57 protein-coding genes (1 of these 57 running past the window's edge) are annotated in these 55,871 nt (G+C 63.5%); 16 read left to right on the plus strand and 41 right to left on the minus strand.

Going from position 1 to position 55,871, the window contains the following annotated elements:
- From BG57_RS01385 to BG57_RS01395, 3 genes are all read right to left on the minus strand, one after another.
- A protein-coding gene (locus BG57_RS01385) for an ATP-dependent helicase (RefSeq protein ID WP_035959633.1) crosses the window boundary here: on the minus strand, window positions 1–1,069 show its 5' portion. It extends 1,058 nt beyond the left edge of the window; the window shows 1,069 of its 2,127 coding nt (coding positions 1–1,069); the start codon lies at window positions 1,067–1,069; the stop codon falls past the left edge of the window.
- A gap of 147 nt (window positions 1,070–1,216) precedes the next feature.
- Window positions 1,217–1,474 carry a hypothetical protein gene (locus tag BG57_RS01390; protein WP_035959634.1) on the minus strand — a complete coding sequence of 86 codons (258 nt, stop codon included), beginning with the start codon at window positions 1,472–1,474 and terminating at the stop codon, window positions 1,217–1,219.
- A gap of 66 nt (window positions 1,475–1,540) precedes the next feature.
- Window positions 1,541–1,933 (minus strand): hypothetical protein, encoded by a 393-nt coding sequence (locus BG57_RS01395; RefSeq protein ID WP_035959635.1) that lies wholly within the window; start codon window positions 1,931–1,933, stop codon window positions 1,541–1,543.
- 309 nt (window positions 1,934–2,242) lie between these two features.
- Between BG57_RS01395 and BG57_RS01400 the strand changes: the two genes are divergently transcribed.
- On the plus strand, window positions 2,243–2,464 hold the full coding sequence (locus BG57_RS01400) for an RNA-binding S4 domain-containing protein (protein WP_035959636.1): 222 nt from the start codon (window positions 2,243–2,245) through the stop codon (window positions 2,462–2,464).
- Between the two features lie 196 nt (window positions 2,465–2,660).
- Window positions 2,661–4,094 carry an MATE family efflux transporter gene (locus BG57_RS01405; RefSeq protein ID WP_052005552.1) on the plus strand — a complete coding sequence of 478 codons (1,434 nt, stop codon included), beginning with the start codon at window positions 2,661–2,663 and terminating at the stop codon, window positions 4,092–4,094.
- A gap of 264 nt (window positions 4,095–4,358) precedes the next feature.
- On the opposite strand, the gene BG57_RS34265 is transcribed toward BG57_RS01405, so the two are convergent.
- The gene (locus tag BG57_RS34265) at window positions 4,359–4,526 is read right to left on the minus strand and encodes a helix-turn-helix domain-containing protein (protein ID WP_081850803.1); all 168 of its coding nucleotides are present in this window, start codon (window positions 4,524–4,526) and stop codon (window positions 4,359–4,361) included.
- 331 nt (window positions 4,527–4,857) lie between these two features.
- On the opposite strand from BG57_RS34265, the gene BG57_RS01415 reads away from it, so the two are divergent.
- Entirely contained in the window at window positions 4,858–6,516 is a 1,659-nt protein-coding gene (locus BG57_RS01415; protein ID WP_081850804.1) for a phospholipase D family protein, read from the plus strand.
- Window positions 6,517–6,541: 25 nt separating this feature from the next.
- Window positions 6,542–7,948 (plus strand): class II fumarate hydratase, encoded by a 1,407-nt coding sequence (gene fumC / locus BG57_RS01420; RefSeq protein WP_035959639.1) that lies wholly within the window; start codon window positions 6,542–6,544, stop codon window positions 7,946–7,948.
- A gap of 27 nt (window positions 7,949–7,975) precedes the next feature.
- On the opposite strand, the gene BG57_RS01425 is transcribed toward fumC, so the two are convergent.
- Window positions 7,976–8,509: an acyl-CoA thioesterase gene (locus BG57_RS01425; protein ID WP_035959640.1), complete on the minus strand. Its 534-nt coding sequence runs from the start codon at window positions 8,507–8,509 to the stop codon at window positions 7,976–7,978.
- A gap of 56 nt (window positions 8,510–8,565) precedes the next feature.
- The gene (locus BG57_RS33275) at window positions 8,566–8,712 is read right to left on the minus strand and encodes a hypothetical protein (RefSeq protein WP_167569238.1); all 147 of its coding nucleotides are present in this window, start codon (window positions 8,710–8,712) and stop codon (window positions 8,566–8,568) included.
- Window positions 8,713–8,855: 143 nt separating this feature from the next.
- On the opposite strand from BG57_RS33275, the gene BG57_RS01430 reads away from it, so the two are divergent.
- Window positions 8,856–9,584: an ArsR/SmtB family transcription factor gene (locus tag BG57_RS01430; RefSeq protein WP_035959641.1), complete on the plus strand. Its 729-nt coding sequence runs from the start codon at window positions 8,856–8,858 to the stop codon at window positions 9,582–9,584.
- Window positions 9,585–9,630: 46 nt separating this feature from the next.
- Here the strand turns inward: BG57_RS01430 and BG57_RS01435 are convergent, their stop codons facing one another.
- Together BG57_RS01435 and BG57_RS01440 are read right to left on the minus strand one after the other, a co-directional pair.
- Window positions 9,631–10,602: a thymidylate synthase gene (locus BG57_RS01435; RefSeq protein ID WP_035959643.1), complete on the minus strand. Its 972-nt coding sequence runs from the start codon at window positions 10,600–10,602 to the stop codon at window positions 9,631–9,633.
- A gap of 134 nt (window positions 10,603–10,736) precedes the next feature.
- The gene (locus BG57_RS01440) at window positions 10,737–12,116 is read right to left on the minus strand and encodes a sigma-54 dependent transcriptional regulator (RefSeq protein WP_035959644.1); all 1,380 of its coding nucleotides are present in this window, start codon (window positions 12,114–12,116) and stop codon (window positions 10,737–10,739) included.
- Window positions 12,117–12,724: 608 nt separating this feature from the next.
- Between BG57_RS01440 and BG57_RS32390 the strand changes: the two genes are divergently transcribed.
- On the plus strand, window positions 12,725–12,955 hold the full coding sequence (locus tag BG57_RS32390; RefSeq protein WP_152562475.1) for a hypothetical protein: 231 nt from the start codon (window positions 12,725–12,727) through the stop codon (window positions 12,953–12,955).
- 79 nt (window positions 12,956–13,034) lie between these two features.
- Window positions 13,035–13,532, plus strand: coding sequence for a dihydrofolate reductase (locus tag BG57_RS01445; protein ID WP_035959645.1), 498 nt, complete (start codon window positions 13,035–13,037; stop codon window positions 13,530–13,532).
- A gap of 57 nt (window positions 13,533–13,589) precedes the next feature.
- On the opposite strand, the gene pmbA is transcribed toward BG57_RS01445, so the two are convergent.
- Window positions 13,590–14,960, minus strand: coding sequence for a metalloprotease PmbA (gene pmbA / locus BG57_RS01450; protein WP_035959646.1), 1,371 nt, complete (start codon window positions 14,958–14,960; stop codon window positions 13,590–13,592).
- A 201-nt stretch (window positions 14,961–15,161) separates the two neighbouring features.
- Here pmbA and yjgA point away from each other — a divergent pair, with 201 nt between their 5' ends.
- Window positions 15,162–15,767 carry a ribosome biogenesis factor YjgA gene (gene yjgA / locus BG57_RS01455; protein WP_035959647.1) on the plus strand — a complete coding sequence of 202 codons (606 nt, stop codon included), beginning with the start codon at window positions 15,162–15,164 and terminating at the stop codon, window positions 15,765–15,767.
- Window positions 15,751–16,371, plus strand: a complete 621-nt coding sequence (gene mog, locus BG57_RS01460) for a molybdopterin adenylyltransferase (protein WP_075583074.1) — start codon at window positions 15,751–15,753, stop codon at window positions 16,369–16,371. The genes yjgA and mog overlap by 17 nt, the downstream gene beginning before the upstream one ends.
- Here the strand turns inward: mog and orn are convergent.
- Window positions 16,368–16,973 carry an oligoribonuclease gene (orn, locus tag BG57_RS01465; protein WP_035959648.1) on the minus strand — a complete coding sequence of 202 codons (606 nt, stop codon included), beginning with the start codon at window positions 16,971–16,973 and terminating at the stop codon, window positions 16,368–16,370. The genes mog and orn overlap by 4 nt on opposite strands.
- A 118-nt stretch (window positions 16,974–17,091) precedes the next feature.
- Between orn and BG57_RS01470 the strand changes: the two genes are divergently transcribed.
- From BG57_RS01470 to BG57_RS01480, 3 genes are read left to right on the plus strand one after another with little or no spacing between them, the layout of a single operon-like run.
- A complete protein-coding gene (locus BG57_RS01470; protein WP_035959649.1) occupies window positions 17,092–18,360 on the plus strand; it encodes a M48 family metallopeptidase in 1,269 nt (422 codons plus the stop codon).
- Window positions 18,357–19,292: a ribosome small subunit-dependent GTPase A gene (rsgA, locus tag BG57_RS01475; protein WP_035959650.1), complete on the plus strand. Its 936-nt coding sequence runs from the start codon at window positions 18,357–18,359 to the stop codon at window positions 19,290–19,292. Before BG57_RS01470 ends, rsgA begins: the two co-directional genes overlap by 4 nt.
- Window positions 19,289–19,612 carry a putative signal transducing protein gene (locus tag BG57_RS01480; protein ID WP_035959652.1) on the plus strand — a complete coding sequence of 108 codons (324 nt, stop codon included), beginning with the start codon at window positions 19,289–19,291 and terminating at the stop codon, window positions 19,610–19,612. Before rsgA ends, BG57_RS01480 begins: the two co-directional genes overlap by 4 nt.
- A 6-nt stretch (window positions 19,613–19,618) precedes the next feature.
- Here the strand turns inward: BG57_RS01480 and BG57_RS01485 are convergent, their stop codons facing one another.
- The 6 genes from BG57_RS01485 to rpsP form a co-directional block, all read right to left on the minus strand.
- Window positions 19,619–20,557, minus strand: a complete 939-nt coding sequence (locus tag BG57_RS01485) for a CobD/CbiB family protein (RefSeq protein WP_035959653.1) — start codon at window positions 20,555–20,557, stop codon at window positions 19,619–19,621.
- 125 nt (window positions 20,558–20,682) lie between these two features.
- On the minus strand, window positions 20,683–21,336 hold the full coding sequence (locus tag BG57_RS01490; protein WP_035959859.1) for a CoA pyrophosphatase: 654 nt from the start codon (window positions 21,334–21,336) through the stop codon (window positions 20,683–20,685).
- 146 nt (window positions 21,337–21,482) lie between these two features.
- Window positions 21,483–21,872, minus strand: a complete 390-nt coding sequence (gene rplS, locus BG57_RS01495; protein WP_035959654.1) for a 50S ribosomal protein L19 — start codon at window positions 21,870–21,872, stop codon at window positions 21,483–21,485.
- A 130-nt stretch (window positions 21,873–22,002) separates the two neighbouring features.
- Window positions 22,003–22,773: a tRNA (guanosine(37)-N1)-methyltransferase TrmD gene (gene trmD / locus BG57_RS01500; protein WP_035959655.1), complete on the minus strand. Its 771-nt coding sequence runs from the start codon at window positions 22,771–22,773 to the stop codon at window positions 22,003–22,005.
- Window positions 22,774–22,824: 51 nt separating this feature from the next.
- Entirely contained in the window at window positions 22,825–23,556 is a 732-nt protein-coding gene (gene rimM / locus BG57_RS01505) for a ribosome maturation factor RimM (protein WP_035959656.1), read from the minus strand.
- Between the two features lie 95 nt (window positions 23,557–23,651).
- Window positions 23,652–23,906: a 30S ribosomal protein S16 gene (rpsP, locus tag BG57_RS01510; protein ID WP_035959657.1), complete on the minus strand. Its 255-nt coding sequence runs from the start codon at window positions 23,904–23,906 to the stop codon at window positions 23,652–23,654.
- Between the two features lie 246 nt (window positions 23,907–24,152).
- Between rpsP and BG57_RS01515 the strand changes: the two genes are divergently transcribed.
- Window positions 24,153–24,644 (plus strand): TM2 domain-containing protein, encoded by a 492-nt coding sequence (locus BG57_RS01515; protein WP_035959659.1) that lies wholly within the window; start codon window positions 24,153–24,155, stop codon window positions 24,642–24,644.
- 9 nt (window positions 24,645–24,653) lie between these two features.
- On the opposite strand, the gene BG57_RS01520 is transcribed toward BG57_RS01515, so the two are convergent.
- Together BG57_RS01520 and BG57_RS01525 are read right to left on the minus strand one after the other, a co-directional pair.
- The gene (locus tag BG57_RS01520) at window positions 24,654–25,778 is read right to left on the minus strand and encodes a PA0069 family radical SAM protein (RefSeq protein ID WP_035959660.1); all 1,125 of its coding nucleotides are present in this window, start codon (window positions 25,776–25,778) and stop codon (window positions 24,654–24,656) included.
- A gap of 71 nt (window positions 25,779–25,849) precedes the next feature.
- Window positions 25,850–26,338 (minus strand): Lrp/AsnC ligand binding domain-containing protein, encoded by a 489-nt coding sequence (locus BG57_RS01525; protein ID WP_035959661.1) that lies wholly within the window; start codon window positions 26,336–26,338, stop codon window positions 25,850–25,852.
- 142 nt (window positions 26,339–26,480) lie between these two features.
- On the opposite strand from BG57_RS01525, the gene BG57_RS01530 reads away from it, so the two are divergent.
- Entirely contained in the window at window positions 26,481–27,773 is a 1,293-nt protein-coding gene (locus BG57_RS01530; protein ID WP_035959662.1) for a D-amino acid dehydrogenase, read from the plus strand.
- A 54-nt stretch (window positions 27,774–27,827) separates the two neighbouring features.
- Here BG57_RS01530 and BG57_RS01535 read toward each other — a convergent pair whose 3' ends face one another.
- The 6 genes from BG57_RS01535 to BG57_RS01560 all read right to left on the minus strand — a co-directional run bounded on the left by BG57_RS01535 (window position 27,828) and on the right by BG57_RS01560 (window position 34,117).
- The gene (locus BG57_RS01535; RefSeq protein ID WP_035959663.1) at window positions 27,828–29,618 is read right to left on the minus strand and encodes an acyl-CoA dehydrogenase; all 1,791 of its coding nucleotides are present in this window, start codon (window positions 29,616–29,618) and stop codon (window positions 27,828–27,830) included.
- A 106-nt stretch (window positions 29,619–29,724) separates the two neighbouring features.
- Window positions 29,725–30,660, minus strand: coding sequence for an electron transfer flavoprotein subunit alpha/FixB family protein (locus tag BG57_RS01540; RefSeq protein WP_035959664.1), 936 nt, complete (start codon window positions 30,658–30,660; stop codon window positions 29,725–29,727).
- Between the two features lie 15 nt (window positions 30,661–30,675).
- Entirely contained in the window at window positions 30,676–31,425 is a 750-nt protein-coding gene (locus BG57_RS01545; RefSeq protein WP_035959665.1) for an electron transfer flavoprotein subunit beta/FixA family protein, read from the minus strand.
- Between the two features lie 194 nt (window positions 31,426–31,619).
- A complete protein-coding gene (locus BG57_RS01550; RefSeq protein WP_035959667.1) occupies window positions 31,620–32,414 on the minus strand; it encodes a MetQ/NlpA family ABC transporter substrate-binding protein in 795 nt (264 codons plus the stop codon).
- Window positions 32,415–32,439: 25 nt separating this feature from the next.
- A complete protein-coding gene (locus tag BG57_RS01555; protein ID WP_035959668.1) occupies window positions 32,440–33,093 on the minus strand; it encodes a methionine ABC transporter permease in 654 nt (217 codons plus the stop codon).
- A complete protein-coding gene (locus BG57_RS01560; protein ID WP_035959669.1) occupies window positions 33,083–34,117 on the minus strand; it encodes a methionine ABC transporter ATP-binding protein in 1,035 nt (344 codons plus the stop codon). The genes BG57_RS01555 and BG57_RS01560 overlap by 11 nt, the downstream gene beginning before the upstream one ends.
- Before the next feature lie 174 nt (window positions 34,118–34,291).
- On the opposite strand from BG57_RS01560, the gene BG57_RS01565 reads away from it, so the two are divergent.
- A complete protein-coding gene (locus tag BG57_RS01565; protein WP_035959670.1) occupies window positions 34,292–35,173 on the plus strand; it encodes an alpha/beta hydrolase in 882 nt (293 codons plus the stop codon).
- On the opposite strand, the gene BG57_RS01570 is transcribed toward BG57_RS01565, so the two are convergent.
- A complete protein-coding gene (locus tag BG57_RS01570) occupies window positions 35,170–36,093 on the minus strand; it encodes a histone deacetylase family protein (RefSeq protein ID WP_035959673.1) in 924 nt (307 codons plus the stop codon). The two genes, BG57_RS01565 and BG57_RS01570, sit on opposite strands and share 4 nt — an antisense overlap.
- A gap of 306 nt (window positions 36,094–36,399) precedes the next feature.
- Between BG57_RS01570 and mltB the strand changes: the two genes are divergently transcribed.
- Window positions 36,400–37,554 (plus strand): lytic murein transglycosylase B, encoded by a 1,155-nt coding sequence (gene mltB, locus BG57_RS01575; RefSeq protein WP_035959674.1) that lies wholly within the window; start codon window positions 36,400–36,402, stop codon window positions 37,552–37,554.
- Window positions 37,555–37,595: 41 nt separating this feature from the next.
- Here the strand turns inward: mltB and cysM are convergent, their stop codons facing one another.
- From cysM to gyrA, 16 genes are all read right to left on the minus strand, one after another.
- Window positions 37,596–38,498 (minus strand): cysteine synthase CysM, encoded by a 903-nt coding sequence (cysM, locus tag BG57_RS01580; protein WP_035959675.1) that lies wholly within the window; start codon window positions 38,496–38,498, stop codon window positions 37,596–37,598.
- Between the two features lie 248 nt (window positions 38,499–38,746).
- Complete coding sequence (locus BG57_RS01585) at window positions 38,747–39,115, minus strand: ComEA family DNA-binding protein (protein WP_035959676.1); 369 nt, start codon at window positions 39,113–39,115, stop codon at window positions 38,747–38,749.
- A 73-nt stretch (window positions 39,116–39,188) separates the two neighbouring features.
- A complete protein-coding gene (rfaD, locus tag BG57_RS01590; RefSeq protein WP_035959677.1) occupies window positions 39,189–40,181 on the minus strand; it encodes an ADP-glyceromanno-heptose 6-epimerase in 993 nt (330 codons plus the stop codon).
- 20 nt (window positions 40,182–40,201) lie between these two features.
- A complete protein-coding gene (gene rfaE1, locus BG57_RS01595; RefSeq protein ID WP_075583075.1) occupies window positions 40,202–41,179 on the minus strand; it encodes a D-glycero-beta-D-manno-heptose-7-phosphate kinase in 978 nt (325 codons plus the stop codon).
- Window positions 41,145–42,548 (minus strand): UDP-glucose dehydrogenase family protein, encoded by a 1,404-nt coding sequence (locus tag BG57_RS01600; RefSeq protein ID WP_035959678.1) that lies wholly within the window; start codon window positions 42,546–42,548, stop codon window positions 41,145–41,147. The genes rfaE1 and BG57_RS01600 overlap by 35 nt, the downstream gene beginning before the upstream one ends.
- A gap of 70 nt (window positions 42,549–42,618) precedes the next feature.
- Window positions 42,619–43,794 (minus strand): lipopolysaccharide assembly protein LapB, encoded by a 1,176-nt coding sequence (gene lapB / locus BG57_RS01605; protein WP_035959680.1) that lies wholly within the window; start codon window positions 43,792–43,794, stop codon window positions 42,619–42,621.
- A 73-nt stretch (window positions 43,795–43,867) separates the two neighbouring features.
- Entirely contained in the window at window positions 43,868–44,161 is a 294-nt protein-coding gene (locus BG57_RS01610; RefSeq protein ID WP_035959681.1) for a LapA family protein, read from the minus strand.
- 318 nt (window positions 44,162–44,479) lie between these two features.
- Window positions 44,480–44,809 (minus strand): integration host factor subunit beta, encoded by a 330-nt coding sequence (locus BG57_RS01615; RefSeq protein ID WP_035959682.1) that lies wholly within the window; start codon window positions 44,807–44,809, stop codon window positions 44,480–44,482.
- Between the two features lie 22 nt (window positions 44,810–44,831).
- The gene (gene rpsA, locus BG57_RS01620; RefSeq protein WP_174447177.1) at window positions 44,832–46,565 is read right to left on the minus strand and encodes a 30S ribosomal protein S1; all 1,734 of its coding nucleotides are present in this window, start codon (window positions 46,563–46,565) and stop codon (window positions 44,832–44,834) included.
- Between the two features lie 171 nt (window positions 46,566–46,736).
- Window positions 46,737–47,417 (minus strand): (d)CMP kinase, encoded by a 681-nt coding sequence (gene cmk, locus BG57_RS01625; RefSeq protein WP_035959683.1) that lies wholly within the window; start codon window positions 47,415–47,417, stop codon window positions 46,737–46,739.
- Window positions 47,418–47,472: 55 nt separating this feature from the next.
- Window positions 47,473–48,777 (minus strand): 3-phosphoshikimate 1-carboxyvinyltransferase, encoded by a 1,305-nt coding sequence (gene aroA, locus BG57_RS01630; RefSeq protein WP_035959684.1) that lies wholly within the window; start codon window positions 48,775–48,777, stop codon window positions 47,473–47,475.
- A 50-nt stretch (window positions 48,778–48,827) separates the two neighbouring features.
- Window positions 48,828–49,754, minus strand: a complete 927-nt coding sequence (locus BG57_RS01635) for a prephenate dehydrogenase (protein WP_035959686.1) — start codon at window positions 49,752–49,754, stop codon at window positions 48,828–48,830.
- A 62-nt stretch (window positions 49,755–49,816) separates the two neighbouring features.
- The gene (gene pheA / locus BG57_RS01640) at window positions 49,817–50,899 is read right to left on the minus strand and encodes a prephenate dehydratase (RefSeq protein ID WP_035959687.1); all 1,083 of its coding nucleotides are present in this window, start codon (window positions 50,897–50,899) and stop codon (window positions 49,817–49,819) included.
- Window positions 50,900–50,925: 26 nt separating this feature from the next.
- Window positions 50,926–52,008, minus strand: coding sequence for a 3-phosphoserine/phosphohydroxythreonine transaminase (gene serC, locus BG57_RS01645; protein ID WP_035959688.1), 1,083 nt, complete (start codon window positions 52,006–52,008; stop codon window positions 50,926–50,928).
- Between the two features lie 194 nt (window positions 52,009–52,202).
- Entirely contained in the window at window positions 52,203–52,814 is a 612-nt protein-coding gene (locus tag BG57_RS01650; protein WP_035959863.1) for a DUF2059 domain-containing protein, read from the minus strand.
- A gap of 180 nt (window positions 52,815–52,994) precedes the next feature.
- Window positions 52,995–55,652, minus strand: coding sequence for a DNA gyrase subunit A (gyrA, locus tag BG57_RS01655; protein WP_035959689.1), 2,658 nt, complete (start codon window positions 55,650–55,652; stop codon window positions 52,995–52,997).
- Between the last annotated feature and the right edge of the window lie 219 nt (window positions 55,653–55,871).

Here is a 55,871-nt window from a genome sequence, read left to right on the forward strand (position 1 = left end):
CGCGCGGCTTCTGCGCCGATGCCTTGTCGGTCCACAAGTCCTTCGTGTAGCGCTCGGCGGCAAGCCCGATGACCGCGTTCGACGCTTCGAGAATGGGCTGCGTCGAGCGGTAATTGCGATCGAGCGTGACGGTCGCGGCGGGCGGATCGAAGTGCTGCGGGAAATCGAGGATATTGCGCACGGTTGCGCCGCGGAACGAATAGATCGACTGCGCGTCGTCGCCGACGACGGTGAGGCCGCGCCCGTCCGGTTTCATCGCGAGAAGGATGCTTGCCTGCAAGCGATTGGTGTCCTGATACTCGTCGACCAGCACGTGATCGAAGCGGCTCGACAAATCGGCGGCAATCGCCGGCTCCGCCGCGAGATGCGACCAGTAGAGCAAGAGGTCGTCGTAATCGAGCACGCTTTGCGATTGCTTCGCGCTGACGTAGGCGGCAAACAGGCGCTTCAGATCGGCTTCCCACTCGCGGCACCACGGAAACGACTGGTCGAGCACCGTCGCGAGCGACGCGCCGGTGTTGACCACGCGTGAGTAGATCGCGAAGCACGTCGACTTGGCCGGGAAGCGCTTTTCCTTCGACGACAGCCCGAGTTCGTGCCGCACGAGGTTCATGAGATCGGCGGAATCTTCGCGGTCGTTGATGGTGAACGACGGCGCAAGCCCGACGATATCGGCGTAATCGCGCAGCAGCCGCGCGCCGACGCCGTGAAACGTGCCCGACCACGTGAGACCTTGCGCGATGGCGCTGCGGTTACCGAGCGCGTTCGTCGCGATGCGCGAGACGCGCCGCGTCATTTCGAGCGCCGCGCGGCGGGAAAACGTCAAGAGCAGAATGCGATGCGGGTCCGCGCCCTTCACGAGCAGATGCGCGACGCGATGCGCAAGCGTGTTGGTCTTGCCCGATCCCGCGCCCGCGATGACAAGCAGCGGCCCGCTGGTCCGGCCCGGTTCGTCCACGCCGAATTCGACGGCGCGGCGTTGCGCGTCGTTCAGTTTCGCGAGATACGCCGCTGCGGCCTGATCTTGCGTGCGGGATGGATCGGCGGCGGTGTCGGGAAGCGTGAGCACGAGGACTTGAGCGGCGGATAGAAGTGACGCGACACTGTATATCCATACAACCCGCGCGTGCAAGTCTTTGTCGACGCTAGCCTTTTGGCCCTAAAACGACAACGGCCCGCGCGAAAGGCGCGGGCCGTATCGACGGAAGAAGATGCCCTAGTCGGCTTTCTTCGCGTTCTTCAGCTTAGCATCGGCTGCGGCTTCGTTCGCTTCCGATTGCGACTCCGTCTTCTTCTTGTCGGCCTTCGCCTGCGCGACGGCCGCGTCCTTGTCGGCTTCAGCCTGCTTCTTCGCGGCTTTCTTGTCGGCGTGCGTCATCGGCGCATCGCTCGTTTGCGCGATCGATACCGCGCTCACGCTCGTCAACGCGCCCGCGACGAGCGCCGCCAGCAGCGCATTCGTACGTCTTGTCATGGTGTTCTCCCGGTGTGGTTACGGAACGCCGCGCGACGCCCTATTGCGGGCGTCGGGGCGACCTGTTTAGTGCTGTTCGCCCTGGTCCTTCGGCGTGCGGTCGGCCGCGGCATTCAGATCGTCCTTGGCGGCCTGCTTGTCGGCCTTCTTGTTGATCTTCGCGTTGCGCACTTCCTGCTTGTATTGCGCCTTCGCTTCCTTGTCCGCGGCCTTCAACTCGGCCTTCGACGCCTTCTTCGACGCGCGGTATTCCGCGTTCGCCTGCGCGTCGGCGTTGCGCTTCTGCACCAGCGGATCGGTCGGTGCCGGCGCGACAAGGTTCTGCGGCGGCGGCGCGAGTTGCGCCTGAGTGTCCGCGCCCGGTGCGGGCTGCATCGGCTGGGCGGTTTGCGCTTGCGCGCCGGTGGCTGCGAGGGCGGCGAATGCGGTGCCGATCATCAAAATTCGAGCCTTAGTCATGAGCTAGTCCTCTTTTTAGTGGCGCCGGCGGCTTGGCGCTTTGAAAGCGCTGTGCGCGACGCGTTGGCGTTTAGAAGATGACCGAAGCTGCATCGATCAAACTAACAGACCCGGCGATTGGCGATGGAGTTTCGCGGAATCAGTCACTGTTACCGTCCGTTTCACTTGGCTACATTTGCCGCCGAGTTCGCCGACGATGGGCCACAAAGCGTTTTGCGTCCGATCGTTCGCGGTCGACGTTGACAGAGCACGAGGCGTACCCGATGCCTTATGATGGCTTCCTTCGCACCTTCCACTCTTCCGCCCGCCATGCCGCAGCTCCAGTTCACCCTCACGGGCGATCACGTCGAACTCCACAACCTGCTCAAGCTGATGGGCCTTGCCGATAGCGGCGGCGCCGCGAAGGCGCGCGTCGCCATGGGCGATGTCACCGTCGACGGCAAAGTGGAACTGCGCAAGACGTGCAAGATCCGCGCGGGCCAGGTCGTGATGATCGACGGCCAGAAGATCCGCGTGCGCGCGCCTGCCTGATCCGTCGCGTCGTGTTTGCGCCGGCGCGCCGCCGGATTGCCAAAACCCGGCCATAACGGAGCGCGGCATCGACATGCCGTGCGCGAGGCAATAAGCTAGTCGTCTTTCGTTCTGGTTTCAGCGTCGGCCCTTTGCGCTGTTCACCGCCTGACCGCGCGTTTGCGTCGCGGCCAGTTCCGTTCCGTTTCCTTCGACCATGCCATCGCACACCACGCGCGCCACGAACCCGTATCAGGGACCGCCGACGCTGTCCCGCCATGCCGTCGACACGGCGCGCCTCGCCGCGCCGCTCGCCATCGCGCAGCTTTCTCAAATGGCGATGGGCGTCACCGACACCATTCTCCTCGGCTCGCTCGGCCCCGACGCGCTCGCTGCGGGCGGGCTCGGCGCGAACCTGTTCTTCGTCGTCGTGACGCTGCTGCAAGGCGTGCTGACGTCGGTGAGCGTGTCGGTGGCGCATGCGCGCGGCGCGAACGCGGAAGACCGCGTGCCTCGCATCTACTGGACGGGGCTGCTGCTTTCCGTGCTGCTCGCCGTGCCCGCGTTCGCGCTGTTGAGCTACGCCGAGGAAATCCTGCTCGCGTTCCACGAACCGGCGACGCTCGCGCGCAACGTCGGGGAATATTGCGCGATGCTGCGCTGGGGAACGCCGGGCAGCCTGATCGGCATCGGGATGATGCGCGCATTTCTGCCGGCGATCGGTGCGGCGAAGCGGCTTCTGTGGGTATCGATCGGCGGCGTGTTCGTCAACGGCTTTCTCAACTACGGGTTGATTCACGGCGCGTACGGTCTGCCGCGCGAAGGCTTTGTCGGCTCGGCGGCGGCGACGACCATCACCGTCTGGTTGACGGCGTTCGCTCTCGTGGCGCTCCTGCATCTGCGGCCGCGCTATCGGCATTTCGTGCTGGCCGCGCGTCCGCATCTGCCGCTTCTCGGCGAACTGTTCGGCATCGGCTGGCCGGTGGCGATCACCTATGGCGTCGAATCGACGCTCTTTCTCGCGACCGGCATGATGGTCGGCCTGCTCGGCGAATCGCCGCTCGCCGCGCATCAGATCGCGCTCAACGTGGCGTCGGTGGCGTTCATGGTGCCGCTCGCGATCGGACAGGCGGCGAACGTGCGCGTCGGCTACTGGATCGGCGCGGGCGTGCCGGTGGCGGCGCGTCACGCGGGCTTCGTCGCGCTGGCGCTCGGCGTCGGATTCATGATGTGCTCGGGCCTCGTGCTGATCGTCGCGCCGCACGCGATCGTCGGGCTGTATCTGCATCTGGACGATCCCGCCAACGCGCGTACCGTGTCGCTCGCGGCGTCGCTGCTGGGCGTGGCGGCGGTGTTTCAGATCGTCGACGGGATGCAGACGGTCGGCTCCGGCTGTCTGCGCGGACTCAAGGACACGCGCGTGCCGATGCTCGCGGCCGCGTTCGGTTACTGGGGCGTGGGTTTCCCGACGGGCTATGTGCTCGCGTTTCACTGCGGGCTGGGCGCGAAGGGATTGTGGTGGGGCCTCGCGGCAGGGCTCGCGAGCGTGGCCGTGTTGATGACGCTGCGGTTTCATCGCATCAGCAAGCGGCTCGTCGATGCGAGTCTCAGGTCCGATGGCGTCGAGACGGCGCCGCGTCGCGCGGCTTAGGTTTGCGGTCGCCACCGCATATGCAAAGCAGGAATGCTTGGTTGGGGCGCGCGGGCGTCGTCGTTAAGATGAACGCGTCTCCTCCTTGAGACTCCAGTAACAGGGGTTATAGGCCCGCTCTGCCGAGCGGGCTTTTTTTCGTCTTTTCACTGGGATGACGCTTGCGAAAGAAGCTTCAAGGTCGGCTGCCGTCAACGACGCTGGCGACTGGCAGCAAGAGATTGAAAACGTCGATGAAACCGCCCGCTGCGTTCAATGCACCTTTCAGTGCGAGCCGACAATCGAACGCAATTCCTCGATGTTCAACACGTCGATCCTGCGATAGGGCGTTTCGATCAGTCCCGCATCCCTGAACCGCCTCAAGGCTGCGGCGACGGCCTCGCGCGTGACGCCGGGCGAATCCGCGATGTCGCCTGGCGCGCGCCAACCGATTGCTTGCCCTCGTTCTCATCCGCTTGCGCCAGCAGGATCGGGCGACGCGTTGCGGCACCGAGAAACGCGATGCGCTGTCGAGCTTGTCCGCCGCCCGTCCGAGCACGTCGTCCTTGCAGCGGCCAGGCGCGCACATGAGGCCAAAGTCGAAGTGATGCCGGAATTGGGCGGCGGTTCGTCGACGGACGTCCGCCAAGCTGCTTCTCCTGAGGCGATTTCTCACGCGCACACTTCTTGCTCCGCTACCATGACACCACCAACGCGCTCGCAACCAGCCGAGCCGCCTCTAAACAATCAAAAGAGAGGACGCTAAGTGTCGGAAAGCCGGGGAATGTCGAAAGCCGCATCAGAAGCGGCGCACGTTAAAACGCGAAATACACGGGCAAAATCCATCGCAGCGTTAGCCGCGCTCGCCCTTACTGCCACTCTCAACGCCTGTGCGACCCGCCCGCCCGCGACCGCTTTCGATCGTCCGCAGACGCACGCGCTGGCCGCAACCGCAGCGACGCCGCTGGCCAACGCCCTGACGCCGCTCGAAAAGCAGCACCCGGGCGAATCCGCCGTGCGCCTCCTGCCGACCGGCACCGATGCGCTGCAGGCCCGCGTCGCGCTCGCCCGCGCAGCGTCGAAAACCCTCGACATGCAGTACTACATCGCCGAGGAAGACAACACCGGGAAGCTGTTGCTGGGCGCCGCGCTTCATGCCGCCGATCGCGGCGTGCGCGTGCGTATGCTCGTCGACGATCTGAACTTCAAGGATATCGACCGCATCATGGCGGCGCTCGATTCGCATCACAACATCGAGATCCGCGTCTTCAATCCGTATGGCAGCGCGCAGCGGAGCTTCTCCGAGCGCACGCGCAACTTCTTCACGAACCTCGATCACTTCACGCGCCGCATGCACAACAAGGCGATGATCGCGGACAACCAGATCGCCATCGTCGGCGGGCGAAATCTCGGCGACGAATACTTCAGCGCCAGTCCGACGCTGCAGTTCCGCGACCTCGACGCGTTCGTCGCCGGCCCCGTCACGCAGCAGATATCCGCGAGCTTCGACGATTACTGGAACAGCACGGTCTCGTATCCGCTGCGCGTGCTGAACAAGCAAAAATTCGATCCCGCCGATCTCGACAAGACGCGCGAAGAGCTCCGCGCACACTGGCGCGCCAATGCCGATCCGCTCAACGCCAAACCGCTCAACGCGACGCCGCTCGACCAGCAGATCGCACGCGAGCAGATGGGCCTTTTCTGGGCGCCGACTGAATTTCATGTCGATTCGCCGTCGAAGATCGAGCATCCCAGTGACGACTACAAAAGCCCGCCGCTGACGCGCCTTGCCGATCTGCTCAAGAACGCGCAGAAGGAGTTTCTGATCCTGTCGCCGTACTTCGTGCCGCACGACGCCGGCGTGAAGGCGCTCGGCGATCTCACGCGGCGGCACGTCCGCGTCGCGGTACTGACCAACTCGCTCGCCGCCACCGACGCCGTCGCGGTGCAGGCCGGCTACGCGCCGTATCGCGTTCCGCTGCTGCAAAACGGCGTTGAACTATACGAATTCAAGCCGATGCAGGCCGAAGGCGAAGGCCGGCCGACCGCCGGACTATTCGGATCGAAGTCGCGCGCGAGCCTGCACGCGAAGGCGTATGTGATCGATCGGAGTATCCTCGTGATCGGTTCGATGAATCTCGATCCGCGCTCGGCGCAGCTCAACACCGAACTGGCGCTCGTGATTCACATCAAGCCAATCGCCGAAGAAGCCGCCGGCCTGTTCGACCGCGGAATCTCGCCGCAAGCGAGCTATCGCGTCGAACTCGCGAGCGCGGCGGTGATGGCGGAACTGCGCCGCACGGGCTCGCCGCAATCTGGCCTCGTGTGGACGACGCAAGAAGACACCGGGACGGTCACCTATTACTACGATCCGGAGGCCGGCCTGTATCGCAATTTGATGACGGGCCTCTTCATGATGCTGCCCGTCGACAAGCAGCTTTGATCAACCTCTTTCGGAAATTCAGGCCATGACACAGAACGCGCAGGGCGATGTACGCATGGAGAAGGACACGTTCGGCGAGATCGCCGTGCCGAACGACAAGCTATGGGGCGCGCAGACGCAGCGCTCCTTGCAGAACTTCAAGATTTCGACGGAGAAGCAGTCGCCCGAGCTGATCACGGCGCTCGCGATCGTCAAGCGCGCCGCCGCCGAAGTGAACGCGGAACTCAAGCAGCTCGACGCCAAAAAGGCCCAGGCGATCATGCAGGCTGCCGACGAGATCATCGACGGCAAGCATCCCGACGAATTTCCGCTCGCGGTCTGGCAGACGGGTTCCGGCACGCAGACCAACATGAATCTGAACGAGGTGATCGCCAATCGCGCGAGCGAGATTCTCGGCGGGCCGCGCGGCGAAGAACGCCTCGTGCATCCGAACGACGACGTGAACCGCGGCCAGTCATCGAACGACGTGTTCCCGACCGCGATGCACGTCGCCGCCGCTTACGGGATCGTCAAGCATCTGGTGCCGTCGCTGAAAACGCTGCGCGATACGCTCGACAAGAAGTCGAAGCAGTTCGCCCATATCGTGAAAATCGGCCGCACGCACTTGCAGGACGCGACGCCGCTCACGCTCGGGCAGGAGTTCTCCGGTTATGTCGCGCAACTGGATCAGGGCGTCCGTCACGTCGAAGCGACGCTGCCGCATCTCTACCAGCTCGCGCAGGGCGGCACGGCGGTCGGCACGGGCCTGAACGCGCATCCCGAATTCGCCGTGAAAGTCGCGCAGGCGATTTCCAAGCTCACGGGCCTGCCCTTCGAGACCGCGCCCAACAAGTTCGAAGTGATGGCCGCCGCCGATGCGCTCGTCGCCGCGCACGGCGCATTGAAAACCGTCGCCGCGAGCCTGATGAAGATCGCCAACGATATCCGCTGGCTCGCGAGCGGGCCGCGCTGCGGGCTTGGCGAATTGTCGATTCCGGAAAACGAGCCGGGCAGTTCCATCATGCCGGGCAAGGTCAACCCGACGCAGTCCGAAGCCGTGACGATGCTCTGCTGTCAGGTTTTCGGCAACGACGTGGCGGTGAACATCGGCGGGGCGAGCGGCAATTTCGAGCTGAACGTGTTCCGCCCGATGATCGCGCACAACGTACTGCAGTCGGTACGCCTGCTCGCGGACGGCGCGCGGAGCTTCAACGACAACTGCGCTGTGGGCATCGAGGCGAACGAGTCGCGCATCGAAAGCCTGCTGAACGAATCGCTGATGCTGGTGACGGCGCTCAATCCGCACATCGGCTACGACAAGGCCGCGCAGATCGCGAAGAAAGCGCACAAGGAAGGCACGACACTGAAAGCCGCCGCGCTCGCGCTCGGGTATGTGACCGAGCAGCAGTTCAACGAGTGGGTGAAGCCGCAGGACATGGTCGGCAGCAAGTAAGCGGCTTCCTGCGCGAAAGAGCGGCCCTCAGACCTTGCCGGCCGCCACCTCTTCCGGCTTCAGCTCGACGATCGCGTCGAGCGCGTCCTTGACGTCCATCGCGTAACGCGCGAGGCGTTTCTCTTCGTCCGATTCCGGCACGAATGCGGGCACGGGCGTCGGCTGGCCGGATTCATCGACGGCGACGAACACCATCAGGCAATCCGTGGTCTGCGCAAGCTCGCCGACTTTCGGATCGCCCGCATGGACGGAAATGTGGATGTGCATGCTGGTGCGGCCCGTCGTCACCACGCGCGCGCGCAGTTCCACGAGATTGCCGACCAGAATGGGCCGCCTGAAACGGATATTGCCGACGCTCACCGTGACCGCATAGCGCCCCGACCACATCGCGGCGCACGCATAGGCGGTTTCGTCGATCCATTTCATCAGCGCGCCGCCGTGCACCTTGCCGCCGAAGTTGACCGATGTCGGCTCGGCGAGAAAACGGAACGTGGTTTCGGCGCGGCCCTGGCGCACGGCGGACGGCAATGGTGATGCGGAAGGTTGGATCGGCGAGTTCATGGCGGGAAGCAAAGCGGATGGACGAAGCGCCGATTATAGGGCCGCAAAAAGTGCGGCTAGTCGTGAACGGTGATGCCCTGGTCGATGGTGCCGTACATCGTGATGCTGCCACCCGACCCCGCCGACGATGACGACGGTCCGCCCGCGCATCCCGCGCAGAGAACCAGAACGCCGAGCGCGGCGGCGATGATGAGCTTGGACATGCGAATCCCCTTTCGACGTGCATTCGAGGCAATGCGGCCATTCTAGCGCCGGGGCGGCTGCATCGACATTTCATCCCAAAGTGAAACGTCGGTTGCCGGCGCGAGCTACGATGGAAGCCTCTACCCTTCGTGGCAGCAGCGACATGAACGACGACGACTCACGCGCCCGCCATTTTCCTGGCCTATCGCGCATCGGCGCGTTGCTCGCCGATCCGGGCCGCGCCGCCATGCTGTGGTCGCTGATGGACGGCGCGGCGCGCCCCGCCGGCGAACTGACGATGATCGCGGGCGTTTCGCCGTCCGCCGCGAGCGGGCATCTCGCGCGTCTGACCGAGGGCGGGCTGCTGGCGCTCGAAGTCAGCGGAAGGCATCGCTATTACAGGATCGCGACGGCGGATATCGCGGCGGCCATCGAAGCGCTCGCGAATCTGGCTCGCGCGAGCGCGCCGCAACGCGCGCCGGAGCATCGCCCGAGCGCCGTGCCGCTCGACATGCGCTACGCCCGCACCTGCTACGACCATCTTGCGGGCGAACTGGCGGTGCGGATCTTCGACGGCATGATCGCGCGCAACTGGCTCGCAGCGGCGATCCACGGCCCCGGCACGCTCGACGCCACACCCGACGGCATACAGGCGTTCGCGGAACTGGGCATCGACATGAAGGCGCAGCGGGCCCGGCGCCGGCGCTTTGCATGCACGTGCATCGACTGGAGCGAGCGCCGTCCCCATCTGGGCGGCGCTTTGGGCGCGGCGCTGCTCCACGCGTGCGAGGAACACGGCTGGATCGAGCGCACGGCGAAGCGTCGCGTGCTGCGCGTGACGCCCGCCGGACAGCGGCATTTCGACGACTTCTTCACCGGGCGGCAGGCGTAAAAAAGCGCGGCCGTGGCCGCGCTTCGTGACATCGCCCAACGCCGGATCAGACCGCCATTGGCGCGCTGATCGGTTCGTGATGCCGATACCCTTCGAGCGCGAAGTCCGTCGGCTCGACCTTTTCCAGCCACTCCGGTTCGTATTTCTTCGTGACCGCGTAGTCCGGCACGCGGTCGGAGATGATGAGCTGCGGCGCGGGATACGGCTCGCGCTTCAACTGCTCGCTCAGCATATCGAGCTGATTCTCGTAAATGTGCGCGTCGCCGATGAAGTACGTGAACCAGCGCGGCGTGTAGCCCGTCAGCCGCCCGACCAGATGCAGGAGCGCCGCGCCTTCGGTCAGATTGAACGGCGTGCCGAGCCCGACGTCGTTGCTGCGGATATACAGGCACAGCGAGATTTCGCGCTTCGTCACGTTCGGAAGGAACTGATACAGCAGGTGACACGCGGGCAGCGCAATCTCGTCGAGCTTGGCGGGATTCCAGGCATGAAACAGAATGCGCCGGTCGGTCGGGCGTTCGATGATCGTATCGAGACACTGGCGCAACTGGTCGATCGCCTTGTACAGCAGCACCTTCTCGCGCCCGCTTTCGACGAAACTCGTCACCAGTTCATAGCCGCGGTTCGTCGCATCGGCGATCTGGTCGCCTGCGCTCGCGTCGATCAGCTTGTAGGCGGGCCATTGGCGCCATTGCACGCCGTACACATCGCCGAGATCGTCCGTTCCCTGGCGATACGGATTTTCGAGCCACTGCGGATTTTCGTTCGCGTTCGCGTCCCAGACCTTGCAGCCGAGCGCGCGGAAGTCCGCGGCGCTGCGCGACGCGCGCAGGAAGCCCACCATTTCGCCGATCGCGGATTTGAACGCGAGCTTCTTCGTCGTCACGGCGGGAAAGCCTTGCTGCAAGTCGAAGCGCAACATCGCGCCCGGCATGCTGATCGTGCGGATGCCGGTGCGGTTTTCCTGCCAGGTGCCGGTATCGAGGATCGTCTGGACGAGCTCGAGATACTGTTTCATTGATGTTCCTTGGATGCCGGCACGAGCCGCGCTAAGAGAGCAATTTTACCAAGCGGGACAATGCGCTGCTTTGCGTCGCGTAGAAGACAACGGGCGCCTTGCGGCGCCCGTTTCGTGCAGCGATGCAGCGTGCGTCAGCCGCGCGTGGCGTGCTCCGGCGGGGCGTCGACTTCGATATGACGCATCCCATGCGCGCTCAGCAGCCGATACAGCGTGACGCGCGAAATGCCGAGTTCATGCGCGGCATCGCCGAGCCGTCCGCGATGGCGCAGCAGCGCGAGTTCGATCGCCTGCCGCTCCGCCGCTTCCCGCGCCTGCGCGAGCGACACCGGCGCGACTTCGACGTACTCGCCGAGTTCGAGATCACGCGCGGTGATCTGACGGCCTTCCGACATCACGATGGCGCGTCGCACGCGGTTGATGAGTTCGCGCACGTTGCCCGGCCAGCCGTAGTTGTGGATCGCGGCGATCGCGCACGGCGAAAAACCGCGCAGGCGACGGCTCGCGTCTTTCTTGAAGCGATCGAGCATGTGCTTCGCGAGCAGTTCGATGTCCTTGCCGCGCGCCCGCAGCGGCGGCTCGTCGATCTGCAACACGCACAGGCGGTGATACAAGTCCGCGCGGAATCGTCCTTCGATCATCGCGGTCTGCATGTCGACGTGCGTCGCCGAGATGATGCGAACGTCCACCGGCGTGGAGCCGTGTCCGCCGAGGCGCTCGACCTTGCGCTCCTGCAGGAAGCGCAGCAGGCTCGCCTGGCTTTCGAGCGGCAAGTCGCCGATTTCATCGAGGAACAAGGTGCCGCCGTTGGCGGCTTCGACTCGCCCGATCTTGCGCTGATTCGCGCCCGTGAACGCGCCGCGTTCGTAGCCGAAAAGTTCCGATTGCAGCAGATGCGCGGGAATCGCGCCGCAGTTGATCGCGACGAACGGCTGATCCCGGCGTGCCGAGCGCTCGTGAATGGCGACCGCCGTCAGTTCCTTGCCGGTGCCCGATTCGCCCGAGATGAACACGGGCGCGTCCGTCATCGCGACCTTGCGGATGGAGCGGAACAGCGCGAGCATCGCGTCGCACGAGCCGACCATTTCGCCCTCGGCGCGGCCTTCGGTGCGCGGATCGTTCGACGCGGCGTCGTGCAGGGCGACCATGCCATAAGCGTGGCCGACGGAATCGACGATGCGGTCATTCGACGTCGGCAGCGTCACGTAATCGAAGCAATAGTCGCGGATCAGCCGGCGCACGGCGGCGTCTTCGAGTTGGCCGGAGACGGTCGCGGCGACCCAGCCGACGTTGGTCATGGTCAGCGACGATTCGAACGCTGCCAGTTCGTGTGATTCGAAGTGACTCGACAGGTCGAGCAGCCCGCCCATTGCCAGATCGCTGCGCAAGGCTTTACGCGTGTCGCGCGCGCTCGCCACGATTTCAATTTGCCAGCCGCGTTCCTCGAATCGCGCGCATAGCGTCTCGCTTGGATCGCGAGTTACATAGATGAGTTGCCGCCGAGCGACGTCCATTATTCAGATCCTTGGTTCAACGTTCGTTGAAAAGGTCGCGTGTTTCAGGCTCGCGCTACATGCAGACTTCGTTGTCCTCGCACGTGCTGCGAACGGACTTGCAATTTCAATACGTTGCCCCGGGAACACGGTGCAGGTAACACCTGCGCCCCTTCCGCGAAACCCTTTTTGTATGATTCTGCGCCGCAGTCGAGTGACTACTATAACCCAGAAACGGCGAAAACAGATATGCCGAACGGCCGCCGAATTAGCCCAGAGTCCTTGCTGGGTGTGCGTCGGCAGGTAATAACGCCGATTTATTAAATCGTCGCATGACCGTCTCTATTGCACTCAAGCCTAACCCGAATCGCGCGGGCTATCACGCTTTTCCGGTGCAGCGTTTCACCGGTGAAACGTTTTCGCGCCTAGTAGAGCCGGCTTCCTGGGTGCGGCTTTCACAGTGCCTTGCACCGCAAGGCACAAACGCAAATGGCACGCATTTGGCTCTGTAATTAATGTGGCGACGGAGGTTTCTGCGCGCCCGCGCATAACGCCGAAATCATTTCCCGCATTGTCTTCCATACCGGGCGTTCAATAACCTTATTCCCGGAATGCGATCCCGGAATAAATTGCTGGCATTTTCCTGGTCAAAGATGGCTCTCGATAACTTTTTACCGCGCGATTCACTGGCCGAGGCGCAGTTGCCTGAAGCAAACGACGCTGCAACCGTCGACGGTTTCAGCTGGAACGCTTGCGAACGTCCGAGAAGTGCAAAGCCCAGCGTTACGCTCTGGGACGAAATCTCGCCTGAAACGCGGAGCACGAAAGCCAATCCCGCGGACGACTTCCCCGACGCCTGACAATTGCCGCCGGAACGCCCGACCGCGTGCGCGGGGTAGAATCGTGCCCCCGCCTTTCGCGGCCTGAATCCTACTGCACATGACGACGCTGACTCTGATCGTCGCCCGCGCGCGCAATGGCGTGATCGGGCGCGATAACCAACTGCCGTGGCGCCTGCCCGAAGACCTCGCCTTTTTCAAACGCACGACGATGGGCGCGCCCATCATCATGGGCCGCAAGACGCATGAATCGATCGGCCGGCCGTTGCCGGGGCGGCGCAATATCGTCGTGACCCGCGATTCGACGCTACGCTTCGAAGGTTGCGATACGGTGACAAGCATCGACGACGCCCTCGCCCTCGCCGCCGCCGATGGCGCCGCGGAAGCCTTTGTGATCGGCGGGGCGCAGCTATACGGCGACGCGATCGGCCGTGCGCGCAAGATGATCGTCACTGAAATCGACGCGGACTTCGACGGCAACACGCGCTTCGAAGCGCCGGATGCGTCGCAGTGGCGGGAAGTGTCGCGCGAGCCGCATCGCGCCGCGCCGCCGAACGATTTCGGCTTCGCCTTCGTGACCTACGAACGGCGCGCATGAATGACAAAGGCCCCGGACGGTCGCAACCGTCCGGGGCCTTTTATTCGCTCTGCGGTCTTATTGCCCCGCGACCGTCATGCGCTCGATCAGCACCGAGCCGATCGCCTTGGTGCCGCGCACGACCGTATCCGCGCCGATCGCCTCGATGTGACGGAACATCTCCTGCAGCGTGCTCGCCACCGTGATTTCCTCGACCGCGTACTGAATCTGGCCGTTCTCGACCCAGAAGCCGGACGCGCCGCGCGAATAGTCGCCCGTCACGTAGTTCACGCCCTGCCCCATCAGTTCGGTCAGCAACAGGCCGGTGCCGAGCTTCTTGAGCATCGCTTCGAAATCGTCCTCGGGCTTCGTCTGCGTGCTCTTCATCGTCAGATTGTGCGAGCCGCCCGCGTTGCCGGTCGTCTGCATGCCGAGCTTGCGCGCCGAATACGTCGACAGGAAATAGCCCTGCACGACGCCGTCTTCGACCACGTTGCGTTTCTGGGTGCGCACGCCTTCCTCGTCGAACGGCGCGCTGCCCATGCCGCCCCTCACGTGCGGATCTTCGACGATCTGAATATGCGGCGCGAACACCGGCTTGCCGAGACTGTCGACGAGAAACGTGGTCTTGCGATACAGCGCACCGCCGCTCACCGACTGCACGAACGCACCGAGAATGCCCGCTGCGAGCGGCGCTTCGAACAGCACGCGGCATTTGCGCGTGTCGAGGCTGCGCGCATTGAGGCGTGCCAGCGCGCGTTGGGCCGCATAACGGCCGACCGCTTCGGGATCGGCCAGCTCCGATGCGGCGCGCCTCGACGTGTACCAGTCGTCGCGCTGCATGTCGCGGCCGCTTTGCGCGATCGGCGCGCACGCAATGTAATGCCGCGAATACGGATAGCCGGCCATGAAGCCGCGCGACGTCGCGAGCACGAACTGCGAATGCTGCGCGGACACGCTCGCGCCTTCCGAGTTGGTGATGCGCTTGTCGACGGCGAAGGCCGCGTCCTCGGCGCGCCGCGCGATGTCGGCGGCTTCGTCGGCGTCGAGTTCCCACGGGTGATAGAGGTCGAGATCCTGCGGCGTCTTCTCGAGCAGGTCCTCTTCGGCGAGCCCCGCCGCGCTGTCTTCCGCCGTGAAGCGGGCGATGTTGTACGCCGCCGCGACCGTGTCGCGCAGCGCCTCGCGCGTGAAGTCGGCGGTGCTCGCGTTGCCGCGCTTCTTGCCGATGAACACCGTCACGCCGACCATCTTGTCGCGGTTGTGCTCGATGGTTTCCACTTCGCCGCGCCGCACGCTCACCGAAAGGCCATCGCCTTCGGAGATTTCGGTGGCGGCATCGCTCGCGCCCAACTCCTTCGCGTAGCGCAGGATGTCGGAGGCGATCTCCTTCAGTTCGTCTTGCGTATGCGGGAAAAAGCGTTGCTTGACGTCGATGTCTGCTGCCATTTGTCGTTGCCTTGGTTTCGTTGACTGCAAAAGCCGAGCGCGACGCGCTCCTTCTGGTCATTCAGTGCCGATGCCGGCCGATGCGCGAAACGCTCGCGTGCCGCATCGGCCCGTCACGCGATCATAGCAAGGACCGCGTGCATTCACCCGCCACGCGCCCGCCGCGCCCGGTCCCCGGCAGGCGCAAGCTACAATGACGCCATGAACCGTAAAACCCGCATTCAACCGATCGAAGCCGGCCGCAACGACGGCGAGGCCGACGATCATGGCTACGATCGCCCCAGCAAATCGCAACTGAAGCGCGAAATGCACGCGCTGCAGGAACTGGGCGAGGCGCTGATTGCGCTGCCGAAAGACGCGCTCAAGCGCATGCCGATGCCCGAAAGCCTCGACGACGCCGTGCGCGAAGCACGCCGCATCACCGATCACGAAGGCAAGCGCCGCCAGTTGCAGTACGTCGGGCGCGTCATGCGCTCGCTGGAAGAAGAACAGATCGCCGCGCTGCGCACCGCGCTCGACACGTATCGCGGCGTGAACAAGGCGGAAACCGCGCGGATGCACTGGATCGAGCGCACGCGCGAAAAGCTGCTCGCCGACGACGCCGCGCTGACCGAGTTCATCCGTCAGCATCCGGGCGTCGATGCGCAGGAAGGCCGCACGCTGATTCGCAACGCCCGTAAGGAGCGCGAGCAGCAGAAACCGCCGCGCTACTATCGCGAGCTGTTCCAGTGGATCAAGAACGCGGCGGGCGTCGAAGACGACGACGATTCCGCCGATACCGGGGAAGGCGATGATTCCGAAGCGTAATCATCCCGACGAATTGATCGTCGGGCTCGTTTCGATCAGCGATCGCGCATCGCAAGGCGTCTATGAGGACAAGGGCTTGCCGGCGCTGCAGGCCTGGCTCGGCGAGGCGCTGGAATCGCCGTGGCGCGCCGAGACGCGGCTGATTCAGGACGACGCCGCGACCATCTCCGCGACGCTCGTCGAACTCGTCGATACCTTCGGCTGCGATCTCGTCCTCACGACGGGCGGCACCGGCCCCGCGCGCCGCGACGTGACGCCGGAAGCCACGCTCGCCGTCGCGACCAAGGAGATGCCGGGCTTCGGGGAGCAGATGCGCCAGATCAGCCTCAACTTCGTGCCGACCGCGATCCTGTCGCGGCAAGTCGCGGTCATCCGCGAGACGAACGACCATACCGCGCTCGTCATCAATCTGCCGGGACAGCCGAAGTCGATTCGTGAAACGCTGGAAGGGGTGAAGGACGCCGAGGGCAAGACCGCCGTGCCGGGCATCTTCGCGGCGGTGCCGTACTGCATCGATCTGATCGGCGGACCGTACATCGAAACGCAGGCGGAAGTAGTCGCCGCGTTCCGCCCGAAAAGCGCGATTCGCCCGCCGAAGGATTAAGACGCGTCGGCGGCCGTGGACGGAATGAGGAAATGCTCGCGGTAGTACTTGAGCTCGTCGATGGATTCGTGAATATCCGCGAGCGCCGTGTGCATCGCGCGCTTCTGAAAACCCTTGTAGATCGCCGGCTGCCAGCGGCGGCACAACTCCTTGAGCGTGCTGACGTCGAGGTTGCGGTAGTGGAAGAACGTCTCCAGTTCCGGCATCCAGCGCGCCATGAAGCGGCGGTCCTGACAAATGGAGTTGCCGCACATCGGTGATTTGCCGGGCGGCACGTACTGGCCGAGAAACTCACGAATCTGCCGCGTGGCGTCGGCTTCATTCACCGTCGACGCCTTCACGCGCTCGGTCAGCCCCGAGCGCCCATGCGTATTGCGGTTCCACTCGTCCATGCGTCCGAGCGCCTCGTCCGATTGATGAATCGCGAAGACCGGGCCTTCCACCATCTTGTCGAGCGTCGAGTTCGTGACGACCACCGCGATCTCGATGATGCGGTCATTGTCGGGATCGAGCCCGGTCATCTCCATGTCGAGCCACACGAGGTTCATGTCGCTGCGCGCAAGCACGGGTTCGACGCCGGGAACGTTGGAAGAGTCGGTCATGGACGATGCCTGAGGAAGAAGTGAGGCCGCGTGCGCGCCGGTTGGCAATGGCATGATGTGACAACGGCGGCAGAGCCAAGAACCTATAATTCTCGCATAGTTCAATCGGAATTCCCGGATGACCAACCTCACTCTCGCTTTCTCGACGATCTTCGTCGTTGCACTGGTCGCGATGGTTTCGACCAAGCTGTGGCTGGCGTCACGCCAGATCCGGCACGTCGCCGCGCATCGCAATGACGTGCCGCCGCAGTTCACCGGCACGATCCCGCTGACCGCGCATCAACGCGCGGCGGATTACACCGTCGAGCGCACGCGGCTCACGATGATCGAAGTGGTGACGAGCGCCGTCGTGCTCGTCGCGCTGACGCTGCTCGGCGGCGTGCAGGCGCTCGACAACGCGATCACCGCGTGGCTCGGGCGCGGCTATCTCGGGCAGATCGCGCTGGTGGCGTCGGTGGTAGCGATCACGAGCATCATCGACTTGCCATTCGACTACTTCCGCCAGTTCGTGATCGAAGAGAAGTTCGGCTTCAATCGCATGACGAAGAAGCTGTTCTTCGCGGACCTCGTGAAGGGCACGCTGATCGGCGTGCTCGTCGGCGCGCCGCTTCTGCTGTTGACGCTGTGGCTGATGGATCGCGCGGGCGCCTACTGGTGGCTCTGGACGTGGATGGTCTGGGTGGCGTTCCAACTGCTCGCGATGATCATCTATCCCACCTTCATCGCCCCGCTTTTCAACAAGTTCGAGCCGCTGAAGGACGAGGCGCTGGTCGCGCGCATCCAAAACCTGATGTCGCGCACGGGCTTCGCGGCGAACGGCCTCTTCGTGATGGACGGCAGCCGCCGCTCGGCACACGGCAACGCGTATTTCACCGGTTTCGGCGCGACCAAGCGCATCGTCTTCTTCGATACGCTCCTCGCGCGCCTGTCGGGCAGCGAGATCGAAGCCGTGCTCGCGCACGAACTCGGCCACTTCAAGCGCCGTCACGTGCTGAAGCTGATGCTCGTGATGTTCGGCATCAGCCTCGTCATGCTCGCGCTGCTCGGCTGGCTCGCACAGACCGTGTGGTTCTACGAAGGACTCGGCGTGCGGCCTTCGCTCGCCGGCAGCAATAACGGGCTCGCGCTCGTGCTCTTCATGCTGGTGCTGCCCGTGTTCATGTTCTTCATCACGCCGCTGGGCAGCCTGACATCGCGCAAGAACGAATTCGAAGCGGATGCCTTCGCAGCCAGCCAGACCGATCCGAAGGACCTCGTCAACGCGCTCGTCAAGCTTTACGAAGACAACGCGTCGACGCTCACACCCGATCCGCTCTACACAGCGTTTTATTATTCGCATCCGCCGGCATCGCAACGCATCGATCGTCTGATGCAGCACGCCGCATGACCGCGCGTTCGACGCGCAAGGGCGGCGCGGCAGCGGCCGGACGGCTCACGGGCACGGTGATCGCCGCGCACGGCCGGCATTATCTCGTCAGGCCGAGCGATGGCGGCGCGATGCTCCAGTGCTTTCCGCGCGGCAAGCGCAGCGAAGTCGCAGTCGGCGATCATGTGGTGTACGAGCAGTCGTCGGCGGATCAGGGAGTGATCGTCGAGATCGGAGAGCGGCGCAACCTGCTGTATCGATCCGACCAGTTCAAGTCGAAGCTGTTCGCCGCGAACCTCGATCAACTGCTCGTCGTGCTCGCCACCGAGCCTCATTTCAGCGAAGACCTGCTCGGGCGCGCGCTGATCGCGGCCGAAGCGCATGGGCTGGAATCGCTGATCGTGCTCAACAAGATCGACGTCGAAGGCGCGTTGACGCTGGCGCGCGAGCGACTCGCGCCGTATCGCAAGCTCGGTTACACGGTGATCGAGCTATCCGCGAAAACGCAGCCGGGCGACGTGCATCCTCAACTCGACGCCCATCTGAAAGATCGCTCGACCATCCTGCTCGGTCAGTCCGGCATGGGCAAGTCGACGCTCGTGAACCTGCTCGTCCCCGATGCCGACGCCGCCACCCGCGAGATCTCGTCCGCGCTCAATAGCGGCCGGCACACGACGACATTCACGCGCCTTTATGCGCTTCCGGGCGGCGGTTCGCTGATCGATTCACCCGGCTTTCAGGAGTTCGGCCTTCATCACTTGTCCGAAGGCGAGCTCGAGCGCGCGTTCGCGGATTTCCGGCCCTATCTCGGGCATTGCCGGTTTTATAACTGTCATCACCTGCACGAGCCGGGCTGCGCGGTGCTGGAAGCGGTCGAGGCCGGCAAGATCCGGCCAGAGCGCCACGCGCTCTATGCGCAACTGGTCCACGAAGCCAGCCAGATCGTGCGATGAAACGGCTCACGCGCGCGCCCAATCTCATCACCGCTCATCACTGGGTGAACGTGCTGAAGACGGCGGGCGTGCCGTGCGAACTCCATAACCGCTATCTGAACGGCGCAATGGGCGAAATTCCGGCGGATCAGTGCGCGCCGGAAATCTGGATCGTCGATGACCGCGACGAGACGCTGGCGCAGCGTCTTCTCGACCGCGCGCAAAAAGGGCCGGACGTCGACGCCCGGCCCTGGAAGTGCAAGCATTGCGGCGAATGGCTCGAACCGCAGTTCACCGTATGCTGGAAGTGTCAGACGGAGCGCGATCCGCTCGACGATTGATTCGCCTCAAGCCAGCCAGACGGCGATGGTCAGCATCAGCAGCAGCAACATCCACAGGATGACCGCGCGCCACACGAGACCCACCGCCGATTGCAGCGTGCGCGGCGTGCAGTCGTCGCCGACAGGCAGCGGGCTCGCATCGCCGACGGCCAGCGCCTCCACGCTCAACGGCTCCGCAAGCGGTCCGGCCAGACGCGCGCCGAGCGCGCCGCTGCCCGCCGCGAGCAGCACGCCCTGATTCGCATCGGGCCACTGGCGCGCATGATTGCGCCACGCGTAGATCGCGTCCTCGAAGTTGCCGACGATCGCGAAGCCCATCGCGGTGAGGCGCGTCGGAATCCAGTCGATGAAGAAGAACGCACGCTGCGCGAACGACGAGAACTCGGCCGTGCGTTCAGGGCTCGGCACGGCCCACGCACGCGCCAGATACTCCGCGATACGATAGAACACCGCGCCCGCCGGACCAATCGGGATCAGGAACCAGAAGAACACGCCGAACACGTGCCGATGCGACGCGATCACCGCGTGAACCAGCGTATGACGCACGATTTCGCTGACGGGCATGTCGATGGTGTCGAGCCCGGTCCACTGCGCGAGCAATTCGCGCGCGCGCGGCACGTCGTCGTTGTTCAGGGCGAGGTGGATATCGGTGAAATAGTGGCTGAACTGGCGGAAGCCAAGCGTGAAGTAGAGGACCACCACGTTCCAGAGAAACGCCAGAGCGAAGTTGATGCGATACAGCACGTAATAGACGAGCCCGACTGCCAGCGTCCACGGCAGCACGACGACGAGCCACGCGACGATGCCGTGCTTCTGCTTGCCGGCGTCGAAGCCATGCGCGGTGGATTCCGCATGATAGTGAAGCAGCGCCGAAACGGGATTGTGCGGCCTGAGCGCGCGCACTTGCTCGATGATGAGAGCCAGCAATACGGAGAAAAAAGTCATGCGAGGCGCCGAAACAGTCGGTTAATTCGAGTTTCGCGTAACGATAGCACAGCACCTCGTGCGTGCATCACCCCGGCCGGGCGCGTGGCGCGCGCGCATCACGCATGGTGCTTGCGCCGTCCCGCTCACGCGGCGAGGAAGCGATAGAAATTGCGCAACATGCCGGCTGTTGCGCCCCAGATGAAGTACGGCGCTTTGCCGGCGGCCGGCGTGTAGGGCATCGCGAAGAAACGGCGCTCGCCGCCTTCCCATCGAAATATGCGGACTTCGTGATTCGCCGGATTCATGAGCCACACGAGCGGCACTTCGAAGATATCGGCGACTTCGCGCGTATCCGCCTGCAGCGAAAACGGCGGATACACCAGCGCGACGACCGGCGTCACACGAAAACCGGTGCCGGTCAGATAATCGGGCATCGCGCCGATTACTTCGCAATGCTCCGCGCTCAGGCCCACCTCCTCGTGCGCTTCACGCAGCGCGGTCGCGGCGGCGTCGATGTCTTCGGGCTCGCGCCGCCCGCCGGGGAAGCTGATCTGACCGGCATGGTCCGACAGATGATCCGCACGCTGAGTCAGCAGCACGGTCAGCCCGCCTTCGCGCACCACAAGCGCCACCAGCACGGATGCCACCCGCGGATCGCCGCCAATTGCCTTGATGCGTTGTTCAGGCGGCTCCTGCGTCCATTCGAATTCCTTCGCGAAATGCGCGCGGAGTCCGTCCGGCGTCAGGCGCTCGGGCGGGATCGGCGGCATGTTTTCGCCGGTCGAAAGAACCGGCATGAGTTCGGGTTCGAGAATGCGCGGAGTCGATGTCTTGCCAGTGGACACGGTCTCAAGCCTGAATGTCGAAGATACGATTGGAACACATCAAAGAAAAAAGCACCCGCGAGGGGTGCTTTTTCCGGTGCAACGAACTACTGAGCCACTTACTCGGCGGCGGAAGCAGCGCGGTCCTTCGAGACCAGCTTTTCCTTGATTCGAGCCGACTTGCCCGAACGCTCGCGCAGGTAGTAGAGCTTCGCGCGACGAACGTCACCGCGGCGCTTCACGACGATGCTCGCGAGCAGCGGCGAGTAGGTCTGGAACGTACGCTCGACGCCTTCGCCCGACGAAATCTTGCGGACGATGAAGTTCGAGTTCAGGCCACGATTGCGCTTTGCGATCACGACGCCTTCGTAAGCCTGAACGCGCTTACGCGTACCTTCGACGACGTTCACGTTGACGATGACCGTGTCGCCCGGACCGAAGTCGGGGATGGTCTTCTCGCCCAGCACGCGTGCGATCTCTTCCTTCTCGAGTTGTTCAATCAGATTCATTACTGACTCCTTGTGCCATCTTGCCGAAGTTGCGTGCCTCGCACTGCTGTCGATGAGGCCCCGGTAGAGGATGGGTTTGCTTCAGACGCCGTTTTCACGACGCCCCCTTGTCCCGCTCGTTCGCGCCGGTCTATTCAGACTTCGACGCGCCCTTTGCGAGTTCTGCGAGCCACGCTTCATCGGCGCGGCTCAACATCTTCTGCTTGCGCGCCCGTGCGATTAGATCGGGCCGCTTGAATAGGGTATTGCGTAATGCTTCGCGCCTGCGCCAGGCGTCGATTTCCTTGTGATGCCCGCCAAGCAGCACGTCCGGCACGCGCACGCCTTCGTATTCCTCGGGGCGCGTGTAGTGCGGACAATCGAGCAATACATCGACGAAACTGTCCTGCACCGCCGATTGCGCGTCGTTCAGCACCCCGGGAAGATGGCGCACCACGGCGTCCATCAGCGCCATCGCGGGCAATTCGCCGCCGGACAGTACGAAGTCGCCGAGGCTGACTTCCTCGTCCACGACGCGATCGATCAAACGCTGGTCGATCGCTTCATAACGGCCGCACAACAGCACGAGGCCGGGCTCCTGCGCGTAACGCATGACGCGATCGTGGTCGAGCTTGGCGCCTTGAGGGGACATCATCACGACGCGCGTGCCTTCGATGCCCTGCTCGCGCTGCGTCGCTTTCGCCGCGGCGATCGCGTCTTCCAGCGGACGCGCCAGCATGACCATGCCGGGACCGCCGCCGTAAGGCCGATCATCCACAGTGCGATAGTTGTCCGTGGTGAAATCGCGCGGATTCCACGTGCGCAGACCGAAGCGCGCCTGCTTCACCGCCCGGCTGGTAATGCCCCAGTCGGTCAGTGCGCGAAACATCTCTGGAAAGAGCGTCACGACATCGAACTGCATCGCCCTCTCCGTATTCTGCCGGTGTCGCGTGTTGCTGACGAGAGCACCGGATTAATAGTCGGCGTCCCAGTCGACGATGATGCGCTTCGCCGCCCGATCCACCGTCTTCACATACACGCCGACGAACGGAACGAGCCGCTCGCCGGTGACGGGCTTGCCATCCTTCGTTTCGCTCGGATACTCGATCCGCAGGATGGAATGCGCGCCGTTGTCGATCATGTCGGCGACGTGGCCGAGCGCGACGCCCGCCTCGTTTTCGACTGCCATGCCGATCAGGTCGACCCAGTAGAACTCGTCTTCGTCGTCGAGCTTCGGAAAGTCGCTACGGGCAATATGCACCGTGTGGCCTTTCAGCGCGAGCGCGGCGTCGCGGTCGTCGCAGCCCGACAGGCGCGCGACGATGGAATCGCTGTGCACCTTCGACTGGATACAACGCGCGAGCTTGCGGTCGCGATTCTTGACGAGCCACCAACGCTTGGCCGCGAGCAATGCATCGCCGCCCGACTTGCCGTTTGCATGCGGCGTAACCTTGACCCAGCCCTTCAGGCCATAGGCATCCGCGATGAAACCGACTTCCACCGCGTCTTCCGGCATTTGCTCGACGGGCTCGATACCGCCCGCCTGCTCTTCCGGCTTGACTGCCGCAGAAGCGCCGGCCGCCACGCGGCGCGTGCCCGGCTTGCGGACAAACGCACCAAACGTGGCGGCGCCTTCTTCCTGCCCCGGCTTCGGTTGACTGACAGCGCCGGATTCGTGGCCGTTTCTGGGATCACGCGCGGGCATCAGCGAACCTTTGGGCAAATTTCGAACGATTCGGCGACTGAGCCGCGCCTCGCGGCGCGCACAATCGTTTCCATCGCTTCAATCGATCAGACGGCTTAAGCAGCCGGCTGAGCTTGTTGCGACTGCTTGACCAGACGCTCGACGGTCGGCGACAGTTGCGCGCCAACGCCTTGCCAGTAGGTCAGGCGATCTTGCGAGATACGCAGCGATTCGCCCTTCGTAGCGACCGGGTTGTAGAAACCCACGCGCTCGATGAAGCGGCCGTCACGGCGGCTACGCGAGTCGGTTGCGACGATGTTGTAGAACGGGCGCTTCTTCGAGCCGCCACGAGCCAGACGGATGATGACCATGCTGAAATCCTTGAAAACCGGGGTTCGGAACTACCAGAACACGCGATTATAGCGGGAATCCAAAGCACGAACAAACACTTAACGCATTTTTCGCGAGCAGCGCGTGCTTCGGAAGAATTTTGACCTGTGTGCAATCGCTGGAACCCGCGCTTGCAGCGTTCTGTTGCGCGCGCCGGGCGCATCGTAAAATAACGGATTGCGCTGCTATCGCACGGGCGCGCCAATACCTTACCACTGCTTTCGCTGATGACCTCCCCGTCCGTCGCCACGCCCGCTGCTCCGAAGTCCGCCCCGACCTACTTTCGCTCGAAGACGCTGACTGCGGCGCTCGCCTTTCTGTTCGGCAGCATTGGGTTGCACCGCTTCTATCTGTATGGCATGCGCGACAAGTACGGCTGGGCGCATATCGTCGGGATCGTGATGGGCGCGTTCGGCTATCTGATGCTCGCGGCGAGCGAGCGCACCTCCGTGCTCGGCTGGGCGCTCGCCTTTCCGGGCGCGGTCTCGTTGCTGGCGGCGTTTCTTTCAGCGATCGTGTACGGCTTGCGCCCGGACGCAAAGTGGGACGCGCAGTTCAATGCCCACACGAATCGCGAGAGCGACTCCGGCTGGACCGTGATCTTCGTCGTGATCTTTTCGCTGCTGATCGGCGCGTTCCTGCTCCTGACGGGACTCGCGCTGACGTTCCAGACTTACTTCGAAGGCCAGGTCGAGGCCGCGAAGGCCTTGTCCCAGTGAGCGCCGCGCTCAGAACAGATCGAGTTGACCCGTGCGCGGCGGCGTCCGGGTAAGCGCCGGGCGCTTGAAATCCGACATATCCAGGATGCCGCGATTGCGCTGGTTCAGCCCGAGCCGCTTCGTCGCCTGGTGAAAGCGCTGTTTCAGCATATCGGCCCATAGACCTTCGCCCTTCATGCGCGTGGCGAAATCGGAGTCGTAGTCCTTGCCGCCGCGCATGTCGCGCACGCGGCTCATCACGCGGTCCGCCCGCGCCGGAAAGTGCGCAGTCAGCCAATCCTTGAAAAGCGGCGCGACTTCCCACGGCAAGCGCAGCACGATGTAACTCGCCGTCGTCGCGCCCGCCTCCGCGCACGCTTCCAGCACTCGCTCGAGATCCGGCTCGGTGACGAACGGGATTACCGGCGCGATGCTGACGCCCACCGGAATTCCGGCGTCGGCAAGCGTGCGGATCGTGCGCAGCCGGCGTGACGGCGTGGCGGCGCGTGGTTCCAGCGTGCGGGCGATGTCGGCATCGAGCGTCGTGACGGTGATCGCGGCCATGAACTGCCCGCGCTCGGCCATCGGCGCGAGCAAGTCGATATCCCGCTCGATCAGCGATGACTTCGTAATCGCCGCAAACGGATGCCCGCAGTCGTGCAGGACTTCCGTCACGCGCCGCGTGAGCTTCAGGTCGCGCTCGACCGGCTGATACGCGTCGGTATTGACGCCTAGCGCGATGGGATCCGGCTGATAGTTCGGCTTGGCAAGCTCGCGTTCGAGCAAGTCGCCGGCATTGACCTTCGCATAAATGCGGCTTTCGAAATCGAGCCCCGGCGACAGCCCCAGATAGCTGTGCGTCGGCCGCGCGAAGCAGTAGATACAGCCGTGCTCGCAACCGCGGTACGGATTGAGCGAAACCGTGAAAGGAATGTCCGGCGAGTTGTTGCGCGTGAGGATGCTTTTGGCGCGCTCCTCGAACACTTGCGTGCGCAGCACCGGCGCGCCTTCTTCTTCGGCCGATTCGTGCATCCAGCCGTCATCGACGGACTCGCGCTCGTCCCGCTCGTATCGCCCCTGAATGTTCGTGACCGCGCCTCGCCCCTTGAGCGGCGAAGGCGGTGCAACAGGAAATTCGCGGTCCGGCGTGGGCATTTCGGTGAGAGCTTGTCGTCGAGATACCTGTACAAATATACAGTATCGCCGCGTCGCCGCAAGCGGAAATTTCACACATCGACGGGGATCGTCAGCGTCTCCTTGATCTCCTCCATCACGACGTAGCTCTTCGATTGCACCGCCCCCGGCAGTTGCAGAAGGATGTCGCCGAGCAGCTTCCGGTAATCGGCCATTTCGCCGATGCGCGCCTTGATCAGATAGTCGAAGTCGCCCGAAACGAGATGGCATTCGAGCACTTCGGGAATGCGCTGCACCTCACGACGAAACTGCTCGAACATGTTCCCGCTCTTATGATCGAGCGTGATTTCGACGAAAACCAGCAGCGCCGCGCCCAGTTGCGTCGGGTTCACGCGGGCGTAGTAGCCCGTGATGACGCCATCGCGCTCCATGCGCTTCACGCGCTCGATGCACGGCGTCACCGAGAGCCCGACGCGCTCCGCAAGATCCTTCATCGCAATGCGCCCGTCCTGCTGAAGGATGTTCAGGATCTTGTGATCGAGCTTGTCGAGCGCCCGGACCGGATTTCGCTGCGTTCTCATGTGTTTTTTGCTAAAAATCCGCCAAATACATTAACTAAAACTGCCTTGATCTCAATAGTATAGGCGATAACACTAGACGGACAATCCGCCGCGGTTCATGCGAAGCGACAGTGTCCGGCCGGATCGAAAACCTGGAGATTTCATGCGAATCGTTATTCTCGGAAGCGGCGTGGTCGGCGTGACGAGTGCGTACTATCTGGCGCGCGCCGGGCACGAAGTGACGGTCATCGACCGCGAAGCCGGCCCTGCTCTCGAAACGAGTTTCGCCAACGCGGGGCAGATCTCCCCGGGCTACGCGTCGCCGTGGGCCGCACCGGGCGTGCCGCTGAAGGCCGTCAAATGGATGTTCGAAAAGCACGCGCCGCTCGCGATCCGGCTCGACGGCACGATGGACCAGTTGCAGTGGATGTGGCAAATGCTGCGCAACTGCACGCAGGACCGCTACACGGTGAACAAGGGCCGCATGGTGCGCCTCGCCGAATACAGCCGCGATTGCCTGCAGGCGCTGCGTGCCGACACCGGCATCCAGTACGAAGGCCGCACGGGCGGGACGCTCCAGCTTTTCCGCACGCAGCAGCAGCTTGACGGCGCGGCAAAGGACATCGACGTGCTGAAGGATGCAAACGTGCCGTTCGAGCTCTTGTCGTCGGCGGAGCTGGCGCAGGCGGAACCGGCGCTGGCCGCCGTTTCGCACAAGCTGACGGGCGGGCTGCGTCTGCCGAACGACGAAACCGGCGACTGTCAGATGTTCACCACGCGCCTCGCCGCGATGGCCGAATCGCTGGGCGTCAAGTTCCGCTACAACACGCCGATCGATTCGCTCGCTGTCAGCAACGGCCGCATCGCGGGCGTGAAATGCGGCGATGAACTCGTGACGGGCGATTCCTATGTCGTCGCGCTCGGCTCGTATTCGCCGAAGCTGCTGGGCGATCTCATCAACATTCCGGTGTATCCGCTGAAGGGCTATTCGATCACCGCGCCGATCGTCGATGCGAACCGCGCGCCGGTGTCGACGGTGCTCGACGAGACGTACAAAATCGCGATCACGCGCTTCAACGATCGCATCCGCGTGGGCGGCATGGCGGAAATCGTCGGCTACGACAAGACGCTGAAGAAGGCGCGCCGCGAGACGCTGGAAATGTGCGTGAACGACCTGTTCCCCGGCGGCGGCGATACCACGAGCGCCACGTTCTGGACCGGCCTGCGCCCGATGACGCCGGACGGCACGCCGATCGTCGGCCGCACGCCGGTGCCGAACCTGTTCCTCAACACGGGGCATGGCACGCTGGGCTGGACGATGTCGTGCGGCTCCGGTCAGTTGCTCGCCGATCTGATGTCCGGCAAGCAGCCGGCAATCCGCTCGGATGACTTGTCGGTGCATCGCTACTTCGGCGATGTCGGCGTGAATACGCGTCCGGCTTACGCTGAAGTCTGATCTGAGTACGCATAACAGAACGGCGCCTCTCGAAAGAAAGGCGCCGTTGTCGTTTCAGAACTGATCTTCGCTGAGCGCGAGCACGCCTTCGCTGCCGTTCGCGCTGACGATCGCGGTCTCGAGTCCTGGTGCGAGCGACAGAATGTGCTCCGCATAGAACTGCGCCGTCGCGATCTTCGCCGTGTGGAACGGCTCGTCCTCCGCGCGTCTTGCGTGCGAAACCAGCATCGCGCGCGCCATTTGCCATCCGCACAGCACGATGCCCGCCAGCCGCAGATACGGCACGCTCCCCAGGAACACCGCGTTCGGATCGCTCTTGATCCTGGCGACGATGAATTCCACCGACCGCCCGAGCGACAAACTGCCCGCGCTCAGATGCCGATGCATCGACTTGAACGGCTGGCCATCGACTTCTGCAAGCGCGGCGATCGTCTGATCGATGTGTGCGAGCAGCAGTTGCGCCGCCGCGCCGCCGTCGCGCACGGTCTTGCGGCCGATCAGATCGTTCGCCTGGATCGCGGTCGTGCCTTCGTAAATCGGCAGAATGCGCGCATCGCGGTAGTACTGCGCCGCGCCCGTCTCCTCGATGAAACCCATGCCGCCGTGAACCTGCACGCCGATGCTAGCGACATCGACGGCAATCTCGGTGCTGAAGCCTTTGACGATCGGCACGAGATACTCGTACACCGCTTGATGTTTCTTGCGCTGCGCTTCGTCCGGATGCGCGTGCGCGACATCGCTGTGCGCGGCGGCGACATACGCCAGTGCGCGCGCGCCCTCGGTATAGGCGCGCATCGTTGCGAGCATGCGGCGCACATCGGGATGATGGATGATCGTTACCGCTTCCCTCGCGCTGCCATCGACGGGACGGCTTTGCACGCGCTCTTTCGCGTACGCGACCGCCTGCTGATACGCGCGCTCCGATACGCCGACGCCCTGCATCCCCACCGCGAAGCGCGCCGCGTTCATCATGATGAACATGTACTCGAGGCCGTGATTCTCCTCGCCGATCAGATAACCGACCGCGCCGCCGTGATCGCCGAACTGCAGCACCGCCGTCGGGCTCGCCTTGATGCCGAGCTTGTGCTCGATCGACACGCAATGCACGTCGTTGCGCGCGCCGAGTGAACCGTCATCGTTGACGAGAAACTTGGGCACGATAAAGAGCGAAATGCCCTTCACGCCTTCGGGCGCATCGGGCGTGCGCGCGAGCACGAGATGCACGATGTTCTCGGCCATATCGTGCTCGCCATACGTGATGAATATCTTCGTGCCGAAGAGCTTGTACGTGCCGTCGCCCTGCGGTTCGGCGCGCGTACGCACCAGCGCGAGATCAGAACCGGCCTGCGGCTCGGTGAGATTCATCGTGCCGGTCCATTCGCCGGCGATGAACTTCGGCAGATAGCGCGCCTTTTGTTCGTCGGTGCCGGCCGTGAGCAACGCTTCGATCGCGCCGTCGGTCAGCAGCGGGCACAACGCAAACGAGAGATTCGCCGAGTTGAGCATTTCCATGCACGCCGTCGCGATCAGCTTCGGCAGATTCTGTCCGCCGAACTCCGACGGATGCACGACGCCTTGCCACCCGCCTTGCCCGAACTGGCGGAACGCGTCCTTGAAGCCCGGCGTCGTCCGCACTTGACCGTCCGACCATGCACTCGGATCGCGGTCGCCCGCGACGTTCAGCGGCGCAATCACTTCGCCACAGAAGCGCGCGGCCTCGTCGAGGACGGCCTGCGCGGTATCGAAGTTGCCGTCTTCGAAGCCGGGCAACGCGGCGATGCTGTCCAGGTCCGCCAGTTCCTTCATCACGAACAGCATGTCCTTGACGGGGGCGCGGTAGCTCATTGTCGTGTCTCCTCCTGTGATGTTTCTCTCGTCCAGCGGATACAAAAAAGGGCGCAACGGTCGTCGCGCCCTTTCGCTCTTCGTGCAGCGATTACCGCCGCGCGTTTTAGCCGAGTTCCTTGACCAGCTCCGGCACAACCGAGAACAGATCGCCGACGAGGCCGTAGTCGGCCACGCTGAAGATCGGCGCTTCGGCGTCCTTGTTGATCGCAACGATGACCTTGCTGTCCTTCATGCCGGCCAAATGCTGAATTGCACCCGAGATGCCGACCGCCACGTACAACTGCGGCGCAACGATCTTGCCCGTCTGGCCGACCTGATAATCGTTCGGCACATAGCCGGCGTCGACCGCCGCACGCGATGCGCCCAGCGCCGCGCCGAGCTTGTCCGCGAGCGGTTCGAGCACGTGCGTGTAGTTCTCGCCGCTGCCGAGACCGCGACCGCCCGACACGATGGTCTGCGCGCTCGTCAGTTCCGGGCGATCCAGCTTCGTGATCTCGCGGCTTACGAACTGCGAGATGCCGGCATCCGCCGCCGCGTCGATTTTCTCGACTGACGCGCTTCCGCCTTCCGCCGCGACCGCGTCGAAGCCCGTGCCGCGCACCGTGATGACCTTGATCGGATCGCTCGACTGCACCGTCGCGACTGCGTTGCCGGCGTAGATCGGGCGCTCGAAGGTATCGGCGCTGACGACAGCGGTGATGTCGCTGATTTGCGCGACATCGAGATGCGCCGCGATGCGCGGGGCCACGTTCTTGCCGTATGCGGTAGCGGGCGCAACGATATGCGAATAATCCGTCGCGATATTCAGCACCGTGCCTTCGACGTTCTCAGCGAGGCCTTCGGCCAGTTGAGGCGCATCGGCGAGGAGCACCTTGCTCACGCCCGCGATCTTTGCCGCCGCATCCGCCGCGCCTTGCGCGTTCGAGCCCGCGACCAGCACGTGCACGTCGCCGCCTATCTTGGCCGCTGCCGCGACCGTGTTCAACGTCGCCGCCTTGATCGACGCGTTGTCATGCTCTGCAATAACCAGAATCGTCATTTTCTCGCGTCTCCCTCACAGCACCTTGGCTTCGGTCTTGAGCTTCTCGACCAGCGTCTTCACGTCGGGCACCATGACGCCCGCGCTACGCTTCGGCGGCTCGACGACCTTCAGCGTCTTCAGACGCGGCGTCACGTCCACGCCGAGGTCGGCGGGCTTCACCGTCGTCAGCGGCTTCTTCTTCGCCTTCATGATGTTCGGCAGCGTCACATAACGCGGCTCGTTCAGGCGCAGGTCGGTGGTGACCACCGCCGGCAGCTTCAGCGAAAGCGTTTCCGCGCCGCCATCGACTTCGCGCGACACCGTGGCCTTGCCATCGGCGATCGTCACCTTCGATGCGAACGTCGCTTGCGGCAGGCCCGCCAGTGCAGCGAGCATCTGACCGGTCTGATTCGAATCGTCGTCGATGGCCTGCTTGCCGAGAATGACCAGCTCGGGCTTTTCCTGATCGACCAAGGCCTTCAGGATCTTGGCGACCGCGAGCGGCTGCAGGTCTTCCGTGGACTCGACCAGAATCGCACGATCCGCACCGATTGCCAGCGCCGTGCGCAGCGTTTCCTGACACTGCGTCACGCCGCACGATACGGCGATCACTTCGGTCGCCACGCCTGCTTCCTTCAGACGAACCGCCTCTTCCACGGCGATTTCATCGAACGGGTTCATCGACATCTTCACGTTGGCGATATCGACGCCCGTGTTGTCCGACTTCACGCGCACCTTGACGTTGTAGTCGACCACGCGCTTGACTGGCACCAGAATTTTCATGCACACGCTCCAAAGTTACGATTACGTCAACCCAGGCTCATTATACGAGCGACACGATCGCGTTTTCCCCCTCCAGACGGGAGGGCCGGGTTAGCGTGCATCAGATTGGATAGGGATTTCGAGCTTTGCGCCCATTTTTATGGAACGGTCGTTCGTTTTCCATCCCGAAAAACCCGGACGACCGTCTCCAAGGCTTACCAGGCTGCGATCACCGCGCCTGCATACTTGCCTTCGATGAACTGCTTCACTTCGGCCGAGTGATACGCGGCGACCAGCTTCCCGACCCACGGCTTGTCCTTGTCGGCCGCGCGAATCGCGATGATGTTCGCGTACGGGCCATGCGGATCTTCAATCGCGATCGCATCGGACTTCGGCTTCAGGCCCGCTTCCATTGCGAAGTTGGTGTTGATAGCGGCGGCGTCGACGTCGGCGAGCGAGCGCGGAATCTGCGCCGCGTCCAGTTCGACGATCTTCAGCTTCTTCGGATTCTCGACGATATCGAGCGGCGTCGCCTTCAGACCGGCGTCGGCGCGCAGCTTCAGCAAGCCCTGCTTCTGCAGGAGCAGCAACGCACGGCCGCCGTTGGTCGGATCGTTCGGGACCGCGATGCGCGCGCCGTTCTGCAATTGCGCGAGCGACTTCAGCTTCTTCGAATAGATGCCCATCGGGAACGTGACGGTATCGGCCACCTTGATGAGCTTGTAGCCGCGATCGCGCACCTGCGCGTCCAGATACGGCTGATGCTGATAGCTGTTCGCGTCGAGATCGCCGGCGGCGAGCGCGGCGTTCGGCTGCACGTAATCCGAGAATTCGATGACCGTGATCTTGAGCCCGTTCTTCGCGGCGACCTGCTTCACCACTTCCATCATCTGCGCGTGCGGGCCGCCCGTCACGCCGACCTTGATCGCGTTGTCATCCGCGTGCGCTGCGCTGAACAGCGATGCCGCACCCAGAGCGGCGGCGAACTTCAGAATGAATCGACGTTGCATGTGCTGACCTTTCTTTTCGATGTGGTTATTTATGGCTCAGACGGCGCACGAGCCAGTCGCCGAACGACTGCACGAGCTGCACGAACACGATCAGGATCACGACGACCGTGAGCATCACTTCAGGGAGAAAGCGTTGATAGCCGTAGCGGATGCCGAGATCGCCGAGGCCGCCGCCGCCGATCGCGCCGGCCATCGCCGAATAGCCGACGAGCGACACGAACGTGATCGTCAGTCCCGCGACGACGCCCGGCAGCGATTCCGGCAGCAGCACCTTGAACACGATCTGGCTCGTGGTCGCGCCCATCGCCTGGGCGGCTTCGATCAGGCCGCGATCGACTTCGCGCAGCGCCGTTTCGACGAGACGCGCGATGAACGGCGCCGACGCGATGGTCAGCGGCACAACCGCCGCCGCCGTGCCGATCGACGATCCGACGACGAGCCGCGTGAATGGAATAACCGCGACGAGCAGGATGATGAAGGGCGTCGAGCGCACGGCATTCACGACGCCGCCGAGCACGCGATTCACGCCGATGTTCTGCAGCACGCCGTCGCGATCGGTCAGATAGAGCAGCACGCCGAGCGGCAGGCCGAGCGCCGCGCCGATGAGTCCCGAGATGCCGACCATGACCAGCGTCTCCCAGAACGACTGCACGAACATGTCGAACATTTCACTCAACATGGGAAAGCTCCTCCACCACGACGCCTTGCGAGCGCAAATAAGCGATCGCTTCCGCGACCTTTACCGGCTGTCCGCCCGCGAGCACCGCGAGCGAGCCGAACGCCTGGCCCTGGATCTCGTCGATCTGGCCATGCAGGATGTTGAAATCGAGTTCGTAGCGGCGAATCGTCTCCGAGAGAATCGGCTGATCGACGCCCGAGCCCCTGAACGCGAGCCGCAGCAAGTGCCCGCTGCCGGTCGAAAGACGCTCGGCGACGCGCGCCTTCAACGCGGGCGGCAACTCGTGCGCGATGACGTCGCCGATCAGCGCGCGCGTGACTTCGTGACGCGGCTGCATGAAGACATCGACCACCTTCCCTTCTTCGACGACGCGCCCGGCATCGAGCACGGCCACGCGATCGCAGACCTGCTTGATCACTTCCATCTGGTGCGTGATGAGCACGATGGTCAGCCCCAGCTCGCGATTGATCTTGCGCAGCAGGTCCAGAATGGCGCGCGTGGTTTCGGGATCGAGCGCGGACGTGGCTTCGTCGGAGAGCAGCACGCTCGGCTTGCTCGCGAGCGCCCGCGCGATGCCCACGCGCTGCTTCTGTCCACCGCTGATCTGCGCGGGATACTTGTCCTTGTGCTGCGTAAGGCCGACGAGTTCGAGCAGCGGCAGCACCGTCTCTTCGATCTGTGCGCGCGTCTTGCCCGCGAGTTCGAGCGGCAGCGCGACGTTGCCGAACACCGTGCGCGACGACAGCAGGTTGAAGTGCTGGAAGATCATGCCGATGTCGCGGCGCGCGGCACGCAGGTCATCCTTGCCGAGCGTGGTGAGATCGCGCCCATCGACGACGACGCTGCCTTCGCTCGGCCGCGTCAGCAGGTTGATGGTGCGCACCAGCGTGCTCTTCCCGGCCCCGCTGCGTCCGATGATGCCGAAGATCTCGCCGGCGGGAATCGCCAGATTGACGTTATGCAGCGCTTCCACCCAGCCCCGGGGTCCCGCAAAGCGCTGCGAGAGGTTACGTATTTCGATCATGCGCCGGTCATGAAAACACAAACGGCGGAAGGCTTCGCCGGGTGAACGCACCCGCGCAGCCGGCCGCCGCTGGTTTTCTGCTGTTTTATGAGAGAAGCGATTTTACAGGACGCACATCATTCTGTTTAATAATGAATTCCGATCGACTAATTACCGCTGGATATTTAAGCGCTCATGGCACGAAACGTCTATTCGACGAGCACCATCACTACGCGACAGGGCGTCGAACTGTTTCTGCACCGCTGGCAGCCGTCGCCGCCTATGGAGCCGCAGGCGCGCATTGCGTTGCTGCACGGACTGGGCGAGCATGCCGGACGCTATGACGCGCTCGCACAGACGTTGAATGCGGCCGGCATCGAAGTGATCGCGCTGGACTTGCGCGGCCACGGCAAGTCGTCGGGTGAGCGCGCGTATGTGCGCGTTTTCGACGACTATCTGAGCGATGCCGCCGTCCTGCTCGAAGCATGCGCCGCCACGCCTCCCGCCGATACGCCGCTTTTCCTCATGGGCCACAGCATGGGCGGGACCGTCGCCGCGTTGCATGCGGCCGAGCGGGCGGAAGAAGGAACGCTTGCGGGCATGATCCTGTCGAGCCCCGCGCTCCGGCCCGGCAAGGACATGCCGGGCTGGAAGGCGAAGCTGGCGCGAATCGTCGGCACGGTGTTGCCACGCTGGCGCGCGTTCCAAATCGATGCCGCGTTGCTATCGCGTGCGCCCGGCGTCGTGGAGGCTTATCGGCGCGACCCGCTCGTGCATCACGGACCCGTGACCGCGCGCACCGCTGCGCAGATTCTTGCAGCGATGGAACGCATTGCGGCGAAGCGCGCGAACATCACGGTGCCCTACTTGATCTTTCATGGCGGCGCCGACGCGATCTGCGATCCCGCGGGCAGCCGCGAATTCGAAGCCAGCGCCGGTTCGACCGACGCCACCCTCGCAATCTACGAAGGCAGCTATCACGAGACGCTCAACGATCTGGATCGCGACCGCGTGATTCGCGCACTGATCGACTGGACGCTCGTGCGCGCCGACTATGCGCGCAGCCGCTCGGCTTAAATTTCGGCCAGCGCCCGCAAGTGCGCGACGACGCTGCGCCCAAGCGCCGACAGGTTGTAACCGCCTTCGAGACAGCTGACGATGCGCCCTTGCGCGTGCCGCTTCGCCACGGCGCGAATCTGCTCGGTGATCCACGCGTAGTCGTCCTCGACGAGGCCCATGTTGCCCAGATCGTCTTCGCGATGCGCGTCGAAGCCGGCCGAGACGAACAGCATTTGCGGCTTGAATTCGTTCAGACGCGGCAGCCACATGAGATCGACGACTTCGCGCACGGCCATGCCCTTGGTGCGCGCCGGCAGCGGCACGTTCACCATGTTCGATGCGTGATTGTCCGCGCCACTGAACGGATAAAACGGATGCTGGAAGAAGCTGCACATCAGCACGCGCGGATCGCCGGTGAAGGCGGCCTCGGTGCCGTTGCCGTGATGCACATCGAAATCGATGACCGCGACGCGCTCCAGGCCATGCACTTCGAGCGCGTGACGCGCCGCGATGGCGACGTTGTTAAAGAGGCAAAAGCCCATCGCGCGGGCGGGCTCCGCGTGGTGCCCCGGCGGACGCACGCTGCAGAATGCGTTGTCGTATCGCCCTTCCATGACGGCGTCGGTAGCCGCGATGGCCGCGCCCGCAGCACGCAACGCCGCGCGGTAGGAAGCCGGACACATCGACGTATCGGGGTCCAGTTCGCTTCGTCCCTGCTCGGGCGTGCGGCTCTTGATGTAGTCGATATGCGCCTGCGTATGCACGCGCGCGAGGTCGGTTTCCTCGGCGAGCGGCGCTTCCTCGCGCTCGATCAGGGAATCGATCCGGCTCGCGATGAGCTGGTCTTCGATGGCCTGCAGCCGCGCCGGGCACTCGGGATGCCACTGGCCGTTGTCATGCTGGAGGCAGTCGGGATGGGTATAGAAGCCGGTGGCCATGATGTCTCGCAGTGCCGTTGTCGTCGGCTCTCGTCTCGTGTTTTTTCGTCATACGCGATTCCCGCGCCGCGTATTTGGCGTTAAGTTACCACACCGTTTCAAACGGCCGCCTTCCGGGCGGGCATCGGCCTTGCGCGCAAGGGGCGTCGGTTATACTGCCCCGACGCCTCGACAGGCAAGCATCGTCGATGGTTCGTCGCAGGACGTTGCGTCCGGTTGAGCATTCTTGCATCGGGAATAGCGACGCGTCGCTCCAAGCGCGCTCGAACATCCGGCATCGCCCCATATCGCCTCATCACGCACACTATGACTTTTCAGTTTGCCCCGCTCGACTCCACCTTCAGGCCGCTGACGCGCGCGTTCATCGCATCTCTTTTCTGCGCGATCGGCGTCATGTCCGGCAACAGTGCCGTCGCGCAATCGCAGCAGCCGCAGAGCACCGCGCAAGGGCAAGTGTTCGAAGAAGAGATCGTGCCGCAGCGTTATGCGAACAACGCGAATGTCGATGCTTTCATCAACGACATGGTCGCGCGTTACGACTTCGATGCCGCGAAGCTGCACGACCTGTTCAATCGCGTCAGCTATTCCGCGACAGCAGTGAAGCTCGTGCTGCCCTCGCCGACGCCATCGACGAAAAACTGGCGTGTGTACCAGTCGCGCTTCATCGAGCCGATTCGCATCGACGCGGGCGTGAAATTCTGGCGCGCGAATCAGGCGACGCTGCAGCGCGCGTCCGCGCAGTTCGGCGTGCCGCCCGAGGTGATCGTCGGGATCATCGGCGTGGAAACCATCTACGGGCGATACATGGGCAACTTCCGCGCGCTCGACGCGCTGACCACGCTCACGTTCGACTATCCGAATACGCCGAACCGGCTCGAACGTCAGGCGACGTTCCGCAAGAACCTGGAAGACCTGCTGGTGTGGACGCGCGATTCGCAGATCGATCCGACCACCGTGCTCGGTTCGTACACCGGCGCGATCGGCATTCCGCAGTTCCTGCCGAGCAGCATCGTGCAATACGCGGTCGATTTCGACGGCAACAGCCGCATCGATCTGCGCACGAGCCAGGCCGATGCGATCGGCAGCGTCGCGAATTATCTGAAGCAGAACGGCTGGGAACCGGGCCGTCCGGTCGTGTGGCGCATCGCGGGAGATGAAGGCAGCCAGGGCATCGCCCAAGCCGCCGCCGATGGACAGGCGGAGCCGCACTGGTCGCTCTCGCAACTGACGAAGGCCGGCATGCTGATGGCCGAGCCGGGGCTGAATGTTGCGGCCGAGGCGGCGACGCCGCTGACCGTCGTCGATCTGCCGACGCCCGGGCGCGCCACCGAGTACACGCTCGGACTGAAGAACTTCTATGTGCTCACGCGCTATAACCGCAGCTTCTTCTATGCGCTCGCCGTGTATCAGCTCGGCGAGGCGGTGAAGGCGCGCATGGCGGCCACGGGCGCCGACCAGTAAGCTCAAGTGCGACGCGCGGTTGGTCCGCGCGTCGTCATCGGTCAGGCAGGAAACACGCCCGTCGACAGATAGCGATCGCCGCGATCGCAAACGACGAACACGATGGTCGCGTTCTCGACCTGACGCGCGACACGCAGCGCCACTTCACACGCGCCGCCCGACGAAATACCGGCGAAGATGCCTTCGACCGATGCGAGCCGGCGGGCCATCGCTTCCGACGCGGCCTGACTCACGTTTTCCACACGATCGACGCGGCTGCGATCGAAAATCTTCGGCATATACGCTTCCGGCCATTTACGGATGCCCGGAATACGCGAGCCTTCTTCCGGCTGCGCCCCGACGATCTCGATCTTCTCGTTCTTCTCTTTCAGATACCGCGACACGCCCATGATCGTGCCCGTCGTGCCCATCGACGAGACGAAATGCGTGATGCGGCCTTCGGTCTGCTGCCAGAGTTCCGGGCCGGTGGTCTCGTAGTGCGCGAGCGGATTGTCCGGATTGGCGAACTGGTCGAGGATGATGCCCTTGCCGTCGCGTTGCATCTGGTCCGCGAGATCGCGGGCGTATTCCATGCCGCCCGTTACCGGCGTCAGAATGATCTGCGCGCCGTACGCGCCCATGCTCTGACGGCGCTCGATCGACAGATCCTCCGGCAGAATCAGCACCATCTTGTAGCCGCGCACAGCGGCGGCCATTGCGAGCGCGATGCCCGTGTTGCCGCTCGTCGCTTCGATCAGCGTGTCGCCCGGCTTGATGCGGCCGCGCTCTTCAGCTTTCCTGATCATCGACAAAGCTGGCCGGTCTTTCACGGAGCCCGCCGGGTTGTTGCCTTCGAGCTTGCCCAACACGACGTTGTTGCGGCTGCGGATTTCATCGTCCACGACGCGGACGAGTTGCACGAGCGGCGTGTTGCCGATCGTGTCTTCGATAGTCATGTAAGCCATAGCGAACCGGATGTCGAATCCCGCGGCGAATGCTTGGACCGCGTTCAGAGATTGTGATGAGGGAATGAAACGATTGTAGCCCACCGGTCTTTCCGATGCGTCGCGCCCCTCATGCGCCAATGGCTTCCTCGCTCACGCAAAAAACCCGCGGTGAGGCAAACCGCGGGGAGCCCAAAACATCCGAAGGCTGAAGGAGCGTGACCGATTCGGCATACCGGCGGCGAGGCTCCGCCGGCATGCCGCGCTGCTTACTTCTTCACGACGACAGGCTTCGAGCCCGCCGACGAAGCCACCGGCGTCGCGCTGACATGATTCGCGCCGCCCGCGCTTGCGGCAGCCGTCTTGGGCGCGTTGCCGATGCTCAGGCCCTCTGCCTCCAGACGCTGCACCGTCTTGCCGCCCATGCCCTTCACGCGCGAACTAAGATCGGCCGCGTCCTTGAACGGGCCGTGCGCCTGTCGCTCGTCGAGAATGGCTTTCGCCTTTGCCGGACCAATGCCCTTGATGCCGCGCAGCGCATCGGTATTGGCGGTGTTGACATCGACCGCCGCGAACGCCGAACCGATGGAAAGGGTCAGCGCCAGGGCGACGATCGTTGAGAGTGCTTGCTTGAACATACTGGTCTCCAGAAGAACCGGCCGGCGAACAGTGCCGACCGCGAGACCCAGTGTAGAGAGACTTGAAAGGCGTTTAAAGCTGGCCGAATAGCCAACGCACGTAGCGATCGACGCCTTCCTGAACCGTGAGGAACGGCGCGTCGTAGCCGGCAGCGCGCAGGCGCGTCTGGTCGGCTTGCGTGAAGCACTGGTACTTGCCGCGCAGGGCGTCGGGGAACGGAATGTACTCGATCAGCCCCCGCTGCACCAGCTCCGCGAGCGAGAGCGGCGCTTCGCCATTCATCGACCGCAGCGAGTTCACCACCGTCGACGCGATGTCGTTAAACGGCTGCGCGCGTCCCGTGCCGAGGTTGAAGATGCCCGACTTCTCCGGATGATCGAGGAAGTGCAGATTGACCTTCACCACGTCTTCGACGGACACGAAGTCGCGCGTCTGCTCGCCCGCGCCGTAGCCGTTGTACTCGCCGAAGAGCTTGACCTTGCCCTCGGAGCGGAACTGGTTGAAGTTGTGGAACGCGACCGACGCCATGCGCCCCTTGTGCGTCTCACGCGGGCCGTACACGTTGAAGTACCGGAAGCCGACAATCTGACTGCCCGCCTTCGGCAAGACCTGACGCACGACCTGGTCGAACAGGAACTTCGAGTAGCCGTAGACGTTGAGCGGCTTTTCGACTTCGCGCTCTTCGACAAAGCGGCTCGAACCGCCATAGGTCGCAGCCGACGACGCATACAGAAACTGCGCGCCCTGCTCGAGACAGATGTCCATCACGTCCCGGCTATAGCGGAAGTTGTTGTCCATCATGTAGCGGCCGTCGGTTTCCATCGTGTCCGAGCACGCGCCTTCATGGAACACTGCACGCACCCGGCCGAAATCGCCACGGCGAAAACGCTCGACGAATTCGGTCTTGTCGAGGTAATCGTCGATCTCGCAGTCGACCAGATTCTTGAACTTGTCCGCGCGCGTGAGATTGTCGACCGCAATCACGCGGTTTTCGCCGCGCTCGTTGAGCGCCTTGACGATGTTGCTGCCGATGAAGCCGGCCGCCCCGGTAACGATAAAGGTCATGGCGAAGTAATCAGGTAGGATCAGGCGAAGAGTTCGTTGTAATCGACGGTCGCCGTGCCGAGCTTGCCGACGACGATGCCCGCCGCGCGATTCGCATAGACGATGGAGTCGACGAGGGGCACGCCCGCGCCGAGCATCGTTGCAACCGTTGCAATGACGGTGTCGCCCGCGCCCGATACATCATACACTTCGCGCGCTTCGGCCGAATTGTGCAGCACTTCGTTCTCGGTGAAGAGCGTCATGCCTTCTTCCGAACGCGTCAGCAGCAGCGCGCTCAGGTCGAGGTCGGCGCGGAGTTTCGTCACGCGCTCGTGCAGGTCTTCTTCGGACTTCCACTGGCCGATCACTTCGCGCAGCTCCGCGCGATTCGGCGTGATCAGCGTTGCGCCGCGATAGCGTTCCCAGTCGTCGCCCTTTGGATCGACGAGCACGGGTTTGCCGGCGGCGCGCGCGTCGCTGATCATTTGCGTGACGTGCGTGAGGCCGCCCTTCGCGTAATCGGACATCAGGATGACGTCGTGCTGCGGCAGCAGTTCGGTGAAGCGTGCGAGGCATGCACGCAGCACTTCGTGATTCGGCGTGTTCTCGAAGTCGACGCGCAGCAGTTGTTGCTGGCGCGACAACACGCGCAGCTTGATGGTCGTGAGCAGTTCGGCATCGCGGGCGAGGTGGCCCGTCACCCGGCTTTCGCCGAGCAATTCGACGATGCGCTCGCCGGGTTCGTCATGCCCCACGACGCAGAGCAGGCCCGCCTGCGCGCCGAGCGCCGCCGCGTTGCGTGCGACGTTCGCCGCGCCGCCCAAGCGATCTTCCTTCTTCTGCACATGCACGACCGGCACGGGCGCTTCCGGCGATATGCGGTTCACATCGCCGAACCAGTACCGGTCGAGCATGACATCGCCGACCACCAGCACGCGCGCCGCCGAAATGCGGGCGCGCGACACCACAGGGATATTTGCCGGCTTACTGCCGGCTGCCATTGCCGTCGAGTTCGACATGGGGACGTCCTATTGCAAAATAATCAATGCCTAGTTCAGCCATCGTTTCCGGTTCATACAGATTGCGGCCATCGAAGATGACCGGCATCTTCAGCTCGCTCTTCAAATGCCCGAAGTCGGGGCTCTTGAATTCCTTCCATTCCGTCACGATGACGAGCGCATCCGAGCCCGTCAACGCTTCCTGCTGCGTGTTCACGAAATGCAGACGGTCCATGTCGCTCTTGCGATCGGCCAGATCGAGTGCGAACACGCGCTGCGCTTCCTGCATCGCTACCGGATCATACGCGCGCACGGTCGCGCCGCGTTCGAGCAGCGACGCAATAAGACGACGGCTCGACGCCTCGCGCATGTCGTCCGTGTTCGGCTTGAATGCGAGTCCCCACACGGCGAACGTGCGGCCACGCAGGTCTTCGCCCATGCGCTTGACGATCTTGTTGACGAGCACTTCCTTCTGCGCGTCGTTGACCTCTTCCACGGCTTCCAGGATCCGCAGCCGATGCCCGTTCTCGCGCGCCGTCTGCACGAGCGCCTGCACGTCCTTCGGGAAACAGGAGCCGCCGTAACCGCAGCCCGCATACAGGAAGTGATAGCCGATGCGCGGGTCCGAGCCAATACCGCGCCGCACCGATTCGATATCGGCGTTGACGACATCGGCGAGATTCGAGAGATCGTTCATGAACGAGATGCGCGTCGCGAGCATCGCGTTGGCCGCGTATTTCGTGAACTCGGCGGAGCGCACATCCATGTACAGCGTGCGTTCGTGATTGCGGTTGAACGGCGCGTAGAGGCGCTTCATCATTTCGCGCGCGCGATTGCCGGCCTGATCGTCGTCGATGCCGATCACGATGCGGTCCGGACGCATGAAGTCGTCCACCGCCGCGCCTTCCTTCAGGAACTCGGGGTTCGAAACGACGGAGAAGCCGTGCTTGTCCGCGCCTTCGAGCCCGCGCGCCTTCAGCTCTTCGTCGACGACGCGCTTCACTTGCAGCGCCGTGCCGACCGGCACCGTCGACTTATCGACGATCACCTTGAAGCCGTTCGAATAGCGTCCGATGTTGCGCGCCGCCGCGAGCACGTACTGCAGGTCTGCGGAGCCGTCTTCGTCGGGCGGGGTGCCGACCGCGATGAATTGAATGTCGCCGTGCTCCACGCTCGCCTTGACGTCGGTGGAGAACTGGATGCGCCCTGCCGCGCGGCAGCGCCGGAGCATTTCCTGCAGGCCGGGCTCGTGAATCGGTACGCCGCCACTATTCAGGATATCGATCTTGCGCGCATCGACGTCGACACAAAATACGTCATTGCCGATTTCAGCGAGACATGCGCCGGTCACCAGACCGACATAACCCGTACCCACGATAGTAACTTTCATAACGCTCCGTTGGTTTCAAAGGTGCCGGCCGTGGCGGGCGTTCGAATGAACACGCCCGCCGTGCTGCAATTCAGGCCGAGCTCGTGATGGGTTCGACGCGTCGCGGCGCGTAAGTTTCCCAGCCGCTGCATCCGGGGCATTGCCAATAAAAAAGACGGGCGCGGAATCCACACGTTTGGCACGTGTACCGCGGCAGATTCTTGGTGCGCTGCTTGACGAGCGTGCGCATGAGTTCCAGTTCGCCGCGGCGCGGCTCCTCGGCGGTCGCTTCCTGCGCTTCGAGCAGTCGCGTCATGCCGGCGAGATTCGGCGCGATCTGCATCTGCTTGCGTGCGAGCGCGTGCGCTGCATCGAGACCGCGCAGTTCCTGAACATGCTTGTACGCGACATCGAGCAGGTCGTTCGACGGATAGCGGCTTGCGTAATCGGTCAGCAGATCGACGCCCTCGTCCTTGCGCCCGAGCGCCGCGTACGCCTTCATCAGCTTCTCGGCGACGAGCGGCAGATACGCCTCGTTCTGCGCTTCCACGCGCTTCCACACGGCAATCGCAGCTTCGACGTTGCCGGCGGCGGCTTCGACATCGCCCGCGAGGATCGTCGCGCGCACGTTGTCCGGGTTCGATGCCAGCGCGAGCTTCAGTTCGGCGCGTGCTTCGTCGAGATTCTTGCGTTGCAACGCTTCCTGCGCGAGTTCGCAATGAAAGTGCGCAATTTCCATGTGCAGCGACGGCGCGCCCATCTTCTCGATGCGTTCCGCCGTCACGATCGACTTCGGCCAGTCCTTCTCGATCTCGTAGATGGTCAGCAGCGCGCGCTGTGCGCCAAGCGAGTATTCGCCTGCTTCCAGCGAGCGGAAGGTTTCTTCGGCGCGGTCAAGCAGGCCGGCTTTCAGGAAGTCCTGACCCAGTTCATACAGCGCGTGATCGCGTTCGGCGACGGGCAAATCCGCCCGGCTCAACAGATTCTGATGCACGCGGATCGCGCGATCCGTTTCCCCGCGCCGGCGAAACAGGTTGCCGAGCGCGAAGTGCAATTCGATGGTTTCGGGGTCCAGTTTGGCGACTTCGACGAACGCGTCGATCGCCTTGTCGTGTTGCTCGTTGAGCAGGAAGTTTAAGCCGCGAAAATAGGAGCGTGGCAGATTCGCATTCTCGGACAGCAGCGTTTTGAGATCGTAGCGCGACGCCATCCATCCGAGCGCGAAGGCTACGGGAATCACGAGCAGCCACCAGAAGTCTAGATCCATGCGAATGTGTGGTTGAGTCGGTTAGGTGTCTGCTGTTGCGGGGTCCCGCCACGTATCGCAGCGACGGGTGCGCTCAAATGAGCGGCGGCATCGGCGGTTCTTCCTTGACGACCGGCGTTTCGCGCGCAACGCGCAGTTCCCGCTTCAGACGCCCGTTCTCCATCCGCACGCGCAGCATCGCCGGAACGGCCGACACCAGCCCGGCCAGCAGGCCGACGACGAAGAAAGCCAGACCGATGAGAATCAGCGGCGCGTCCCAGGCGTAGCCTGCAAGGAAATTCAGCGTGGCCGTCTGGGTATTGGCGAGCGCCAGCACGAGCAGCAGCACGAAGACCAGAACGCGGATCAGCCAGACGATGAATTTCATGTACGGTCTCGCAAAAGCGGTCGCATCCCGCAGCCTTCCCGTCGTGGTCGGCCTACGTGATTACCCGAGTCAAAGTGACCGGTATTGTAATGGATGCATCTGGCCGGGGACACCGAAGCACGGGCAAGGCTTTAGTAGGAATGTAAGCATCTGTGTGCGCTACCGAACGTCCGGACAGTGTCACAGACGCGCTCGCCTGCTCGAGACGTAAAAAAAGCACCCCGAGGGGTGCTTTTCTGGTCGATTGCCTCATGGCCGGACGTCGCGACGACCGGTCTGCCCGCATGGCGGGAGCCGGCCGGCGCCGATGCGCGCCGATCAGAGATCGTCCGCATCGTCGTCATTCGACGCCTTCAGCGGCTCGCCCGCGCGGCCATCGACGCGTTCGCGCAATTCTTTGCCCGGCTTGAAGTGCGGCACGAATTTCTCCGGCACCAGCACTTTTTCACCCGACTTGGGATTGCGCCCGACGCGCGACGGACGACGGTTGAGCCCGAAGCTGCCGAAGCCGCGAATCTCAATGCGATGACCGTTGGCAAGCGCCTCGGACATCGCATCGAGCATCGTCTTCACTGCGAAATCCGCGTCCTTGAGGACAAGTTGCGGAAATCGCAGCGCCAACTGGGCGACCAATTCACTTTTGGTCATACTGCAGCAATGCCTTTAAGGCTTAGCTGTTCTGGCCGTCGAGCTTGGCCTTGAGCAGCGCGCCGAGGTTGGTCGTGCCGGTCGCGGCGGCGTTCGAATCCGAAGACTGCAGGCCGCGCATGGCTTCCTGCTGCTCCGCCGAATCCTTCGCCTTGATCGACAGGTTGATGCCGCGCGACTTGCGATCGATGTTGATGATCATCGCGTTGACCTTGTCGCCTTCCTTCAGCACGTTGCGCGCATCTTCCACGCGGTCCTGTGCGATTTCCGAAGCGCGCAGGTAGCCTTCGATTTCGCCGGACAGGGTAACAACCGCACCCTTCGGATCGACCGACTTCACGACGCCGTCAACGATAGCGCCCTTGTCGTTGATCGCGACGAAGTTGCTGAACGGATCGCCTTCGAGCTGCTTGATGCCGAGCGAGATGCGTTCCTTCTCGACGTCGATGCCCAGAACCACGGCTTCGACTTCGTCGCCCTTCTTGTACTTGCGCACGGCTTCTTCGCCGGTTTCCGACCACGACAGGTCCGACAGGTGAACCAGACCGTCGATGCCGCCAGGCAGACCGATGAACACGCCGAAGTCGGTGATCGACTTGATGGCGCCGCTGATCTTGTCGCCCTTCTTGAAGTTGCGGCTGAAGTCATCCCACGGATTCGGCTTGCACTGCTTCATGCCGAGGGAGATACGGCGGCGGTCTTCGTCGATTTCGAGAACCATGACTTCGACTTCGTCACCGAGCTGAACGACCTTCGACGGCGCAACGTTCTTGTTGGTCCAGTCCATTTCCGAAACGTGGACAAGGCCTTCGATGCCCGATTCCACTTCGACGAATGCGCCGTAGTCGGTGATGTTCGTGACCTTGCCGAACAGGCGCGTGCCCGACGGGTAACGGCGCGAAATGCCTTCCCACGGATCGTCGCCCAGTTGCTTGATGCCGAGCGAAACGCGGTTCTTTTCTTGGTCGAACTTGAGGATCTTGGCCGTGACTTCCTGGCCGACCGACAGCACTTCCGACGGGTGACGCACGCGACGCCATGCGATGTCGGTGATGTGCAGCAGGCCGTCGATGCCGCCGAGGTCCACGAACGCGCCGTAGTCGGTGATGTTCTTGACCACGCCTTCGACGATCGCGCCTTCCTTCAGCGTTTCGAGCAGCTTTGCGCGCTCTTCGCCTTGGGTAGCTTCGATCACGGCACGGCGCGACAGCACGACGTTGTTACGCTTGCGGTCCAGCTTGATGACGCGGAATTCGAGCGTCTTGCCTTCGTACGGCGTCGTGTCCTTGACCGGACGCGTGTCGACGAGCGAACCCGGCAGGAACGCGCGGATGCCGTTGACCATCACGGTCATGCCGCCCTTCACCTTGCCGGTGATGGTGCCGGTGACAAGTTCGTTGTTGTCCAGCGCCTTTTCCAGCGACAGCCACGAAGCGAGGCGCTTCGCCTTGTCGCGCGACAGGATGGTGTCGCCATAGCCGTTTTCCAGCGCGTCGATCGCGACGGAAACGAAGTCGCCCGCCTGCACTTCCACTTCACCCGCGTCGTTCAGGAATTCTTCGAGCGGAATATAGGCTTCGGACTTGAGACCAGCGTTGACGACCACGAAGTTGTGGTCGACACGCACGACTTCGGCGGAGATCACTTCGCCGGCGCGCATGTCCTGCTTGGTCAGCGACTCTTCGAACAGAGCCGCGAAAGATTCGGTATTCGGGGTGGAGGTTTGCAGGTCGGACATAAAAATCGGAATTTGCACAGCCTTGGCGCGGTGGTCCTGAATGGCCCGGAAAAGCCGGACACTAGACCGGTAAGTGCGCGAAGCCGCACGGGGTTAAGGGGTTAACACACGCTCCGCCTCACGGCGAAACACCTTGCTATCCGGCAGCCGTTGCTCGCCACCGGTTACTGCTGATTCGTTACGACACCATCAGACGCGAATTTCGCTGTACCAGCCGATGATCTGCTCGACCGCCTGGTCGATGGAGAGACTCGACGTATCCAGCGTCTTCGCGTCCGCTGCGGGCTTGAGCGGCGCGGCCGCACGGTTGGTGTCCCGGGCGTCGCGTTCGCGCAAATCGCGCAGCAAGTCATCTATATTAGCAGAAAAGCCTTTTTGCATCAATTGCTTATAGCGCCTGGCCGCGCGTGCCTCGACGCTCGCGGTAAGAAAGACCTTAAGCGTGCCGTCCGGGAAGATCACGGTGCCCATGTCGCGGCCGTCCGCGACGAGGCCGGGACGCTTGCGGAAGGCCCGCTGGCGCGAGACGAGCGCCTGCCGCACTTCGGGATGAACCGCGATCGCGGACGCGCGATTGCCGACCGCTTCCGCCCGGATTTCGCTCGATACGTCGACGCCGTCGAGCTGTGCGCAGCCCTCGCGGAAGGTGATGTGCAGGTCGTCGACCAGTTTTGCAAGCGCGGCTGCGTCGCCCTGGTGAATGCCATAACGGATGCTCGCCAGCGCCGCGAGCCGGTAAAGCGCGCCGCTGTCGAGCAGGTGGAAGCCGAGCGTGGCCGCGACGAGCGCCGCGACGGTGCCTTTGCCCGACGCCGTCGGCCCGTCGATGGTGATAACTGGAGTGGGGTCGAATGGGCGAGTCGGTTTCATTGCGTGTGGCCGTTGCGGCCGGTCGTTGCGGAGTGAGTCGAATGCATTGCGCGGCTCACGTCCGGATGAGCGTCGCGAAACGGTCGAAATAGTCGGGGAAGGTCTTGTTGACGCACTTCGGATCGTTGATCCGCACCGGCACGCCGCCGAGGCTGACCAGCGAGAAGCACATCGCCATGCGGTGATCGTCGTAGGTGTCGATTGCGGCGTTCGGCGTGAGCCGTGCGGGCGGCGTGACGACGAGGTAATCCGCGCCCTCTTCGACCGTCGCGCCGACCTTGCGCAACTCCGTCGCCATCGCGGCGATGCGGTCCGTTTCCTTTACGCGCCAGCTTGCGATGTTGCGCAGCGTCGTCGTGCCGCTCGCAAACAGCGCGGCCACCGCGATGGTCATCGCTGCATCGGGGATCAGGTTGAAGTCCATGTCGATGGGCGCGAGCTTGCCGTCTTCCGATTCGACGCCGCGCACTTCGATCCAGTCGTCGCCCATCATCACGTTCGCGCCCATGCGATTGAGCGCATCCGCGAACCCGACGTCGCCCTGAATGCTGGACCGTCCGACGCCTTCGACGCGCACCGGCCCGTGCCCGATCGCGCCAGCCGCCAGAAAGTACGACGCCGACGACGCATCGCCCTCGACCATGATCGCGCCCGGCGACCGGTAGCCCGCGCCGGCCGGCACGGTGAAGCGCGCCCAGCCGTCGCGTTCGACCGCCACGCCGAAGCGTTCCATCAGCCGGATCGTGATGTCGATGTACGGCTTCGAAATCACTTCGCCTTCCACTTCGATGGTGACCGGCCCGCTGCGGCCTTCGATCACGGGCAGGCTCATCAGGAGCGCGGTGAGGAACTGGCTCGATACGTCGCCGCGCACGCGGATCGGCTTGTCGACGGCAATCTTCGACGCGTGAATCTTGAGCGGCGGAAAGCCGTCGTTCTGCTCGTAGTCGATCGACGCGCCGATCTGACGCAAGCCGTCGACGAGATCGCCGATGGGCCGCTCGTGCATGCGCGGCACGCCGTGCACGCGATATTCGCCGCCGTTAACCGCCAACGCCGCCGTGAGCGGGCGCACCGCCGTGCCCGCGTTGCCGAGAAACAGCTCCGCCGACTTCGACGGGAACGCGCCGCCCGTGCCGGTCACGATGACGCGGTCGCCATCGCGCTTCAGCACGACGCCGAGCGCCTCCAGCGCGGCGAGCATCACGCGCGTGTCGTCCGAATCGAGCAGATTGGTGATCGTGGTGTCGTCCGCCGACAGTGCCGCCAGCAGCAGCACGCGGTTCGAAATGCTCTTCGAGCCGGGCAGCCGCACCGTGCCGGACGCGCGAGCGAAAGGTCCGAGATCGAGATGTTCCATGGTGTGTCCTGGGTGTGCCGCTATGTCGTTGCTGTGTGATTGCTGTGTGATTACTTTGCCGCGGGATCGCCGGGAATCCGCGTGCCGCCGCGTTCCTGCCATTCCTGTCGCGCGACGCGCGAGCGCGCAAACGCCGCTTCGAGCGCGGCGCCATCCGATGCGTCGATGGCCGCGCGGAAACGCGCAAGGACATCGGTATAGGCATCCAGTTCGGCGAGCAGTGCGGTGCGGTTGGCGATGCAGACGTCGCGCCACATTTCGGGGCTGGACGCCGCGATACGCGTGAAATCGCGGAAGCCGCCCGCCGCGAACGAGAACTTCAACTGCGCGTCCGGCGCTTCGAGAATCTGCTCGACGAGCGCAAACGACAGCACATGCGGCAGATGGCTCACCGATGCGAACACGCGATCGTGCTGGGACTCGCTCATCCGGTGCACGGCGGCGCCGGTCGCGCGCCACATCGCCGCAATCCGTTCGACCGCTTCCGGCGCGTTCTCATCGAGCGGACAAAGCACGACATTGCGATCGACGTATAGCTCGGGCAGCGCGGCATCGACACCGCTCGACTCGCGTCCGGCGATCGGATGGCCCGGCACGAATTGCGCGACGCGTGCGCCGAGCGCCGAGCGCGCCGCGGCGACGACATCGCTTTTCGTGCTGCCGGCGTCCGTCACGATGGTCCGCGCGTCGAGAAACGGCGCGATGCGCGCGAGCAGCGGCTCCGTCTGCGCGACAGGCGCGGCAAGCAAGACGACGTCTGCGCCTTCGAGGGCGCGTGCGAGCGCGGCGGCGTCGTCGCAGGCGGCGGCTACATCGATTACGCCCAGTTCGAGCGCGCGCGCGACGGACTGCGCCGAGCGCCCGACGCCGACGATGCGCCCGTGAAGCCCCGCCCGTTCACGCAGCGCGCGCGCGAGCGAGCCGCCGATCAGGCCGACACCGAAGATAACCAGTTTGTTGAAAGCGAACTCGGTCACGGAACACCGGAGAAAACGCGTCGCGGGGACGCGGGACAATCGGACGGCGGAAAGCGCGGATTTTACCGGGCGCGCGGATAGGACCCGAGAATCTTCAGGAACGCAGCCTTGCGTCCGAGTTCATCGAGCGCGGCGGCCACGGCGGTATCGTCGCGATGGCCTTCGACATCGATATAGAAGTAATACTCCCACGTGCCGATGCGGGCGGGCCGCGACTCGAAGCGCGTCATCGAGACGCCGTGCTTCGCGAGCGGTTCGAGCAGCTTGAACACGGCGCCCGGCTCGTTCGCCACCGACACGATGAGCGAAGTCTGATCGTGACCGCTCGAATCGGTCGGCTGCTTGCCGATGATGACGAAGCGCGTGCGATTGTGCGGATCGTCCTGGATCATCGGAGCGACGACGCCGAGCCCGTAATGCGTGGCCGCGCGATCGCCGGCGATGGCCGCGACGGTCGGATCATTCACCGCGATGCGCGCCGCTTCCGCGTTGCTCGACACGGCTTGCCGCTCGAGACGCGGTGCGTTCGTCGACAGCCAGCGCTGGCACTGCGCGATCGCCTGCGGATGCGCGCAGACGCGCGTCACGCCGTCGAGCGTGCCGGACGCGGTCAGCAGGTTGTGATGGATCGGCAAGGCGAGTTCGCCGCCGATCATCAATTGCGTTTGCAGCAACAAGTCAAGCGTGCGCGACACCGCGCCTTCCGCCGAATTCTCGACCGGCACCACGCCGTACTGCGCCGCGCCCGCTTCGACCGCGCGAAACACTTCGTCGATCGACGGACACGCCAAGCCTTCGATCGAATGACCGAAGTACTCGAACATCGCCTGTTCGCTATAGGTGCCGACCGGTCCGAGGAAGGCGGCGCGGATGGTCTGCTCGAGCGAGCGGCTCGCCGCCATGATCTCGCGCCAGATGGCGCTGATGTGCTCGGCCGCGAGCGGGCCGTCGCTCATCTCCTGAAGCCGCGCGATCACTTGCATCTCGCGCTCGGGACGAAACACCGGCGCGTTGAAATGCTTCTTCACCTCGCCGACTTCGAGCGCCACCGAAGCGCGCTGATTCAGCAAAGCGATGAGTTGCGCGTCGAGCGCGTCGATGCGCTCGCGCAGTGGCTTGAGTCTTGTATTGAGGTCGTCGTCCATGCGGTGCTGTGATGTCCGGATGCGGGTTAAGCGCATTCGCGCTCGAATTCCTTCATGTATTCGACGAGAGCCCGTACGCCCTCGACCGGCACCGCGTTGTAGATCGATGCCCGCATGCCGCCGACGGACTTGTGGCCCTTCAGTTGCAGAAGGCCGCGCGCCTTTGCGCCGGCCAGGAAGTCTGTGTTGCGGGATTCATCGGCGAGGAAGAACGGCACATTCATGCGCGAGCGATTCTGCCGCTCGACTTTGTTGACGTAAAAATCGCTGGAATCGATGGTGTCGTAGAGCAGCTTCGCCTTTTCGACGTTGCGCGCTTCGATCGCCTGCAAGCCGCCCTGCTTCTTCAGCCACTTGAAGACGAGCCCGGCGATGTAGATCGCATACGTGGGCGGCGTGTTGTACATCGAATTGTTTTCGGCGACCGTCTTCCATTCGAAGGCGGACGGGCAGATGGCCAGCGCGCGGTCCAGCAGGTCCTCACGCACGATGACCACCGTCACCCCCGCCATGCCGATGTTCTTCTGCGCGCCGCCGAACAACACGCCGTATTTGGCGACGTCCATCGGGCGCGAGAGAATATGCGACGACGCATCCGCGACGAGCGGGATATCGCCGAGATCGGGGATATCGAACGCTTCGACGCCATCGATGGTTTCGTTCGTGCAGAGATGCACGTAGGCGGGATCGTCCGACAGCTTCCATTCGTCGATGCCCGGCACGCGCGTGAAGCCCTGCTCCGTCTTGCCGGTGGCGGCCATGTGAGGCGTGCAGTACTTGTGCGCTTCCTTGAGCGATTTCGTCGACCACGAACCGGTCACGAGGAAGTCGGCAGTCTTCTTCGCGCCGAGCATGTTCATCGGCACGATGGCGTTTTCGCCAATGCCGCCGCCCTGCAAAAACAGAATGCGATGCGAGGCCGGCACGTTCAGCAATTCACGCAGGTCAGTAAGCGCCGCCTCGTGAATCGACATGAATTCGGCGCCACGGTGGCTCATTTCCATCACGCTCATGCCGCTGCCTTGCCAGTCGAGCATTTCGTCGGCGGCTTGCCTCAACACTTCTTCTGGCATCGCGGCCGGGCCGGCGGAGAAATTGAACACGCGCATCTAAGGGTCCCGATTGGCAGGCGCTGCCGAGAATACGGACTGGCGAAGAGACGTGGTCTCGTTCGTCGCGCCTGAAAAAGAAATGGCTGCTTGCGCTCTCACGCAAACAGCCATTATCGCATTGTCCTGAAAACCCGCCAACGCGCGAGGCGGCATGCCTCGCTGGCGAATCTATGCGGACTGCGTGCCCGTGCTTACTTGGCGGGCTTGACGCTTGCCACTTCCGAATCGGCTTGCGTACGCGTTGCCTTGATCGCTTGCGGCATGTACTTCTGCATCAGGCCGTTGACCACGTCGCGGCCAACTTGATCCTGCACCTGGATGAACTTGCGGCCCGTCGTGCTCTTGTAGAAGTTCGTCAGGTCCTTGATTTCGTCCGTCGAGTAGTACTTCGCATACGCGTCGTACTGAGCCTTCATGGCGTCCTGGCGGAAGTTATCCGTTGCGAAAACCTGACCTGCCGAATCAACCAGCTTCGGCACTGCGTTCTTCTGCAGCGTCGGAACAGCAGCTTGCTTCTGCTTGTCGTTCAGCGACTTGTTTTCCGACAGTGCGTCCGACAGGATCGCCGGAACCAGTTGCTTTGCCTGCATTTGCGCGCTGTTGCCGATCGCGCCGACGAGCTTCTGTGCGTCGATTGCGTCGAGCAGCTCCTTGATCGCGGCTTGCTTGGCCGGATCAACCGGTGCTGCTGCGGCAGCCGGCGCCGCCGTCTGGTTCGGCGCCTGGTTCTGAAGCGACTGAGCCATCGCGAAAGTCGGCACGAAAGCGGCCAGCAACATCCACTGCTTGAAACGTCCTTGCATCATTACTCCCTGTAAAAAATATTCAGTTCAGCACCGGCGACGAGCTTTGCACATCCCTATGCGCTCGGCGCTCGCTTCGAAAAGAAACGAAGCGCAGCGCCGGCATGAAGCTCACGTCGCGCAGCTTAACCAATTCAGGCTTTCAAAAGCGATAACGAGAAACCGGCGACACAAAAAATATCAGGCGCTTTCACCACTTTCGCCGCCTTCTCCGTTTTCCGCATCGTCCGGCGTGGACGTGGAGCCGTTCGCGGCTGCATCCGCTTCGTCGAGTTCGGCATCAGCTTCGGCCTCGGCGATATGCTGCAGTCCCGACAACTTCGTCCCTTCGTCAAGGCTGATGAGTGTAACACCTTGGGTTGCGCGGCCCATTTCGCGGATCTCGGACACGCGCGTGCGGATGAGAACCCCCGCCGTGGTGATCAGCATGATCTCGCTTTCTGGTTCGACGAGCGTCGCCGCGACGACCCTGCCGTTGCGCTCGGAAGTCTGGATCGCGATCATGCCCTTCGTGCCGCGGCCATGGCGCGTGTACTCGTGAATCGGCGTGCGCTTGCCGAAGCCGTTCTCCGTTGCGGTCAGCACCGACTGCGTTTCGCCGCCCGCGACCAGCAGCGCGATGACCTGCTGCCCGTCCTCGAGCTGCATGCCGCGCACGCCGCGCGCGCCGCGGCCCATCGCACGGACATCGTTTTCGTCAAAGCGGACGGCCTTGCCTGCATCCGAGAACAGCATGACGTCGTGCGCGCCATCGGTGATCGCCGCGCCGACGAGGTAATCGCCCTCGTCGAGATCGACCGCAATGATGCCCTTCTTCAACGGACGGCTGAACGCTTCGAGCGGCGTCTTCTTGACGGTGCCGAGCGACGTCGCCATGAACACGTACTTGTCCGCCGAGAATTCCTTGATCGGCAGCACGACGTTGATCTTCTCGCCGTCCTGCAGCGGGAACATGTTGACGATCGGCCGGCCGCGCGAGTTACGGGAACCCTGCGGCACTTCGTAGACCTTGATCCAGTAGACGCGGCCACGGTTCGAGAAGCACAGCATGTGATCGTGCGTGTTCGCGATGAACAGCGTGTCGATCAGGTCGTCTTCCTTCATCTGCGTGGCCTGCTTGCCGCGACCGCCGCGTTTTTGCGCGCGATATTCGGACAGCGGCTGCGACTTCACGTAGCCCGCGTGCGACATGGTCACGACCATTTCCTGCGGCGTAATCAGGTCTTCGGTGTTCAGCTCGGTCGCGTTCATCTCGATACGCGAGCGGCGTTCGTCGCCGAATTCCGTGCGGATCTGGCCGAGTTCGTCGACAATCATCTGACGGATACGCTCAGGCCGCGCGAGGATGTCGAGCAGGTCGGCGATCTGCGCCATCACGTCGCGATACTCGCCGACGATCTTGTCCTGTTCGAGACCGGTCAGGCGTTGCAGGCGCATCTGGAGAATTTCCTGCGCCTGGACGTCGGACAGCTTGTAGAGGCCGTCTTCCTGCAGACCGTACGCCGGATTCAGCCCTTCCGGCCGATACGCGATACGCCCGCCCGAAGCCTCGGTTTCCGCACGCGTGAGCATTTCGCGCACGAGCGACGAGTCCCACGGACGGTTCATCAATTCCTGCTTGGCGATAGGCGGCGTCGGCGCGGCCTTGATGATCGCGATGAATTCGTCGATGTTCGCAAGCGCCACGGCCAGACCTTCGAGCACGTGCCCGCGGTCGCGCGCCTTGCGCAGTTCGAACACGGTGCGCCGCGTCAGCACTTCCCGCCGGTGCGACAGGAAGCACTCCAGCATTTCCTTCAGATTCAGCAGCTTGGGCTGGCCGTCGACGAGCGCGACCAGATTCATGCCGAAGGTGTCCTGAAGCTGCGTCTGCTTGTACAGATTGTTCAGCACGACTTCCGGCACTTCCCCGCGCTTTAGCTCGATCACGACGCGCATGCCGCTCTTGTCGGATTCGTCGCGAATGTCGGAGATGCCCTCGATCTTCTTCTCGTTGACGAGTTCGGCGATGCGCTCGAGCAGCGTGCGCTTGTTCACCTGATACGGAATCTCGTCGACGATGATCGCCATGCGCTGCCCGCGATCGATCTCTTCGAAGTGCGTGGCCGCGCGCATGACGACGCGCCCGCGCCCGGTGCGATAGCCGTCGCGCACGCCCGCGACGCCATAAATGATGCCGGCCGTCGGAAAGTCCGGCGCGGGGACGATTTCGATCAGTTCGTCGACTGTCGCGTCAGGGGTGTTCAGCAGATGCAGGCAGGCATCGACGATTTCGCGCAGGTTGTGCGGCGGAATGTTCGTCGCCATGCCGACCGCGATACCAGCCGAGCCATTGATGAGCAGGTTGGGAATACGCGCCGGCATGACGAGCGGCTCGCTTTCGCTGCCGTCGTAGTTCGGGCCGAAGTCGACGGTTTCCTTGTCGATGTCGGCCAGCAGTTCGTGGCCGATCTTCGCCATGCGGATTTCGGTGTAACGCATGGCCGCGGCGTTGTCGCCGTCGACGGAACCGAAGTTGCCCTGACCGTCCACCAGCATGTAGCGCAGCGAGAACGGCTGCGCCATGCGAACGATCGTCTCGTACACCGACGCGTCGCCATGGGGATGGTACTTACCGATCACGTCCCCGACGATACGCGCCGACTTCTTGTACGGGCGATTCCAGTCGTTGTTCAGTTCGTGCATCGAGTACAGCGCCCGGCGATGCACCGGTTTCAGGCCATCGCGGACATCGGGAAGCGCACGCCCGACGATTACGCTCATCGCGTAATCGAGATACGAACGGCGCATTTCCTCCTCGAGGGAGATTGGCAGAGTCTCTTTGGCGAATTGATCCATTATCCGTGTCTTGAACTGTGCAGCAGCGACACGGCAGCGCGCTCGTCGACCTCACGACACCCATCCGCCGGCCGCGCGGCGCACGCCGGGCAGGCGCGCAGCCGACGTACGCTGCGGCGCCGCGAACGCAGCGCATCAGCAGATTCTACCATGCGGGAAATTTGCGCCCGGCGCGTCGCGTATACATACAGTTGCCCGGCAGCGCCCTGCTCCTGCACG

This window comes from Caballeronia grimmiae, assembly GCF_000698555.1.
GTDB classification, from domain to species: domain Bacteria; phylum Pseudomonadota; class Gammaproteobacteria; order Burkholderiales; family Burkholderiaceae; genus Caballeronia; species Caballeronia grimmiae.

Bases quoted from the DNA above. Each gene is read 5' to 3' on its own strand.
- BG57_RS01390 (WP_035959634.1), bottom strand. From the start codon at position 1,474: ATGACAAGACGTACGAATGCGCTGCTGGCGGCGCTCGTCGCGGGCGCG.
- BG57_RS01395 (WP_035959635.1), bottom strand. From the start codon at position 1,933: ATGACTAAGGCTCGAATTTTGATGATCGGCACCGCATTCGCCGCCCTC.
- BG57_RS01400 (WP_035959636.1), top strand. From the start codon at position 2,243: ATGCCGCAGCTCCAGTTCACCCTCACGGGCGATCACGTCGAACTCCAC.
- BG57_RS01405 (WP_052005552.1), top strand. From the start codon at position 2,661: ATGCCATCGCACACCACGCGCGCCACGAACCCGTATCAGGGACCGCCG.
- BG57_RS01415 (WP_081850804.1), top strand. From the start codon at position 4,858: ATGTCGAAAGCCGCATCAGAAGCGGCGCACGTTAAAACGCGAAATACA.
- fumC (WP_035959639.1), top strand. From the start codon at position 6,542: ATGACACAGAACGCGCAGGGCGATGTACGCATGGAGAAGGACACGTTC.
- BG57_RS01425 (WP_035959640.1), bottom strand. From the start codon at position 8,509: ATGAACTCGCCGATCCAACCTTCCGCATCACCATTGCCGTCCGCCGTG.
- BG57_RS33275 (WP_167569238.1), bottom strand. From the start codon at position 8,712: ATGTCCAAGCTCATCATCGCCGCCGCGCTCGGCGTTCTGGTTCTCTGC.
- BG57_RS01430 (WP_035959641.1), top strand. From the start codon at position 8,856: ATGAACGACGACGACTCACGCGCCCGCCATTTTCCTGGCCTATCGCGC.
- BG57_RS01435 (WP_035959643.1), bottom strand. From the start codon at position 10,602: ATGAAACAGTATCTCGAGCTCGTCCAGACGATCCTCGATACCGGCACC.
- BG57_RS01440 (WP_035959644.1), bottom strand. From the start codon at position 12,116: ATGGACGTCGCTCGGCGGCAACTCATCTATGTAACTCGCGATCCAAGC.
- BG57_RS01445 (WP_035959645.1), top strand. From the start codon at position 13,035: ATGACGACGCTGACTCTGATCGTCGCCCGCGCGCGCAATGGCGTGATC.
- pmbA (WP_035959646.1), bottom strand. From the start codon at position 14,960: ATGGCAGCAGACATCGACGTCAAGCAACGCTTTTTCCCGCATACGCAA.
- yjgA (WP_035959647.1), top strand. From the start codon at position 15,162: ATGAACCGTAAAACCCGCATTCAACCGATCGAAGCCGGCCGCAACGAC.
- mog (WP_075583074.1), top strand. From the start codon at position 15,751: ATGATTCCGAAGCGTAATCATCCCGACGAATTGATCGTCGGGCTCGTT.
- orn (WP_035959648.1), bottom strand. From the start codon at position 16,973: ATGACCGACTCTTCCAACGTTCCCGGCGTCGAACCCGTGCTTGCGCGC.
- BG57_RS01470 (WP_035959649.1), top strand. From the start codon at position 17,092: ATGACCAACCTCACTCTCGCTTTCTCGACGATCTTCGTCGTTGCACTG.
- rsgA (WP_035959650.1), top strand. From the start codon at position 18,357: ATGACCGCGCGTTCGACGCGCAAGGGCGGCGCGGCAGCGGCCGGACGG.
- BG57_RS01480 (WP_035959652.1), top strand. From the start codon at position 19,289: ATGAAACGGCTCACGCGCGCGCCCAATCTCATCACCGCTCATCACTGG.
- BG57_RS01485 (WP_035959653.1), bottom strand. From the start codon at position 20,557: ATGACTTTTTTCTCCGTATTGCTGGCTCTCATCATCGAGCAAGTGCGC.
- BG57_RS01490 (WP_035959859.1), bottom strand. From the start codon at position 21,336: ATGCCGGTTCTTTCGACCGGCGAAAACATGCCGCCGATCCCGCCCGAG.
- rplS (WP_035959654.1), bottom strand. From the start codon at position 21,872: ATGAATCTGATTGAACAACTCGAGAAGGAAGAGATCGCACGCGTGCTG.
- trmD (WP_035959655.1), bottom strand. From the start codon at position 22,773: ATGCAGTTCGATGTCGTGACGCTCTTTCCAGAGATGTTTCGCGCACTG.
- rimM (WP_035959656.1), bottom strand. From the start codon at position 23,556: ATGCCCGCGCGTGATCCCAGAAACGGCCACGAATCCGGCGCTGTCAGT.
- rpsP (WP_035959657.1), bottom strand. From the start codon at position 23,906: ATGGTCATCATCCGTCTGGCTCGTGGCGGCTCGAAGAAGCGCCCGTTC.
- BG57_RS01515 (WP_035959659.1), top strand. From the start codon at position 24,153: ATGACCTCCCCGTCCGTCGCCACGCCCGCTGCTCCGAAGTCCGCCCCG.
- BG57_RS01520 (WP_035959660.1), bottom strand. From the start codon at position 25,778: ATGCCCACGCCGGACCGCGAATTTCCTGTTGCACCGCCTTCGCCGCTC.
- BG57_RS01525 (WP_035959661.1), bottom strand. From the start codon at position 26,338: ATGAGAACGCAGCGAAATCCGGTCCGGGCGCTCGACAAGCTCGATCAC.
- BG57_RS01530 (WP_035959662.1), top strand. From the start codon at position 26,481: ATGCGAATCGTTATTCTCGGAAGCGGCGTGGTCGGCGTGACGAGTGCG.
- BG57_RS01535 (WP_035959663.1), bottom strand. From the start codon at position 29,618: ATGAGCTACCGCGCCCCCGTCAAGGACATGCTGTTCGTGATGAAGGAA.
- BG57_RS01540 (WP_035959664.1), bottom strand. From the start codon at position 30,660: ATGACGATTCTGGTTATTGCAGAGCATGACAACGCGTCGATCAAGGCG.
- BG57_RS01545 (WP_035959665.1), bottom strand. From the start codon at position 31,425: ATGAAAATTCTGGTGCCAGTCAAGCGCGTGGTCGACTACAACGTCAAG.
- BG57_RS01550 (WP_035959667.1), bottom strand. From the start codon at position 32,414: ATGCAACGTCGATTCATTCTGAAGTTCGCCGCCGCTCTGGGTGCGGCA.
- BG57_RS01555 (WP_035959668.1), bottom strand. From the start codon at position 33,093: ATGTTGAGTGAAATGTTCGACATGTTCGTGCAGTCGTTCTGGGAGACG.
- BG57_RS01560 (WP_035959669.1), bottom strand. From the start codon at position 34,117: ATGATCGAAATACGTAACCTCTCGCAGCGCTTTGCGGGACCCCGGGGC.
- BG57_RS01565 (WP_035959670.1), top strand. From the start codon at position 34,292: ATGGCACGAAACGTCTATTCGACGAGCACCATCACTACGCGACAGGGC.
- BG57_RS01570 (WP_035959673.1), bottom strand. From the start codon at position 36,093: ATGGCCACCGGCTTCTATACCCATCCCGACTGCCTCCAGCATGACAAC.
- mltB (WP_035959674.1), top strand. From the start codon at position 36,400: ATGACTTTTCAGTTTGCCCCGCTCGACTCCACCTTCAGGCCGCTGACG.
- cysM (WP_035959675.1), bottom strand. From the start codon at position 38,498: ATGGCTTACATGACTATCGAAGACACGATCGGCAACACGCCGCTCGTG.
- BG57_RS01585 (WP_035959676.1), bottom strand. From the start codon at position 39,115: ATGTTCAAGCAAGCACTCTCAACGATCGTCGCCCTGGCGCTGACCCTT.
- rfaD (WP_035959677.1), bottom strand. From the start codon at position 40,181: ATGACCTTTATCGTTACCGGGGCGGCCGGCTTCATCGGCAGCAACATC.
- rfaE1 (WP_075583075.1), bottom strand. From the start codon at position 41,179: ATGTCGAACTCGACGGCAATGGCAGCCGGCAGTAAGCCGGCAAATATC.
- BG57_RS01600 (WP_035959678.1), bottom strand. From the start codon at position 42,548: ATGAAAGTTACTATCGTGGGTACGGGTTATGTCGGTCTGGTGACCGGC.
- lapB (WP_035959680.1), bottom strand. From the start codon at position 43,794: ATGGATCTAGACTTCTGGTGGCTGCTCGTGATTCCCGTAGCCTTCGCG.
- BG57_RS01610 (WP_035959681.1), bottom strand. From the start codon at position 44,161: ATGAAATTCATCGTCTGGCTGATCCGCGTTCTGGTCTTCGTGCTGCTG.
- BG57_RS01615 (WP_035959682.1), bottom strand. From the start codon at position 44,809: ATGACCAAAAGTGAATTGGTCGCCCAGTTGGCGCTGCGATTTCCGCAA.
- cmk (WP_035959683.1), bottom strand. From the start codon at position 47,417: ATGAAACCGACTCGCCCATTCGACCCCACTCCAGTTATCACCATCGAC.
- aroA (WP_035959684.1), bottom strand. From the start codon at position 48,777: ATGGAACATCTCGATCTCGGACCTTTCGCTCGCGCGTCCGGCACGGTG.
- pheA (WP_035959687.1), bottom strand. From the start codon at position 50,899: ATGGACGACGACCTCAATACAAGACTCAAGCCACTGCGCGAGCGCATC.
- serC (WP_035959688.1), bottom strand. From the start codon at position 52,008: ATGCGCGTGTTCAATTTCTCCGCCGGCCCGGCCGCGATGCCAGAAGAA.
- BG57_RS01650 (WP_035959863.1), bottom strand. From the start codon at position 52,814: ATGCAAGGACGTTTCAAGCAGTGGATGTTGCTGGCCGCTTTCGTGCCG.
- gyrA (WP_035959689.1), bottom strand. From the start codon at position 55,652: ATGGATCAATTCGCCAAAGAGACTCTGCCAATCTCCCTCGAGGAGGAA.